Source organism: Blastococcus sp. SYSU DS1024 (assembly GCF_054050795.1).
In genome coordinates, this window is the sequence record NZ_JBJHAA010000014.1 from 1 (window position 1) to 57267 (window position 57267).

The window sequence follows — 57267 nt, forward strand, 5'->3', positions numbered from 1 at the left end:
AAGTTCACAGAGTTACGGCGGCCATGGCGAGAGGGAAACGCCCGGCAACATTCCGAACCCGGAAGCTAAGCCTCTCAGCGCCGATGGTACTGCCCTGGAGACGGGGTGGGAGAGTAGGACGCCGCCGGACAACCATTCCCGAAGGGGCCCCAGCATTCGTGCTGGGGCCCCTTCGTCGTTCCCCGGACCCTCCGCCGACCGCGCGCGCCCACTGCCCGGGTTCCGCTGAGCGGTCCGTCGTCGGGTCGGCAGAGCCACCGGTCGCCCGTCCCGGTCAGCGGCGCGGGCGGGGCTCCCTCGTGGTGGCGCCGACGTTGTCGGCGAGCCACGCGTTCAGCGGGCTCAGGTCCCGCCAGGCGGCGCGGACCCGGTCGACGGCCTCCCGCGTGTGCAGCCAGTCCTCCGGGGGCCACCGGCGGGTGGCATGCAGCGCCTTGTGCTTGAGCAGCTCGATGCGGGGATCCGCGGCCGAGTACCGGGCCGGGACGCGCACCAGGCGGTCTCCCTCGATCTCCCAGCCGGCCGCGCGCAGCCGTGCCACCTCGGCCTCGAGACGGGGCCCCTGCACCGGATCGGCCACCGCCCGCCGGTACCGCGCCACCTGGTCGGACTCCAGACGCCAGCAGCCGCCCGACACGGACAGCCCGTCGGCGGAGATCTGGACGTACCAGGCGCCGGCGCCGCGTCCCTCCGGGTTCACGACGGCGCCCTGGTGGGTCTTGTACGGGGTCTTGTCGTGGCTGAACCGGACGTCGCGGTACGGGCGGAAGACCTTGGCCGTCCCGAACTCGGGCGCCAGCTCTTCGACGAGGGCGGTCATCGGCGCGCGGACGTGGTCGTCGTAGTCGGTGCGGTGCGCCGTCCAGTAAGCCTTGCTGTTGTCGGCCTCGAGCCCCTCGTAGAAGACCAGCCCCTCGTCCGGGAAACCGTCGAAGGTCATCGATCCGTGTCCTCCTCGTCCAGCACGACGTGCCAGCGCAGCTCCCGCAGAGGTGCTTCGCCGGTGTCCAGCGTGCGCGCCCACCCGTCGGGCGCCCAGCCGGCCGACTCGTAGAAGTCGGCGGACGCCCGGTCGGATTCCGCGAGCCAGACCTCGAGGCGGGCGGTGCCGTCGGCGGCGGCGAGATCGGTGACCGCGGCCAGCAGGCGGCTGCCGTGGCCGCGCCGGCCCCACCGCGGCTCGACCAGGAGCGTGCTGATCTCCGCGGTCTCCGGTCCGGTGGCGACAGCCGCGAAGCCCACGACCGCCCCCTGCTCGACGGCGACCAGGACCCGGTGTCCCACCGACGGCGGGGCGGTGACGGCAGAGCGCCAGGCCTCGGTGACCGTGGCCTCGTCCCACCCGTCGAGGACCTCCGCGGGTAGGACGGCGCGGTACGCGGTGCGCCAGGTGACCCCCTGCACCCGCGCGATGGCGGCCGCGTCCTCGGCCCGGGCCGGCCGCACCGACACGTCCGCGGAGCCCGTGAGCCGGGGAAAGGGGTTCGAGGTCACCCGGGCAGCGTAGGGGCGCCGGCCGGTTCGGCGGGTGTCGTACCGGGCGGGCAGGATCCTCGGGCGTGACACCCGTCGAACGGTTGCCCGCCGCGCTCGCCCGGCGGATCGCCCTGGCCGCCCAGGGCTTCGCCGAGCCACGGCCGGTCGCCGCTGTCGGCACGCGGCAGCTGCGCCGACTCACCGAGCGGCTGGCCGTCGTCCAGATCGACTCGGTGAACGTGCTCTCCCGCTCGCACTACCTCCCCGCCTTCAGCCGGCTCGGGCCCTACCCGCGCGAGGCTCTCGACGGGCTGGCGAACCGGCGGCACGACCTGTTCGAGTACTGGGCGCACGAGGCGTCCTTCCTCCCCGTCCGCCTGCACCCCTTCCTGCGCTGGCGCATGGCCGCCGTGCAGCAGGAGGCGTGGGGCAGCATGACGCGGGTCCACCGGGAGCGACCGGAGTACGTCGCCTCGCTGCTGGAGCGGGTGCGCCGCGACGGGCCCCTCCGGGCGAGCGAGCTCCAGGAGGAGCGGCCGAACCGGCCCGGCAGCATGTGGAACTGGCACGCGGGCAAGGGGGCGCTGGAGTACCTGTTCTTCACCGGCGCCCTCACCGCGTCGCGCCGGACGGCGGGTTTCGAGCGCGTCTACGACCTGCCGGAGCGGGTCCTGCCGGCCGAAGTCCTCGGCGCACCCACGCCGGAGCGGCCGGAGGCGGTGCGGGAGCTCGTGCGCACGGCTTCCCGGGCGCTCGGCGTCGCCACCGAGACCGACCTGCGCGACTACTTCCGCCTCACGCCCGCCGACGCCCGGACGGCGATCAGCGAGCTGACCGACGCCGGCGAGCTGCTGCCGGTCGAGGTGGCCGGCTGGGGACGCCCGGCCTGGCTGGACCCCGCGGCGCGCCGTCCCCGCTGGATCCGGGCCAGGGCGCTGCTCAGCCCGTTCGACTCCCTGGTGTGGGAGCGGCCGCGGGTGGAGCGCATCTTCGGCTTCCGCTACCGGCTGGAGATCTACACACCGGCGCAGCAGCGGGTGCACGGCTACTACGTCCTGCCCTTCCTGCTCGGCGACCGGCTGGTGGGCCGCGTGGACCTCAAGGCCGACCGGAAGGCCGGCGTCCTGCGGGTGCAGGCCGCGCACGCCGAGGAGGGGGTCGACCGCGGGGTGGTCGCCACCGAGCTGGCCGACGAGCTGCGGCTCATGGCGGGGTGGATGGCGCTCGACGCCGTCGCAGTCGCCGGCCGGGGGGACCTGGCGCCCGACCTCAGCCGGGCTCTCGGGGTCCTGCCGGTCCCGGCGTGAGTCCGGCGAGCCGGCGCACCACCGCCAGACCCGCCGGCTCCCCGGGCCAGTGCCGGGCCACGGCGTCCTCGCCGGCCCGGCGCACCACCGAGCGGAGCGCCCAGGCGACGACGACGACGTCGTCGGCGTACCCGAGGACCGGCACCACGTCGGGCACGAGGTCGACCGGGGAGAGCAGGTAGGCCAGGAGGAGCCAGAGGCGCAGCCGCAGCCCCGTGGGCAGGGCGCGGTCGGCCGCCAGCCGGCGCACCAGCCGGACGACGTCGGGCAGCAGGCGCAGGCCGTCGCGCACGGTCAGCCCGTCCGGGCGCGTGCGCCACAGGGCCGCCAGGAGCAGCAGCCACACCAGGAGCAGGCCGCCGGCGACGGCGAGCAGCGGGCGCCACCAATCCACGCGCCCAGTCTGCCCGGCGGCCCGCCGTAGGCTCGGCAGGTGCCAGAGATCGCGCCGCTCCGCGTCCAGGTCATCGCGCAGACGCAGTTCACCGCACCCGCCGACGTCCCCTGGGACACCGATGCCGACGGCGGCCAGGCGCTCGCCGAGTTCGCCGGCCGGGCCTGCTACCAGTCCTGGGACAAGCCCAACCCCGCCACCGCGACCAACGCGGGCTACCTGCGGCACATCCTGGAGGTCGGGCACCTCGCCGTCCTCGAGCACGGGACGGTGAGCATGTACCTGACCGGGGTCTCCCGGTCGCTCACCCACGAGCTGGTGCGGCACCGGCAGTTCTCCTACAGCCAGCTCTCCCAGCGCTACGTGCCCGAGCCGGACGCCGCCGTCGTGGAGCCCGCGGTCATCGCCGGGGACCCGGAGCTGCACGAGCGGTTCCTGGCGGCGACCGACGCGGCCGCGGCCGCCTACACCGAACTGCTCGAGAAGCTGGAGGAGCGCTTCGCCGACGTGCCGAACGCCACGCTGCGCCGCAAGCAGGCGCGCCAGGCCGCCCGCGCGGTGCTGCCCAACGCCACCGAGACCCGCATCGTCGTCACCGGCAACTACCGGGCATGGCGGCACTTCGTGGCCGTGCGGGCCAGCGAGCACGCCGACGTCGAGCTCCGCGAGCTGGCGATCGCCTGCCTGCGCGAGCTCCAGCGCGTGGCCGCCAACGTCTTCGGCGACTTCCGGATCAGCAGGCTGACCGACGGCACCGAGGTCGCGGCGAGCCCCTTCGTCACCGAGGGCTGAGCCCCGCGCGACGGCTGGGGCGGGTGTTCTGCGGTCGCAGCCCGGTGCCGGCGGGTCGCCGTAGGCTCGGGGTCGTGGCAGCCCCGATCGACACCCAGTACGAGGACCTCCTGCGGCGCATCCTGGCGCAGGGGACGCCGAAGGAGGACCGGACCGGCACGGGGACGGTGAGCCTGTTCGGCGAGCGGCTGCGCTACGACCTGTCCGAGACGTTTCCCCTGGTGACGACGAAGAAGGTGCACTTCCGGTCGATCGCCGTCGAGCTGCTCTGGTTCCTGCGCGGCGACAGCAACGTGAGCTGGCTGCGGGACAACGGCGTCACCATCTGGGACGAGTGGGCGTCCGCCGACGGCGAGCTCGGCCCCGTCTACGGCGTGCAGTGGCGGTCGTGGCCCACCCCCGACGGCGGGCACGTCGACCAGATCGCGAACCTGCTCGACACGCTGCGCACGGACCCCGACTCCCGCCGGATGATCGTCTCGGCCTGGAACGTCGCCGCCCTGCCCGAGATGGCGCTGGCGCCCTGCCACGCGTTCTTCCAGTTCTACGTGGCCGACGGCAAGCTCTCCTGCCAGCTCTACCAGCGCAGCGCCGACATGTTCCTCGGCGTGCCGTTCAACATCGCCAGCTACGCGCTGCTCACCCGGATGATCGCCGCCCAGGTCGGGCTCGAGCCCGGCGAGTTCATCTGGGTCGGCGGCGACTGCCACATCTACCGCAACCACGTCGAGCAGGTGAACGAGCAGCTCTCCCGCGAGGTGCTGCCCTTCCCGACGCTGGAGCTGGCGCCGGCGCCCTCGCTGTTCGACTACGCCTACGAGCACTTCACGGTGCGGGACTACCGCCACCACCCCGCGATCCGGGCGGCCGTGGCGGTGTGACCGGCCCGGCGAGCTCGCCAGCGGGGCGGAGCGGCGTGGCGCTGATCTGGGCGCAGGCGCGGGGTGGCGTCATCGGTGCCGACGGTGGTCTGCCCTGGCACCTGCCCGAGGACCTCGCGCTCTTCCGCCGGCTGACCACCGGGTCGACGGTGGTGATGGGGCGGCGCACGTGGGAGTCGTTGCCGGAGCGCTTCCGCCCGCTGCCGCACCGGGTCAACGTCGTGCTGACGTCGGATCCGCGGTGGTCGGCCGAGGGGGCGCTGGTGGCGCACTCGGTCTCCCAGGTGCTGGCCGAGCACCCGTCGTGCTGGGTGATCGGCGGGGGAGAGGTCTACGCCGCGTTCCTGCCGCACGCCGACCGGCTGGTGGTCACCGACGTCGACGTCGCCGTCGACGGTGACACCTGGGCGCCGGCCCTGGACGGGAGGTGGGTGCGCACGGCGCGCACGCCGGCCGAGGGCTGGTCGGTGTCGGCGTCGGACGGCCTGCGCTTCGCGGTGTCGGAGTACGTGAGGGGATCAGCTCCCTCCGCTGGGTAGATTCTCCTCATGACCACCGACCCCGCCCGGCCGTTCGGGCGCCTCCTCACGGCGATGGTCACCCCGCTGGCCGAGGACGGGTCGATCGACCTGTCCGGAGCGCAGGAGCTGGCCGCGCACCTGGTCGACCGGGGTGGGAACGACGGGCTGGTCGTCTTCGGGACGACGGGTGAGTCGCCGACGATCAGCGACGCCGAGCAGCGCGCCGTCCTCGAGGTGGTGCTGGACGCCGTCGGGGACCGGGCCACGGTCGTCGCCGGCGTCGGGACGTACGACACCGCGCACTCGATCGACAAGGCGCGCGCGGCCGCGGAGCTCGGCGTCCACGGTCTGCTCGTCGTCACGCCGTACTACAACCGGCCCCCGCAGGCCGGCCTGCTGCGCCACTTCACCTCGGTCGCCGACAGCACCGACCTGCCGGTGATGCTGTACGACATCCCCGTCCGCACCGGGATGCCCATCGAGGTGGAGACGCTCGTGCGCGCCGCGGAGCACCCGCGGATCGTCGCGGTGAAGGACGCCAAGGGCGACTTCGGTGCCATGGCCTGGACGATGGCCCGCACCGACCTCGCCTACTACAGCGGCGAAGACATGCTGAACCTGCCGATCCTCGCGCTGGGCGGCGTCGGCATGGTCAGCGTCGTCGGGCACGTCGTCGGGCCCCGCCTGGTCGAGCTCGCCGCCGCCGTCGAGAGCGGCGACCTGGTCAAGGCCCGCGAGATCAACGACAGCCTGCTGCCGGTCTACACCGGCATCTTCCGCACCCAGGGCGTCATCCTCACCAAGGCGGCGCTGCGCGAGCTCGGCCTCCCGGCCGGCCCCGTGCGACCGCCCCTGGTCGACGCAACCCCCGAACAGATCGCGCAGCTGCGCGCCGACCTCGCCGCCGGCGGGGTCCAGCTCTGAGAGGCGACGACGTCGTGAGTGGACAGGCCACCCAGCCCCACCTGGACCTCAAGGCGCCCCCGCCGCTGCCGGAGGGCGGGCTGCGGGTGATGGCGCTGGGCGGTCTCGGCGAGATCGGCCGGAACATGGCCGTGCTGGAGTTCGACGGCAAGCTGCTCGTCATCGACTGCGGTGTGCTGTTCCCGGAGGCGGAGCAGCCCGGCGTCGACCTGATCCTGCCGGACTTCGGCGTCATCGAGCACCGCCTCGACGACATCGCCGCGGTCGTCCTCACGCACGGGCACGAGGACCACATCGGCGCGATCCCGTACCTGCTGCGGCTGCGCGAGGACATCCCGCTCGTGGGCTCCCGGTTCACGCTGGCGCTGGTGGCCGCCAAGCTCCGCGAGCACCGGCTGGACGCGACCCTGGTCGAGGTCGCCGCCGGTGACGACCACCTCGCCGGGCCGTTCCACTGCGAGTTCATCTCGGTGAACCACTCGATCCCCGACGCGCTCGCCGTCGCCGTGAGCACGCCGGCGGGCCTGCTCGTGCACACCGGTGACTTCAAGATGGACCAGCTGCCCCTCGACGGCGTGCTGACCGACCTGGGGGCGTTCGCCCGGCTCGGCGTCGAGGGCATCGACCTGCTGCTGGCCGACTCCACCAACGCCGAGGTGCCCGGCTTCGTCACCCCCGAGCGGTCCATCGGGCCGGTGCTCGACGACGTCTTCGCGCGCGCCTCGCAGCGGCTCATCGTCTCCAGCTTCGCCAGCCACGTGCACCGGATCCAGCAGGTGCTCGACTGCGCGGAGAAGCACGGCCGCAAGGTGGCGCTGGTGGGCCGGTCGATGGTCCGCAACATGGGCGTGGCCCGCGACCTGGGGCTGCTGCGCGTGGCGCCCGGCCTCATGGTCTCGCTGGACGACGCGGCGAAGATGCCGCCCGAGCAGGTCGTGCTGGTCAGCACCGGATCCCAGGGGGAGCCGCTGTCGGCGCTGGGCCGGATGGCGCGCGGCGAGCACCACCAGGTGACCATCGAGGCCGGGGACACCGTCGTCCTGGCCTCCTCGCTGGTGCCGGGCAACGAGACCGCCGTCTACAAGGTGATCAACGGGCTGGCCCGGCTGGGCGCCACCGTGGTGCACAAGGAGACCGCGCGGGTGCACGTCTCCGGGCACGCCCCCGCCGGCGAGCTGCGCACGCTGCTCAACGTGGCCAAGCCGAGGTACCTCATGCCGGTGCACGGGGAGTGGCGGCACCTGCGGGCGCATGCCGTGCTCGCCGAGGAGACCGGCATGGCGACCGACCGGATCCTGCTGGCCGAGGACGGCGTGGTCGTGGACCTCGTCGACGGCAAGGCCTCGATCGTCGGCTCGGTCCCGATCGGCGACGTCTACGTCGACGGGCTCAACGTCGGTGACGTCGGCGAGGAGTCGCTGCAGGCCCGCCGCATCCTCGGGGACGAGGGGTTCGTCTCCCTGACCGTCGTGATCGAGCCGTCCACGCGCACGATCGTGCGGCCGGTGCACCTGTCCACCCGTGGCTTCTCCGACGACCCGGCGGCCTTCGACGAGGTGCTGGCACTGGTCGAGGACAACCTCAAGCGGGCGCTCGCCGACGACGACGTGGACGCCCACCGCCTGTCGCAGATCATCCGGCGCACGGTCGGCAAGTGGGTGTCGGACAAGCACCGCCGCCGGCCGATGATCATCCCGACGGTGCTGGAGGTCTGACCTCCGGCCCCCTGTTGATCAGGTCACCTGGTCGACAGGGGTCCTGGCTCAGGACCGGTGCTGAGCCAGGACCCCCTGCGGTGAGCCAGGACGGCTGGACGTGGGCCGCCGCCGCTCTGGGTCAGCGCACCACGGTGATCGGCTCGATCGCCTCGCCCGGCGGCAGGTCGAAGCCCCACACCTGGGCGTAGAAGGAGAGCTCCCCGTCCAGCGCGGCACGGATGTTCTCCGCCTTGCGGAAGCCGTGCTGCTCGCCGGGGAACAGCAGGTAGGCGTGCGGCACCGCCTTGTCCCGCAGCGCCGCGACGATCGCCTCGGCCTGCGACGGCGGGACGACGGCGTCCTCGTCGCCCTGGAACACCGCCAGCGGGGTGTCGAGGGTGTCGACGTGGTTGATCGGTGAGCGCTCGGCGTAGACGTCGGCGCCCTCGGGCCACGGCGCGACCAGGCCGTCGAGGTAGCGGGACTCGAACTTGTGCGTCTCGGCGGCCAGCGCGCCCAGGTCGGCGACGCCGTAGTGGCTGGCCCCGGCGGTGAAGACCCCGGGGCGCATGGAGAGCGCGGCCAGCGTGGTGTAGCCCCCGGCCGACCCGCCGCGGATCGCCATCCGAGCGGGGTCGACGCGGCCGGCGTCGGCGAGGAAGCGCGCGCACGCGACCACGTCGTCGAGGTCGACGACGCCCCACCGGCCCTGCAGCGCGTCGCGGTAGCGGCGGCCATAGCCGACGGAGCCGCGGTAGTCGACGTCGGCGACGCAGAACCCGCGGGAGGTCCAGTACTGGATCTCCAGGTTCAGCACCGGGACGGCGGCCGCGGTGGGGCCACCGTGGACCACGACCACCAGCGGCGGGAGGCTCCCCTCCCGGGCCGTCACCTCCGGGTTCGCCGGCGGGTAGACCTGGGCGTGGGCGACGCCGATCCCGGTGCCGCGGTCCTCGGTCGGGAAGGTGACGTGCTCGGGCCGGGAGAACCAGGCCGGGTCCAGCTCCAGGTCCCGCGCCGGCCGCAGCACCTCCGCCGCGCCGCTGTCGACGTCGACCCGCAGGACCACCGGCTCGCTCGCCGGGCCACCGGCGACGCAGACCACAGCCGTGCCCTGGGCGGTCAGGTACCGGAACGTGCCGTAGGGCAGGTCGAGCTCACGGGGCTCGCCGCCGGGGCTCAGCACCGCCAGGCGGTCGCGTCCGGCCCGGCCGTAGGCCAGGACGATGCGACCGTCGGCCAGCAGGGCGTAGCGCGACTGGCCGAACACCCACTGCGGCCCGGCGATGTCGCTCCCGACGTCCACGACGAGCTGCGGCTCCTCGTGCGGCGGCTTCCGGTACAGCGACCAGAAGTTCGTGCGGTCGCTCATCCACCACAGCGCGAGGTCCTCGCTCCAGACCGGCTGGACGACGGACTCGCCCGGCCCGCCGGCGAGGACGTGGTCGGTGCCGTCGGCCGCACGGACGACGAGCTGCGCGCTGTCCCACGGCATGTCCGGGTGGTTCCACTGCAGCCACGCCAGCGTGACCCCGTCGGGGGCCAGCCGCGGGTCGGAGACGAAGTCGGGACCGGAGACGAGCACCTCGGTGGTGCCGTCGTGGCCCACGCGCACGATCTCGTTCACCACGTCGGCGGCCGCGCCGGACGCGGGATGCGTCTCCCGGACGGCGAGGACGCCGTCCGCGACCACGGCCAGGTCGGCGTGACGGACGCCGCTCGGGACCTCGGGTTCCGCGGTCACCGCGACGGGGGAGCCGTCGCCGGGGGCCAGTCGGTACAGCCGCTGGTCCGAGAAGTTCGTGAACCAGAGGACGCCGTCGGACACCGTCCAGGCGCCACCGCCGTACTCGTGCACCCGGGTGCGGGCGTTCCAGGGCGCCGGCAGCGCGTCGGTGAGCACGCCGTCCGGGGTGCGCCGCACGAGCACCGTGCGACCGCCCTCGGCCGGGCGCGACTCGGCCCACCAGACGTCGTCCCCGTCCACGACCACCTCCCCGAGACGGGCCGCCGCCCGCACGACGAGCTCGGACGTGACGGGGGTGGGCCAGCTGCCATGGGGGAGCGGGGTGCTCATGCGTGTGACGTTATGGGACGGCGGTGCGTGGGACACGACATCCGGCCTGCCCGCCGGGAGGCCGCCCCGGGCTTACGGTCTGACGCATGCCTGCCCGCACCACGCCGAACCGCCGGCCGGCCGCCACCCGCAGCCGATCGGGATCGACGGCGGCGAGCAAGAAGCGGCCCGCCGCCAAGCGGGCGCCCAACCGGCGGCAGCCGGCCCGCAAGAAGCCGTCGTCCGGTGGCTCGGTCTGGCGCATCGCCAGCGGGGGCTGGAACCTGCTCGCTCGCGGCGCCGGAGGCCTGGCCCGGTCCGTCGCCCGGCCGGAGGAGGCCGAGCCGCTGGCTCCCGAGCACCGGCGCGACGGGGTCGGCCTCGCCGTCCTCGGGCTGGCGATCGTGCTCGGCGCGGCTGCCTGGAGCAACGGCATCGGGCCGGTCGGTGCCGCGCTGACCGACGGGGTGCGCTGGATCATCGGCTCGCTGGTGATGGTGCTGCCCGTCGTCCTCTTCTTCGCCGCCCTGCGGCTCCTCCGGCGCGGCCCCCGCCCGGAGGCGCGCGGTCGGCTGGCGATCGGCTGGCTGTGCACCGTCGCCTCGGTTCTCGGCATCGCCCACGTCGTCGGCACCCCCGCGGTGCCGGAGGCCGGGCAGCCGGGCTCCGGCGGGCTCGTCGGCTGGGCCGTCGGCACGCCGCTGGCCGCCGGCGTCGGTTCGGTGGTCACCGTCGTGCTGCTCGGGTTGCTGGCCTTCTTCGGGTTGCTGGTGATCACCGCCACCCCGGTGCACCAGATCCCCGAGCGCGTCCGCGAGCTCACCGACCGGCTGCTCGGCCGCGACGACCACGACGAGTACGCCGACGACGACTACGACGACGAGGAGGACGAGGAGCCCGCGCCCAAGGGTCGCCGGCGCCGCGCCTCGCTGTCGGAGGACCTGCTCACCACGGGGCCCATCGACCACGGGGCCTACGCGGAGGCGCCCGAGGCGACCCGCACCACCGAGCCCGAGCACACCGTGCTGGCGTCCCCGCCGCCGGTGCCGCCGGCCGTCCGGCGGCCGGTCGAGGACCGCACCTCCCCGCCGGAGGACCTGCCGCCGATCACCGAGCCCGAGCAGCTGTCCATCCAGCCGGTCGAGGGCGACTACGTGCTGCCGGCGCTCTCCACGTTGCGGCCGGGCGACCCGCCGCGGGCGCGGTCCAAGGCCAACGACGTCGCCATCGAGGCGATCAGCGGCGTGCTCGAGCAGTTCAACATCGACGCCGCCGTCACCGGCTTCACCCGTGGCCCGACGGTCACCCGGTACGAGGTCGAGCTCGGCCAGGGCGTGAAGGTCGAGAAGATCACCGCGCTGACCAAGAACATGGCCTACGCGGTCGCCAACGACAACATCCGCATCCTGGCGCCGATCCCGGGCAAGTCCGCGGTCGGCATCGAGGTGCCCAACACCGACCGCGAGAAGGTCAGCCTCGGCGACGTGCTGCGCTCGCAGGCGGCCAAGCAGGACCCGCACCCGATGCTGGTCGGGCTCGGCAAGGACATCGAGGGCGGCTTCGTCTGCGCCAACCTGGCGAAGATGCCGCACCTGCTCGTCGCCGGCGCCACCGGTGCGGGTAAGTCCAGCTGCGTCAACTCGATCCTGACCTCGCTGCTGCTGCGGGCCACCCCCGACCAGCTGCGGATGATCCTGGTCGACCCGAAGATGGTCGAGCTCACGCCCTACGACGGCATCCCGCACCTGATCACGCCGATCATCACCGACCCCAAGAAGGCGGCGACCGCGCTGGCCTGGCTGGTCGAGGAGATGGAGCAGCGCTACCAGGACATGCGCTCCACCGGCGTCCGGCACATCGACGACTTCAACCGCAAGGTCGAGAAGGGCGAGATCACCGCCCCGCCCGGCAGCGAGCGGGTCTACCGCCCCTACCCCTACATCCTCGCGATCGTCGACGAGCTCGCCGACCTGATGATGGTGGCGCCGCGGGACGTCGAGGAGCACATCGTCCGGATCACCCAGAAGGCGCGTGCGGCCGGCATCCACCTGATCCTGGCGACGCAGCGCCCCTCGGTCGACGTCGTCACCGGCCTGATCAAGGCCAACGTGCCCTCGCGGCTGGCGTTCTCGACCTCGAGCCTCACCGACAGCCGGGTCATCCTCGACCAGCCGGGCGCCGAGAAGCTCATCGGCATGGGTGACGCGCTCTTCATGCCCATCGGCGCCGGCAAGCCGATGCGCGTGCAGGGCGCCTTCGTCACCGACGCCGAGATCGAGGCGGTCGTCGAGTTCACCAAGCGCCAGGCCGAGCCGGAGTACCGCGAAGAGGTCTTCACCGCCGGTGGTGGTGGCGAGAAGAAGGAGATCGACGAGGACATCGGCGGCGACCTCGACCTGCTGCTGCAGGCCGTGGAGCTCATCGTCACCAGCCAGTTCGGGTCGACGTCGATGCTGCAGCGCAAGCTGCGCGTCGGGTTCGCGAAGGCCGGCCGGCTCATGGACCTCATGGAGAGCCGCGGCATCGTCGGGCCGTCCGAGGGCTCCAAGGCCCGCGACGTGCTGGTCAAGCCCGACGAGCTCGAGGCGACGCTGTTCACCCTCCGCGGCGGCGAGTAGCAGAGCACGTGTCCGGCAGCTCACCGCTTCGTGCGGCGGCAGGGCCGGGAACAGCGACTACGATGGCCGGGTGACAGCCACGCCCAGCCCTGCCCGGACCGTGGCCGTGGTGACCCTCGGGTGCGCGCGCAACGAGGTCGACTCCGAGGAGCTGGCCGGCCGGCTCGCCGCGGAGGGCTACCAGCTGGTCGAGGACGCCGAGGGCGCCGACGCGGTGCTCGTCAACACCTGCGGGTTCATCGAGACGGCCAAGAAGGACTCGGTCGACGCGATCCTCGCCGCGACCGACTCCGGTGCCTCCGTCGTCGCGGTCGGCTGCATGGCCGAGCGCTACGGTGCCGAGCTCGCCGACGCGCTGCCCGAGGCCACCGTCCTGGGTTTCGACGACTACGCCGAGATCGGCGGCCGCCTCGACGACGTCCTCACCGGCCGCCCCCTCGTGCCCCACACGCCGCGGGACCGCCGGACGCTGCTGCCGATCAGCCCCGTGGAGCGTTCGGCGGTGCTGGCCGGCGCCGGGGGGCGGACGGACGCCGGCGCCGGCCCGGCGATCCCCGGGCACGACTGGCTGCGCCGTCGCCGGCTGGCCTCGGGGCCGTCGGCCGCGCTGAAGCTCGCCTCCGGGTGCGACCGGCGCTGCGCCTTCTGCGCCATCCCGGCCTTCCGCGGCGCCTTCGTCTCCCGGCCGCCGGCCGAGGTGCTCTCCGAGGCGGCCTGGCTGGCAGGCCAGGGCGTCACCGAGCTAGTGCTGGTGAGCGAGAACTCCACCTCGTACGGCAAGGACCTCGGCGACCTGCGCTCGCTGGAGAAGCTGCTGCCGCAGCTGGCCGCGATCGAGGGCATCGCGCGCGTGCGGGTCGCGTACCTGCAGCCGGCCGAGCTCCGCCCGGGCCTGCTGGAGGTCATCGCCGCGACCGACGGGGTGGCGCCGTACTTCGACCTCTCCTTCCAGCACTCCTCGCCGTCGCTGCTGCGCCGGATGCGCCGCTTCGGCGGTACCGACGACTTCCTGGCGCTCATCGAGCGGGCACGTGCGCTCGCGCCGGCGGCGGGGTTCCGCACCAACGTCATCCTCGGCTTCCCCGGGGAGACCGAGGACGACGTCGCCGAGCTCGAGCGCTTCCTCGTCGAGGGCCGGCTCGACGCCGTCGGCGTCTTCGGCTACTCCGACGAGGAGGGCACCGAGGCGATCGGCCTCGACGGCAAGCTCGACCAGCACGAGATCGACGCGCGGGTCCGCCGGATCACCGACCTGGTCGAGGAGCTGACCGCCCAGCGGGCCGAGGAGCGGATCGGCGAGCGGGTGGAGGTCCTGCTGAGCGAGGACCTCTCCGCCACCGAGGGCCCGGGCACCTGGCTGGGGCACGCGGCCCACCAGGACCCGGACGCCGACGGCACCACCACCCTCACCGGCGTGCCGGCAGGAGCGGTCGCCGGCCAGGTGCTCCCCGGGGAGGTCGTCGGCACCGAGGGCGTCGACCTCGTCGCCACCGCACTCGTCGCCGCCGTCGCCCCGGCCGGGCGGTGACCCAGGTGAGCGGCGTGGCCCCCGATCCGGCGGCGACCCCGCCGCAGTCGGTGCGTCTGCTCAACCTGCCGAACGCGCTCACGGTGCTCCGGCTGGCGGTCGTGCCCGTCCTGGCCGTGCTGCTGCTGCGCGAGGACGGCCTCGACGACACCGGGCGCTACTGGGCCACGGTCGTCTTCGGCCTGGCGATCATCACCGACCGCTACGACGGGCTGATCGCCCGGCGCACCGGCCAGGTCACCGAGTTCGGGAAGCTCGCCGACCCGATCGCCGACAAGGCGCTGACCGGCACCGCGCTCGTCGCCCTGTCCGTGCTGGCGCTCCTGCCGTGGTGGGTGACCGCGGTCATCCTGGTCCGCGAGGTGGGGGTCACCCTGCTGCGGTTCTGGGTCATCCGCCACGGCGTCATCGCCGCCAGCCGCGGCGGCAAGGCCAAGACCGTGCTGCAGTCGCTGGCGATCGGCCTGTACATCCTGCCGCTCAGCGGCGCCCTGGCCACGACCCGCTGGTGGGTCATGGCCGCCGCCGTGGTGCTCACGGTGCTGACCGGCCTGGACTACGTCTACCGCGCCATCACGCTGCGGCAGACCAGCGCGCGGGCCATGCGGGCGGCGACCGCCCGCCGCCAGTCGGGTGCCGACCCCTCCACCCGCCGCGACACCGCCGCCTGAGCGGTCGTGGCCACCGCGGACGGCTCCGCCGCGCTCGAGGCGCTCGCCGGTGAGGTGCACCGCGCGCTGCTCACCCGCGGCGCGACCGTGGCGGCCGCCGAGTCGCTCTCCGCAGGGCTGTTCTGCGCCACCCTCGCCGCCGTCCCCGGAGCCAGCGCCACGCTGCGCGGCGGCGCCGTCGTCTACGCCACCGATCTGAAGACGGCGCTCGCCGGGGTGCCCGCCGGCCTGCTGGCCGCGCACGGGCCGGTGAGCCGGGAGACGGCGGCCGCGCTGGCGGAGGGCATCCGTGCCCGGTGCACGGCCACGTTCGGCGTCGGGCTCACCGGGGTCGCGGGCCCCGGCGAGGTCGACGGGCACGGACCAGGCCGGGTCTACCTCGGGCTCAGCGACGGGCAGCGCACCGACGTCGTCCGGCTGGACCTGCCGGGAGATCGCGCCGCCGTGCGCGCAGGCGCGGTGGCCAGCGCGTTCACCGCCCTGCGGGACCGGCTCCGTGGAGCGGACGACGGGAACGCCGACCCGGGCGACGGCGTTACGCCATGAGCGGACTCGGCCCCGTCGGCGGGCTGACGGCGCACGCGCCGCGTACCGTGAGCGCACGGTGCCCGACGGCACCGCCGCTTCCCCGCTCGCAGGACAGGAGACGGCCATGACGCTGCTGCGCACCCAGCTCGGGAACACCCTGCGCGGCCACCGGCTGCGTCAGCACCGCACGTTGCGCGACGTCTCCGGCGCTGCCCGGGTCAGCCTCGGTTACCTCTCCGAGGTGGAACGGGGCCAGAAGGAAGCCTCTTCGGAGCTGCTCGCCTCCATCTGCGACGCGCTCGAGCTGGAGCTGGCCGACCTGCTCGCCGAGGTGAGCCTCGAGCTGCGCGGTGCCGCCGCCGGCGCGGAGGTCCGCCCGCTGGCGGCTTCCGGCGAGGCCGTCCCGGCAGCCGAGACCGCCGCTGCGCCCGCGCCGGTGGATGCGGGTGCGGAGCCCGCCCTGGCGCTGGTCGGCGCCGGGCAGCAGGGGCGCACCGCGCGTCGGTGCGACGCGGTCTCGCTCGCCGCCTGACCGGCCGTACGTGACGGCGCCGCCCGTCGGTGCGAGAGAGGGCACGTGCTCCCCGATCCAGATCCCGTCGCCGGGCCGGCGCGTCCGGTGCCGGACCGGCGGGCCCGGGGCGGGATGAACCGCACGCGCGCGGGGCTGCTCGAGGGCGCCGCGCGCGCGTTCGCCGATGCCGGGCTGCGACGCAGCACGATGCAGTCGGTCGCGGCGGCGGCCGGGGTCGCCAAGGCCACGCTCTACAACCACTTCCGCACCAAGGACGACGTGGTGCACGCGTTGCTGGCCGCGGAGCTGCACCGCCTCACCGAGCTGACCACGGGGCTGCCCGCGGCCGACGCCCTCGCCGTGCTCGCCGACGAGCTCGCCACGCATCCGGTGCTGCGCCGGCTGGCCGAGACCGAGCCCGACCAGCTGGCCAGGATGCTGGCGCCCGGCGCCGAGACGTGGGCAGACCTCACCGGCCGGCTGGCCGTCGTCCTCGGCGTGGACGACGACGGTGCGCAGCTGGCCGGCCGGTGGCTGCTCGGCGTGGTGCTGCAGCCAGGGCTCACGACGCAGCGGCGCCGGCAGGCGGCGCTGCTCGGTCAGCTCCTGGGTTCCGCGCGCTGAGCCGGGGGGTCCAGGGGCAGCCGGCGGGTGAACACCACCCGGTCGCCGCCGGGACCCGCGTGCCCGGGGGAGGGGGCGGGGTGCGCCGCGAGGCGGGCGGCCAGCGCGGCAGCCCCGGCGTCCCCGGGCAGGGCGACGGCCTGGACGACCCGGGCGCCCACCCCGGTCGCGAGCCCCGCGAACCGCTCCAGCAGCCGGACGGCGACGCCACGGCCGCGGTGCGCCGGGTGGACCGCCACGGCCTGGACGACGGCGAGCCGGTCGGCGCTCACGACACCGAGGAGGTAGCCCGCGTCCTCGTCGTCCGGCGTGAGGGCGACCGCGCCGAAGCCGCCCAGCTGGTGGAAGAACACCGGGTCGTGCAGCGCGGTGACGGCGTCGTCGTCCAGCGCGGAGCCCGCCCAGAACTCGGCACGCCGGGCCAGCAGCCGGCCGCGCAGCGCACCCGCGGAGAGCTCCTCGAAGCCGACCAGCCGGAGCCCGCCGCCGCTCACCGGGATCCCCGCGCCGACGCCAGCTCCGCCCGGGTGGGCGGATCGGCGCCCACCCGGGTGCAGTTCACCGCGGCGACGAGCGCGGCGTCGTCCAGCAGCGCCAGGAGCTGGTCGTCGGGCGCGGCGCCCAGAGCGGCTCGCGTGGTGAGCCCCGCGCCCAGCAGCCCGGTCAGCAACCCGGCGGCCAGCGAGTCGCCCGCTCCCACCGTGTCGACCACGGCGACGCGGGGGCTCTCCCGGTGCTGCACCGGCCGGCCCGGACGGGCCATCCGCAGCGGAGCACCGCCATCGGTGAGGACGACCAGCGCCGGACCGCGGTCGGCCCAGCGCCGGGCGGCGTCGTCCAGGTCGGTGACCCCCGGTTCCAGCCAGGCCAGGTCCTCGGCGCTGACCTTCACCACGTCGGCGTGCCCGACGAGCTCCTCCAGCCGGCTGGTCACGGCTGCCCGGTCGTTGCCCAGCGAGGCGCCGACGGGCCCCTCGGCCAGCATCGGGCGGATGTTCGGGTCGACGCTGACCAGCGCCCGGCCCGACAGCCGGCCGACCAGCCGGGCGATCGCGCCGCTGCCGGGCTCGGTCCAGCTGGAGATCGAGCCGACGTGCAGCGCGCCCACGGCCTCCGGCAGCACCCGGTCCAGCTCCTCGTCGGTCCACTGCCAGTCGGCGGCGCCGAGCACGTGGAAGCCGTAGTCCGGGGAGCCGTCCGCGCCGACCCCGACGACGGCCAGGCTCACCGGCTCGGCGGCCTCGACGAAACCGGCGGTGTCGACGCCGGCCAGCTCGGCGTGCCGGCGCAGGTTCCCGGCCAGCGGGCCGCTGCCCAGGCGGGCGAGCAACCGCACCGGGGCCTCGAGCCGGGCGGCGGCGACGGCGACGTTCAGCGCGTTGCCCCCGGGGCGCGCGACGTAGTGCGGCGCCGTGCTGCCCTCACCGGCCCCCGGCACGGGCAGCAGGTCGACGACGAGCTCGCCGAGGACGCAGAGAACGGGGCTGTCGGACGGCACTCTGCGCACCCTAGCCGCGACGCGGGTGGCCCGCGTTGGCTGCCGAGGGTGATCACCTGGGACGATGCTGGGGACGAGCACCGCCGGGCCGGCGAGTGCGCCGGAGCAGGAGGACCCCATGCCCAACCCGTTCGTGAAGCTGTGGAAGTACCTCACCGCATCGGCCAACGCGCAGATCGACCAGCGGGCCGACCCGAAGGTGCAGATCGCGCAGGCGATCGAGGCCGAGCAGCAGCGGCACCAGTCGTTGGCCAACCAGGCCGCCGCGGTGCTCGGCAACCAGCGACAGCTGGAGATGCGGCTTAACCGCCAGCTGGGCGAGGTCGAGAAGCTGCAGGCCTCGGCCCGCCAGGCCCTGACGCTGGCCGACCAGACCCGGGCCAAGGGGGACGCGGCGAAGGCGGCCGAGTACGAGCAGGCCGCCCAGGCGTTCGCCACCCAGCTGGTGGCCGCCGAGCAGTCGATGGAGGACCTCAAGCGCAGCCACGACGAGGCGCTGCAGGCCGCCGAGCAGGCGCGGGGCGCGGTGGAGCAGTCGCGGATGCGGCTGCAGACGACGCTCGCCGAGCGCACCAAGCTGATGAGCCAGCTCGAGCAGGCCAAGATGCAGGAGCACGTCGCCGCTTCCATGAAGCAGGTCAACGAGCTCTCCGCGCCGGGCAACACGCCGTCGCTGGGTGAGGTGCGGGACAAGATCGAGGCCCGCTACGCCAACGCGCTGGGTCAGGCGGAGCTGGCGCAGACCTCCGTGGAGGGCCGGATGCTCGAGGTGCAGAAGGCCACGCTCGACGTCGCCGGCGCCTCGCGCCTGGACCAGATCCGCGCCTCGATGGGCGGTGGCGCACCGGCCGTCGAGGGGACGACCGCCGCGGGTGCGATCGAGCAGGGCGCGCCGCAGGCCGAGGGCGCGGAGCAGCCCCAGGCGCAGCCGGCCGAGCGGCCCGAGCAGGCCTGAGCCGCTAGCGGTAGACGGTCACCGGCTGCGGGCGGTCCGGTTCCCCGGTGCGGGCCTGCGGGTCGATGGGGGAGCGGGCCGCCTGGCAGCGCGGGCACCACCACGTGACCCGCTCCTGCAGCGGTGGGCCCTGCTCGCCGAGCAGGATCGCCGTCCCGCAGCGGAAGCAGGGCTTGCCCTTCCGGCCGAACACCCAGTGGTCGCGGCCGCGCCGCGGGTCGCCGGTGGTGTTCTGCTCGGGGTGGTGGAGGTTCGCGCGCATGAGCCGCTGGGCGCGCTCCACCAGCGGGGCGAGGCGCTCCTCGACGTCACCGACCCGGGCCCACGGGTGCAGGCCCAGCAGGAAGAGCGACTCGACCTTGTAGAGGTTGCCGATCCCGGCGAGGTTGCGCTGCTCGAGGATCGCCACGCCGACCTGCTCGTCGGGGCGGGCGCGCAGGCGGCGCAGCGCCTCGTCGAGGTCCCAGTCGGGACCGAGCACGTCCGGCCCGAGGTGGCCGACGAGCTGGTCCTCGTCCGTGGTGGGCACCAGGTCCACGTCGTGCAGCCGGTAGCCGACGCACTCCCACTCGTCGGTGGCCAGCACGATGCGGACGTCGTGGGCCGGGCCGCCCTTCCAGCGGGTGCCGGGGCGCTGGATGTGCCAGCTGCCGTCCATGCGGAAGTGGGTGCGCAGCGTGCGCCCGTCGGCCAGGCGGATCAGCAGGTGCTTGCCGCGGGGCACGACCTCGGTGACGGTGGCGCCGGTGAGGTCGAGCGCGGCCAGCTGGGGGAGCCGGAACTCTCCCCGGCGCAGCGTGGCCCCGGCCAGCGCGGTGCGCATGCGCTCGGCGGCCAGCCAGACGGTGTCTCCCTCGGGCACCCGGCCAGTGTCGCAGTCCCTCGTCGGTGTGAGGCGGCCGACAACCGGGATGAGCAGCGCCCCGGTCTGCGCTGGGAGTTCGGCGTGAGCGTCCCCCTCCGCCTGCGCACTCTCTCCGGCCGCACCGAGCCGGCCGTGCCCGTTCCCGAGCCGGTGACGGTGACGGTCGGGCGGGTCGTCCGGGCCGACCGGCGGGCCGCCTTCGAGCGGGCGGCGGCCGCGGTGCTGGCGGAGGCCGCGAACTTCCCCGGGAACCTCGGCGCCACCCTGCTGCGACCGGGTGCCGGCAGCACCGAGTACCACCTGGTCTACCGGTTCGCCGACGCCGATTCGCTGGCCGCCTGGGAGAACTCGCCGCAGCGTCGCGACTTCCTGGCCCGGTTGCCCGGCATGGTCGAGGACGAGCGCTACGCCCGGGTGGCGGGCCTGGAGGGCTTCTTCGCGGTGCCGCCGAAGCCGGGCCCGGCGTGGCGCAGCTGGCTGCTCACCGTCGCCGTCGTCCTGGTGTTCACGTCGCTGTTCCAGGTGGTCGCCGTGCCGTTCGTCGGCGGCTGGCCCTGGCCGCCGAGGCTGCTGCTGTCGGCCGTCTTCGTCGTGTCGGCGCTGCGGGTGGTCATGCCGCGGCTGAGCCGCCGGCTGGCCCCCTGGCTGCAGGGCCCGCCCCGCCGCTGAGCCCGTCCGGCGCTGCTCAGGCGCGCAGGCGCAGACCGCGGGGGGTGGCCGCGAAACCGGCTGCCTGCAGCGCCTGGGACAGCGCGGTGTCCTCGTGCACCGAGGCGCCGTCGGCCTTCTGCACGACCATCCGGCCCAGCGCCCCGGCCGACACGGCCCCCGACAACGCGGTCGCCGCCTCCTTGAGCACCTGCTCGTCGTCGGTCCAGGAGAGCAGCGTCTTCCCACCGCGTTCGACGTAGAGCACCAGCTCGCCGTCGACCAGGACGACCAGCGCCCCCGCCTTGCGCCCGGCGCGGTGCCCGGCCTTCCGTCCCGCGCCGGTGCCCTCGCCGAGGTCCACGGCCGCGCCCTCGGCGGCGACCGTGCGCTCTGGCCAGGGCAGCGCCGCCCCGTAGACGTTGGCCGGGTCGGTGGCGGCGAGGACGACGGCGCCCGCCGGCACCCGGTCGGGGGCGGCGAAGCTGCGCAGCCGGTCGACCGACCCGGGGGTGCCGAACTGGGCGGCCCCGAGGGTCTCGACGAAGTAGCCGCGCCGGGCCCTGCCGTTCTCCTCGAATGCCCGCAGCACCGGGTAGACGGCGGAGAAGCCGCCGGCGACCTGCTCGGCCATGACCGCGCCACGGGTGAGGACGCCGTGCCGCTCCAGCAGCGCCTCGGCGCGGGCGGTGGTGCGCCGGGTGGCGTTGGCCTCCCGGTCGGGCAGCCGCGACCAGCGCCCGGCCACCGTGGGCGGGCCGCTGCGGGTCGGCAGCGCGCCCCGGCTCAGCCGCGGGCGCCCGTACCGGTTGCGCGTGACCCGCGGGGGAGCGGCGGCCCGCTTGTGGGTGCCGCCGCTGCCGAGCCGGGTGCGCAGCGGGGCCAGGGTGTCGTTGGTCAGCGCGCCGGCCCACACCAGATCCCAGACCAGATCGGCGAGCGCGGCGTCGTCGGTGGCGCCGAGGGCATCGGAGAGGCCCCGGAAGAACATCGCCTGGCCGCCGGCGAGCAGGTCGAGCAGCGGCTGCCCCTCACCGGCGACCTCCAGCTGCTCGGGCAGCAGCAGCGGCGCCAGGTCGGCGGGCACCAGGCTGAGCCAGCCGTCCCCGCCGGGCAGCCCCCCGGCGCCGGCCCACAGCACCTCGCCGGCGCTGGTGAGCTCGTCGAGCATGGCCGGCGAGTAGTCGCGCACCCGCGCGGGCAGCACGAGCGACTCCAGCGCACTGGCCGGTACCAGGGCGCCGGCCAGCTGCTCCACGACGGCGAGCACCCCGTCGGCACCTCGCAGCCGGCTGCCCACCGACTGCCAGGACGGCGTGAACCGGGCCAACGTGCCGGTGGGCACCGGCTCGACCTCCTGGCGGAGCTTGGCCAGGCTGCGCCGCCGGATGGACCGGAGCACGTCGGCGTCGCACCACTCCTGCCCGGTGCCGCCGGGGCGGAACTCGCCGGAGACGAGCCGCCCGGTGCCGGTGAGCCGCTGCACCGTCGCGGCGACCACGGCGACGCCCAGGCCCAGCCGGGTGGCGGCCTCGGCGGGCTGGAAGGGGCCGTGGGTGCGCGCGAAGCGGCCGACCAGGTCGCCGAGCGGGTCGGCGACGGGCTCGGTGAACACCTCGGGCACGCCGACGGGCAGCGCGGTGCCCAGGGCGTCGCGCAGCCGGCCGGCGTCCTCGATGGCGACGTACCGCTCCTCGCCGGCGATGCGGACGACCAGGGCCCGGCGGGCGGCGACCAGCTCGTCGAGCCACTCCGGCGGCACGCCGCGGCGCGCCGCCTCCGCGGCGGTGAGGTCACCGACCACCCGGAGCAGGTCGCCGCCGCCGTCGACGTCGCGGGGGTGGCGCTGCTCGGGCAGCCGCTGCAGCTCCGCCTCGATCTCGGCGATCGCCTCGGCGTCGAGCAGCTCGCGCAGCTCCGAGCGGCCGAGCAGCTCGGCGAGCAGGCCGGTGTCGAGCGCGAGCGCCTGGGCCCGGCGCTCGGCCAGCGGGGCGTCGCCCTCGTAGAGGAACTGGCCGACGTAGCCGAACAGCAGCGACTGGGCGAACGGCGATGCCGTCTCGGTCTGCACGTCGACCACCCGCACCCGCCGGGCACGGACGTCCCTCATCAGCTCGACCAGCCCGGGCACGTCGTAGACGTCCTGCAGGACCTCGCGGGCAGCCTCGAGGGTGATCGGGAAGGAGGCGAACTCGCTGGCCACGCTCAGCAGCTGGGCGGCGCGCTGCCGCTGCTGCCACAGGGGGGTGCGGCGGCGCGGATCGCGGCGGGGGAGCAGCAGCGCGCGGGCGGCGCACTCGCGGAACCGGCTGGCGAACAGCGCCGAGCCGCCGACCTCCGCGGTGACCTCGCGCTCGACGTCGTCGGGGTCGAGGACGGCGAGCTCGCCCTCCGGTGGCTCGCCGGTCGTGTCGGGCAGCCGCAGCACGATGCCGTCGTCGGAGTGCATGGAGGAGACGTCGACGCCGTAGCGCTCCCGCAGCCGGGCCGCGAGCACGAGCGCCCACGGAGCGTTGACCTGGGCGCCGAAGGGGGAGTGGACGACCAGCCGCCAGTCACCGAGCTCGTCGCGGAACCGCTCGACCAGCAGCGTCCGGTCGTCGGGCAGGTGGCCCGTGGCCGCCTTCTGCTCGGCGAGGTAGGCCTGCAGGTTCGCCGCGCCCCACTCGTCCAGCCCGGCGGCCCGCGCCCGCTCCAGCCCGGCCTCTGGCGTCGCCGAGCCGACCTCGCGCAGGAAGGCGCCCAGCGCCCGGCCGAGCTCCAGCGGGCGCCCGGGGGCGTCGCCGTGCCAGAACGGCATCTTCCCGGGCTGGCCGGGCGCGGGGGTGACCAGCACGCGGTCGTGGGTGATCTCCTCGATCCGCCAGGACGAGGAGCCCAGCAGGAACACGTCGCCGGTCCGCGACTCGTAGACCATCTCCTCGTCGAGCTCGCCGACCCGGCGGCCACCGGCCCCCTCGCCACCGACGAGGAAGACGCCGAACAGGCCGCGGTCGGGGATGGTGCCGCCGCTGGTCACGGCCAGCCGCTGGGCGCCGGCGCGCGCGGTGAGCGTGTCGGTGACGCGGTCCCACGTGAGCCGCGGGCGCAGCTCGGCGAAGGCGTCCGACGGGTACCGCCCGGCCAGCATGTCGAGGACGGCGTGCAGCGCCGACTCCGGCAGCGAGGAGAAGGCCGCCGAGCGCCGCACCAGCGCCCCGACCTCGTCGACGGTGCGGGGCCGCTCGGAGACGATCGCGACGATCTGCTGCGCCAGCACGTCCAGGGGGTTGCGCAGGTAGCGGATCGACTCGATCGCGCCGGCCTGCATCCGCTCGGCCACCAGCGCGCACTGCACCAGGTCGCCGCGGTACTTCGGGAACAGCACCCCGCGGCTCACCGCCCCGACCTGGTGCCCGGCGCGACCGACCCGCTGCAGCCCGCTGGCGACGGTCGGTGGCGCCTCGACCTGGACCACGAGGTCGACCGCGCCCATGTCGATGCCGAGCTCGAGGCTCGACGTCGCGACGACGGCGGGCAGTCGGCCGGACTTCAGCGCCTCCTCGACGATCGCCCGCTGCTCGCGCGACACCGACCCGTGGTGGGCCGCCGCCACCGGCTGGAAGGCCTCCGGCAGGCCGCCGCCGGAGCCGGCCTGGGCCATCAGGGCGGCGGCGTTCGTGCCGGGCGGGACGGGCTCGCCGGTGGTGCGCTCGTAGGCGAGCTCGTTGAGCCGGCTGGTCAGCCGCTCGGCCAGCCGGCGGGAGTTGGCGAAGACGATCGTGCTGCGGTGCGCCTGCACGAGGTCGAGCACCCGCTCCTCGACCGCCGGCCAGATCGAGTTGCGCGGCTGGTGCCCGGCCGCCGAGCCCTCCAGCTCACCGGTCGGTTGCCCCAGCTCGCTCATGTCCTCGATCGGGACGACGACCGAGAGGTCCCAGCGCTTGGTCGAGCCGGGGGAGACCACCTGCACCGGCCGGCCGCCGGCGAGGAAGGTGGCGACCTCCTCGATGGGGCGCACGGTGGCCGACAGGCCGATCCGCTGCGCCGGCCGGTCGAGCAGCTCGTCGAGCCGGTCGAGGGAGACGGCGAGGTGGGCGCCGCGCTTGGAGTCGGTGACCGCGTGCACCTCGTCGACGATCACCGTCTCGACGCCGCGCAGCGCCTCCCGCGCCTGGCTGGTGAGCAGCAGGAACAGCGACTCCGGCGTGGTGATGAGGATGTCGGGCGGGCGGCGCGCGAAGGTGCGCCGCTCGTCGGCCGGGGTGTCGCCGGAGCGGATGCCGACCTTGATCTCCGGCCGGGGGAGCCCGAGCCGCGCCGCTGCCTGCCCGATGCCCGCCAGCGGCGCCCGCAGGTTGCGCTCGACGTCGACGGCCAGCGCCTTGAGCGGCGAGACGTAGAGGACCCGGCACCGCGTCCGCTCGTCGGCCGGCGGGGTGGCGGCGAGCCGGTCGAGCGACCACAGGAACGCCGCCAGGGTCTTCCCCGACCCCGTCGGGGCGACGACGAGGGCGTGCTCCCCGCTGCTGATCGCCTGCCAGGCCCCGTCCTGGGCGGCCGTCGGCCGCTCGAACGCACCGGTGAACCAGGCGCGCGTGGGCTCGGAGAACCGGACCAGCGCACCGGGGGCGTGAGTCGGGCGGGCGGGCACGCGCTCAGTGTCCCCGCCGTGTACGACACTTCGCTGGCCGGCGGACGCCGGACGGCGGGGACCTCCTCGCCCGGGAGACGGGGGTGCACGTGACACCGCTGCAGCCGCCCGAGGCCACCGTCGACGTCGCCGGCGTGCAGCGCCGCACCCTGGGTGTCCTCAGCGGCGGCGTGGCGCTGGCCGGGCTCGGCGTCACCGTCGGCATCACCGCCGGTGGGTTGCTGGCCCGCGACGTCGCCGGCACCGACACCGCCTCGGGCCTGGGGCAGACGGCCGGCGTCCTCGGGGCGGCGGTGCTGGCGGTGCCGCTCGCGCGGATCAGCGACACCGCGGGGCGGCGGGCCGGTCTGGCCATCGGCTACGGCGTGAGCGTCGTCGGCGCCGTCCTCACCGTCCTCGCCGCGGCGGCGTCGTCCCTGCTCCTGCTCCTGGCAGGGCTGTTCCTGTTCGGCGCCGCGACGGCGTGCGGGCTCCAGTCGCGCTACGCCGCCGCGGACCTCGCCGCACCCGAGCACCGCGGCCGGTCGCTGTCGCTCGTCGTGTGGGCCACGACCGTCGGCTCGGTGGTCGGCCCCAACCTCGCCGGACCGGGTGCCGAGCTCGGCGAGGCCGTGGGGCTGCCCGCGCTCGGCGGCGTCTTCGTGGTGTCCGCGGTCGTGTTCGCCCTCGTCGCGCTGGGTTTCTTGCTGTTCCTGCGGCCCGACCCGCTGCTGGTGGCCCGGGCGCTCGGCGGAGGCGGCGGCGGTCCCCGGCCGCGGCACGCCACCGGTGCCGCCCTGCGCGCGGTGTGGCTGACCCCGGCCGGGCGGCTGGGGCTCACCTCGGTCGTGGTGGCCCACTCGGTCATGGTCGGGGTCATGGTGATGACGCCGGTGCACATGGGGCACGCGGGGGGGCCGGAGGGGACGGTGCTCCGTCTCGTCGGCCTGGTGATCAGCGTGCACGTCGCCGGCATGTACCTGTTCTCGCCGCTGGTCGGCATGCTCGCCGACCGGGTCGGCGCGCCGACGGTCGTGGCCCTGGGCGCCGTGCTGCTCCTGGCCGCGGCCGCCGTGTCGGGGACGGCGGCGCCCGCCGACTCGGTGCAGCTGGGCGCCGGCCTGCTGTTGCTCGGCCTGGGCTGGGCGTGCGGGCTGATCGCGGGGTCGGCGCTCGTCACCGCGTCGGTGGGCCCGGAGCTGCGGCCGACCGCGCAGGGCGGCACCGACCTGCTGATGGGGCTCGGGGCCGCGCTGGCCGGGGTGGTCGGGGGGCCGCTCCTCGCCTTGGGCGGTTTCGGTCTGGTGTCGGCCGTGTCGGGGGCGCTGGTGCTCCCGCTCGTCGTGGTGTGGCTGGGGACTGCGCGTCAGCGCCCGAAGTAGTTCCTGACCAGCAGCACGACCACCAGGAGGAGCACCACCGCGATGCCGATCTCGACGACCGTGTCCAGCGTCTGGGAACCGGTGCCCGGGATCATGCGCCCAAGCGTAGGGCGGCACCGGCGCTCCCGGGGGCCGGCGGGTTAGCGTCGGGGTGTGCGCCTGCAGGAGTTCTGGTCCCGGCTCGACGGTCTGTTCGGGGCCATGCGCGCCCAGAGCGTGGCACGCGACCACGTCTTCTCCACCCTGGGCGGGCGCACCGCCGTGGACGCCATCGACGCGGGCGTGCCGGTCCGCAAGGTGTGGCTCGCCGTCTGCGAGGACTTCGACGTGCCCGTCAAGGAACGCTGAGACGACGCCCACGGCCGGGCCGGCGTGTCGCCCTGGCAGTCGAACAGGTGTTCGGCCTACTGTGACGTCCACAGGGTGGCCGGTCCTCCACAGTCCACCCGCAATCCGGAAACTGTCGGTGCCTCGCCCTAGCGTCGGTCCCGACCCGCTTCTCGCGAACCGAAGGTGACGCACCATGGCAGCAACGCTCGACCGCGACAAGGCCCTCGACATGGCCCTCGCCCAGATCGACAAGCAGTTCGGCAAGGGTTCGGTCATGCGGCTGGGCGACGAGACCGCCCAGGCGATCAAGGTCATCCCGACCGGTTCGATCGCCCTCGACATCGCCCTCGGCATCGGTGGCCTCCCGCGCGGCCGGGTCATCGAGGTCTACGGGCCGGAGTCCTCCGGTAAGACCACGGTCGCCCTGCACGCGGTGGCCAACGCGCAGGCCAACGGCGGCATCGCCGCGTTCATCGACGCCGAGCACGCGCTCGACCCCGAGTACGCCCGCGCCATCGGCGTGGACACCGACGCCCTCCTGGTCAGCCAGCCCGACACCGGTGAGCAGGCCCTCGAGATCGCCGACATGCTGATCCGCTCCGGCGCGCTCGACGTCATCGTCATCGACTCCGTCGCGGCACTGGTGCCGCGCGCCGAGATCGAGGGCGAGATGGGCGACAGCCACGTGGGTCTGCAGGCCCGCCTGATGAGCCAGGCGCTGCGGAAGATCACCGGTGCGCTGAGCAACTCCGGGACGACGGCGATCTTCATCAACCAGCTGCGCGAGAAGGTCGGTGTGGTCTACGGCTCGCCCGAGGTCACCACCGGTGGTCGCGCGCTGAAGTTCTACTCGTCGGTCCGGCTCGACGTCCGCCGCATCGAGACCCTGAAGCAGGGCACCGACGCGATCGGCAGCCGCACGCGCATCAAGGTCGTCAAGAACAAGGTCGCCGCGCCGTTCAAGCAGGCCGAGCTCGACATCCTGTGGGGTCAGGGCTTCAGCCGCGAGGGTGGCATCGTCGACGCCGGTGTCGAGCAGGGCATCGTGAAGAAGTCCGGTGCTTGGTACACCTACGAGGGCGACCAGCTCGGCCAGGGCAAGGAGAACGTCCGCAACTTCCTGCGCGACAACCCCGACCTCGCCGACGAGATCGAGAAGAAGGTCAAGGAGAAGCTGGGCATCGGCCCGAAGCTCGACGCCCCGGCGTCGGTCGACACCCCCGACTTCTGACCCGGTGCTGGACGACCGGCCCTCGAACCGTCGGCGCGGCCCGGGGGGCACCCGGGCCGGCCGGCGTTCGCGGACGCCGGGTGGCGACGATCCCCTGACCCCGGACGTCGCCCCCGGCTCCCCCGAGGACGAGCCCGGTGATCCGGAACAGGTGGCGCGGGGCATCTGCCTGCGCGCGCTGACCGGGGCGCCGAAGACCCGGCAGCAGCTGGCCGATCTCCTCGCGAAGCGCGGCGTGCCGGACGACGCCGCCGAGGCGGTGCTCGACCGGTTCACCGAGGTCGGGCTGATCGACGACGCCGCGTTCGCCCGCGCCTGGGTGAGCAGCCGGCAGGCCGGCCGCGGGCTGGCGCGCCGGGCGCTCTCCGCCGAACTGCGGGCGAAGGGTGTCGATCCGGAGACGGCCGCCGAGGCCGTCGAGGCGGTGGACGACGACGACGAGCGCGAGGCGGCCCGTCGGCTCGTGGAGCGCCGGGCGCCCGGGATGCGCCGGCTGGACCGGGCGACGGCCACGCGGCGGCTGATGGGCATGCTGGCCCGCAAGGGCTACGGCGGTGGCCTCGCTGCCGCCGTCGTGCGGGAGGTGCTCGACGACGCGGAGCTCAGCGGTGACGTCGACGACATCCCCGAGTTCGACGAGGAGAGCGCGCTGCCCTGAACGGCGGCACCTCGCCCGGAACGCGAAGGGGCGGACCGGAGAACCGGTCCGCCCCTTCGCGTGCTCGCCGGGGTCAGCCCGCGGCGAGCCATGCGGTCACGTCGACGGCCAGCCCGTCGGAAGCCTCCTCGTCGGCCACCAGCCAGGCCGGGTCGCGTCGCTGGCCGCTCGACAGCCAGCGGGTGATCTGCGTGTCCAAGGCGTCCTCGTCCGAGGCCCCCGGCCGGCGGCGCTCACCGACGAACGTCAGGTCGGTCTCGGTCCCGTCCGGGTAGCGGAACACCACCCGGCAGCGCGACCGCCGGTGCCGCGCCGGCGGCACGACCTCGCGGACGACCGCGCTCTCCGCGCCGGCAGTCGCGGCGAGCGCCGGCGCGGCGGCGCGCAGGCGTGCGACGAACGCCTGGCCGGCATCCACCTGGGTCGTCGCGTCCACCTGGGTCGTCGCGTCCACCAGTACCGGGGCGACGGCCGGCGCGTCGGTCGCCGGCGGGATCGCCTCAGTGGAACTCCGGGGAACCGGGGGCAGGTTGCGGCGCCCGGCCGCGTGCATCGTCTCCATCGTGCCGACCAGTGTCGCCACCGATGCGCTCCGCGGCCGTCCGCCGCGCCCGGCTGGGACGAGTGAGTCGGAGGTGAAAGGGCTGGTCAGGGACGGTGTCGTCGACGGCGCCGTCGCGACGGCCGCCGCGCCTCCACACCGCTACGGGGGGCTGCGGACGGCTCAGACAGCGCCTCCGCCGCCACCCATCTGCACGTCTGCCGGCAGTTTCGCCGCGGCGCCGCCCGACGTCGCCGTCCGGCGGGTCCGGCGCTCCACGAGGTTCGCCAGCTGCGACAGGAGCACGTTGATGACGATGTAGATCAGACCGGCCGCGACGTAGAGCTGGAACGTGTACTGGTTGCCGAAGCTCAGGGAGAAGAACTCCACCAGGCTGCGCGCACCTCGGAGCAGCTCGAAGTAGCCGATGATGAAGCCCAGCGAGCTGTCCTTCAGCAGGACGACCAGCTGCGCGATGAGCACGGGCAGCATGCGCCGCGTGGCCTGGGGGAGCAGCACCAGCGACATCACCTGGTACTTGCGCATGCCGATGCCGAACGCGGCTTCGCGCTGCCCCTTGTCGATCGAGAGGATGCCGGCCCGGAAGATCTCGGCGAGCACGGCGGAGTTGTAGAGGATCAGCCCGCCGGCGAGCGCCTGGAAGGCCGACAGGTCGACGCCGTACTTCGGCAGCACGAAGTACAGCGCGAAGATGACCACCAGCAGCGGGATGGCACGGAAGAACTCGATGTAGATGCCGACCAGCCAGCGCACCGCGCGGTGGTCCGACAGCCGTCCGACGGCAAGCAGCAGGCCCAGGACGGTGGCCACCACCATGCCGACCGCGGCGACCTGCAGCGTGTTGACCAGCGCGCGGCCGAGCGTCTGCGGCACGCCGGTGCGCGCGTCGAACAGCACCGCCCAGCGCTGGCTCTCCAGCTGACCGTTGCCGGCCAGGCGGATGAGGACGACGGCGAGGATCCCCAGGATCAGCAGGATGCCGATGCCCGTACCGATCCTGATGCGGGAGCGGGCCTTGGGTCCGGGGATGTCGAAGAGGACCGGCGTGGTCATCGGAGGATCGCCACCCGACGCTCCAGGCTGTGCACGCCGAGGGCGAGCGGCAAGGTGATGATCATGTAGGCGATCACCACCCCCACCAGGACGGCGGTGAGCTGCCCGGCGTTCGCGTTGACCAGGCGGGGGAGCAGGGAGCTCAGCTCGCTCGTGGCGAAGCCGGCGGCGATCGAGCTGTTCTTCACCATGGCGATGAAGACGTTGCCCAGCGGCGGGATGACGGTGCGGAACGCCTGCGGGAGGACCACCTCGCGCAGCGACTGACCGAAGGTGAGGCCGATGGCCCGGGAGGCCTCGGCCTGACCGGTCGAGACCGCGTTGATCCCCGAGCGCACCGCCTCGCAGACGAACGCCGCGGTGTAGAGGCCGAGGGAGAGCACCGCCCCGGTGTAGAAGCCGAGGATGAAGTCGATCTGCGGCAGGCCGAAGATGAGGAAGAAGAAGACGACCGTCAGCGGCGTGTTGCGGAAGGTCTCGACGTAGAAGGTCGCCAGCCCGCGCAGCGGGGGGATGGGGCTGACCCGCGCGGCCGCCAGGAGCGTGCCCAGCACGAGGGCGAGCAGGCCGGCGAGCAGCGACAGGCTCAGCGTCGTCAGGAACGCGTCCCACAGCAGGTCGAAGTTGTCAGCGAGGAACTGCACGCCGCCTCCTCTCGGGGCTGGTCATGGAGCGGCGCTGCGGGGCAGGAGTTCCCGCCCCGCAGCGCCGGGGGTTCTCAGTAGCGGTCGACGGCCGGCGGCTCGGGGGCCTCCTGGCCGCTGATGGCGCCGGCGGTGCGGTCCCAGGCGTCGGCCCAGGCGCCGCTCTCGTACGCCTCCTCCAGCGTGTCGTTGATGAAGGCGCGGAACTCGTCGTCACCCTTCGGGATGCCGATGCCGTACGGCTCCTCGGTGAACGGGTTGCCCACCAGCTCGAAGGCGCCGTCGCTGCCGGCGACCAGGCCGGTGAGGATCACGTTGTCGGTGGTCACGGCGTCGACCTGCCCGTTGGCCAGGGCGTCGGCGCACTTGGAGTAGACGTCGAAGAGGGTCAGCTCGGCCTCGGGGTAGTTGTCCCGGATGTTCTGGGCCGGCGTCGAGCCCTCGACCGAGCAGACGTTCTTGCCGGCCAGGTCCTCCGGGCCCTCGATGCCTTCCGGGTTGCCGGCGGCGACCATGATGTCCTGCCCGGCCTCGTAGTACGGGCCGGCGAAGTCGATCAGTTCCTTGCGGTCGTCGTTGATGGTGTAGGTGGCGACCACCATGTCGACGTCGCCGTTCTGGATGAACGACTCGCGGTTGGCCGAGACCGTCTCGCGCCACTCGATGTCCTCGGCCGGGATGCCGAGCTCGGCCGCGATGATCTTGGCGATCTCGACGTCGAAGCCCTCGGGCACCTCGGTGTTGGGGTTGAGCAGACCGAAGCCGGGCTGGTCGAACTTGGTGCCGACGGTGATGGAGCCCGCCTCGGCGAGCTCGGCCATCGTCGTGCCCTCCTCGAACTCGACCTCGGTGGCGACGTCCGCGCCGGCGTCGGCGGTGTCCTCGACCTGGTCTCCGGCTTCGCTGCCGCAGCCGGCGAGCACGAGCCCGACGGCCGCGAGCGACGCGGCGTAGTGGGTGATGCGCATGGGGGGTGTCCTTCCGTAGACGTCGTTCAGTGGTTGAGGATCTTGGACAGGAAGTCCTTGGCCCGGTCGGAGCTGGGGTTGCTGAAGAACGTCTCCGGATCGGAGGACTCCACGACCCGGCCGCCGTCCATGAAGACGACCCGGTTGGCTGCCTTCCGCGCGAAGCCCATCTCGTGGGTGACGACGATCATCGTCATGCCCTCGGCGGCGAGGCCGACCATGACGTCGAGCACCTCGCTGATCATCTCGGGGTCCAGCGCCGAGGTCGGCTCGTCGAAGAGCATGACCTTCGGGTCCATCGCCAGCGCCCGGGCGATCGCCACCCGCTGCTGCTGGCCGCCGGAGAGCTGCGCGGGGTACTTGTCGGCCTGGGCGCTCACGCCGACCCGGTCGAGCAGTTCCCTGGCCCGCTTCTCGGCCTCGGCCTTGGAGCGCTTGCGCACCTTGATCGGGCCGAGGGTGACGTTCTCGAGGATCGTCTTGTGCGCGAACAGGTTGAAGCTCTGGAACACCATGCCGACGTCGGCGCGCAGGCGGGCGAGTTGCTTGCCCTCCTCGGGCAGCCGCTCGCCGTCGATGACGATCTCGCCCTTCTCGATCGACTCGAGCCGGTTGATCGCACGGCACAGCGTCGACTTTCCCGAGCCGGAGGGGCCGATGACGACGACGACCTCGCCTCTGGCGATCTCGAGGTCGATGTCCTGCAGGACGTGCAGGTCGCCGAACCACTTGTTCACGCCGGACAGGCGGACGAGAGGCTCTCCGTTCGGACGGCTGGTCACCCTGGGGACCCTAAGGGCGGGAGGTCGCGGTTCCCGCACCGTGGGATCACGAAGGCGTAACGAACGCCGCCGGGCCGGGCGGTCGGCGTCCTGGGTCCGCCCGTTCGGGTGACCGCAGCGGCGCGACGGAGAACAGGTCGCCCGGCTGGCAGCCCAGCGCGTCGCACACCGCGGTGAGCGTGGAGAAGCGGACGGCGCGCGCCCGCCCGTTCTTGAGCACCGACAGGTTGACCACCGAGACGCCCACCCGGTCGGAGAGCTCGACCAGCGTCATGCCCCGTTCGTCCAGGAGCCGGTCGAGGTGGCACGCCACGCGGTGGGCGGCGTCCTCGTCGGGGGCCGGCTCGCCCATGCGGGGGCTCACACGGTCCCCTCGACCTCGTCCTCCAGCACGCGCCCGCGGCGGAAGGCCTCGGCCGCGGCCAGGAGGGCGAGGGCCAGCCCGATCGGCGTGAACGGGATCGTGACCTCGAACAGGACGAGCGGGGGGTCGGGCCCGGTCAGGTCGAGGTGCTCGAGCACGGCGGTGGCGACCACCCCCTCGGCCATGGGCACGACCAGGCCGCCGAGGACGACGGCCGCGGCGAGGCCGGCCAGCCGGCCAGGGTTGCGCCGGTCGAAGGGGTGCCCGTCGTGGACGGTCGAGAGGATCCGCGCCAGCAGCCAGGCGCCGACGGCGACGGCGACGGCGGCCAGCGAGGCCGGGAGCTCCGTCAGCACCCGCAACCCGGCCGGCAGGTCGGCGGCGAACAGCATCGACTCGGGCGTGGTGTCCACGACCCAGACGCCCTCCGGCAGCCCGGGCAGATCGAGCCGCTGATCGCCGGTCGGATCGGCCGTGCTCACGACGACGCTGCCGCCCGGCTGCGTGAGCTGGTTGACCGGGAGCACCACCGCGCTGACGAGCGCGATGCCGGCGACGACGAAGAGCACAGCGGCGGTGAGGCTCGTGCCGGTGCGGCCGAGGAACGGTCGGCTGGTCGTCATGGCGCGAACCATAACGACAGTCGATAGCAACGACGATCGTTGTGCGCGCCGCGACGTACCCTTCGTCCTGTCATGAGCAGCGCAGCGCAGAGCCCCGCCCGCACCTACCGGGTGCGCACCTACGGGTGCCAGATGAACGTGCACGACTCCGAGCGGCTCTCCGGCCTGCTCGAGCAGGCGGGCTACACCGCCGCAGCGGACGGGGACGACGCCGACGTCGTCGTCCTCAACACCTGCGCCGTGCGCGAGAACGCCGACAACCGCCTGTACGGCAACCTCGGGCACCTGCGCCCGGTCAAGGACGCCCGCCCCGGCATGCAGATCGCCGTCGGCGGCTGCCTCGCGCAGAAGGACCGTGGCGAGATCGTCCGGCGGGCGCCGTGGGTCGACGTCGTCTTCGGCACCCACAACGTCGGCTCGCTGCCGGCCCTGCTGGAGCGGGCGCGGCACAACGCCGAGGCGCAGGTGGAGATCGCCGAGGCGCTGGAGGTCTTCCCCTCGACGCTGCCCGCGAAGCGGGACTCCGCCTACTCCGGCTGGGTGTCGATCAGCGTCGGCTGCAACAACACCTGCACGTTCTGCATCGTCCCGGCGCTGCGCGGCAAGGAGAAGGACCGCCGCCCCGGCGAGATCCTGGCCGAGGTGCAGGCGCTGGTCGACCAGGGAGTGCTCGAGGTGACCCTGCTCGGCCAGAACGTGAACAGCTACGGCAGCGACTTCGGCGACCGCGGCGCGTTCGCCGACCTGCTGCGGGCCACCGGCCGCATCGAGGGGCTGGAGCGGATCCGGTTCACCAGCCCGCACCCCGCGATGTTCACCGACGACGTCATCGCCGCCATGGCCGAGACGCCGGCGGTCTGCCACCAGCTGCACATGCCGCTGCAGTCCGGCTCGGACGACGTGCTCAAGCGGATGCGCCGCGCCTACCGGCAGGAGCGCTACCTCGGGATCATCGACCGGGTCCGCGCCGCCATGCCCGACGCCGCCCTCACCACCGACATCATCGTCGGCTTCCCGGGGGAGACGGAGGAGGACTTCCAGCAGACGCTGGAGGTCGTCCGGCAGGCGCGGTTCGCCAGCGCCTTCACCTTCCAGTACTCCAAGCGGCCGGGCACGCCCGCCGCCGAGATGGAGGGGCAGCTGCCCAAGGAGGTCGTGCAGGAGCGCTACCTGCGGCTGACCGCCCTGCAGGACGAGATCAGCTGGGACGAGAACCGGAAGCTCGTCGGCGCACGGGTGGAGCTGCTCGTCGCCGCGGGGGAGGGCAGCAAGGACGCCGCGCGCGGCCGGCTCTCCGGCCGCGCCCGCGACGGTCGGCTCGTGCACTTCACGGCGGCCGACGGGGTGCGACCCGGCGACGTCGTCGAGACGGTCGTCACCCAGGCCGCGCCGCACCACCTCGTCGCCGACGGCCCGCTGCTGTCCCACCGGCGCACCCGCGCCGGGGACGCGAGCGAGGCCGGGACCCGGCCGACGACGCCGGGTGTCTCGCTGGGCATGCCGCGGATCGGCGTGCCCGAGCCGCTCCCGGTGCTCACGACCGGCTGCTGAACGACGAAGGGCCCGTCCGGATCGGACGGGCCCTTCGCTGCTCGCGTCGCTAGCGCCGGGCGGACTTCTCCGCCTCGGCCAGCCACTCGCGCCGGGTGGTGAGGTTCGCCTGCGCCTCGGCGATCCGGCGCTGGTCGCCCGCGGCCTCGGCCTTGGCGAGCTGCTCCTCGGCCTTGGTGACGGCGGCCCGCATGGAGGCGACCATCGGGTTCTCCGGCGCGGTGCGGACCCGGCCGGCGTCGGCGGCCCCGCGCACCTTCTGCTCCACGGCCTGCATCCGGTCCTCGAGCTGGCGCATCGCCGCGCGCGGCACGTGCCCGATGGCGTCGTAGCGCTCCTGGATCTTCCGCAGCGCGTTCTGGGCCCCGCGCAGGTCCTTGCCCGGGTCGAGCTGCTCGGCCTCGGCCAGCAGCTCCTCCTTGGCCCGCTGGTTGGCGACCTGCTCGGCGTCGCGGACCTTGTCCTGCTCGGCGCGGGCACTGAAGAAGACGTCCTGGGCGGCGCGGAACTCCTTCCACAGGTCGTCGTCGCCGTCCCGGCCGGTGCGCGGCACGGCCTTCCAGCGGTCCATCAGCGAGCGCATCGCGGCGCTGGTGGGGCCCCACTCGGTGGACGTCGACAGCCGGCGCGCCTCGGCGATCAGCTCCTGCTTGGCCGCACGGGCCTCGCCGCGCTGGGCGTCGAGCTGCGCGAAGTGGGCACCGCGGCGGCGGCCGAAGGCGTCGCGGGCGGCGGCGAACCGGGACCACAGCGCGTCATCGGTCTTGCGGTCGATGCCGCGGATGGTCTTCCACTCCTCGACGATCGCCTTGAGGCGGTCGCCGGCGGCCTTCCAGGACGTCGACTCGGCGGCGATCTGCTCGGCCTCGGCGGCCAGGGCCTCCTTGCGCGCCACCTGCGCCGCCCGGGCGGCGGCCTTCTCCGCCCGGTACTCGACGGCGGCGGCCTCGGCGGTCGTCACGATGGCGCGGGCCCGGGCGGCCAGCCCCTCGAGGTCGCCGACCGCGGCGGCGGTCGGGATCGACTCGGCCAGCGCCTGGGCCTTCGCCTTGATCTCGCCGGGGTTGCCGGTGTGCGCCTTGAGCCGGGCCTCCAGCAGCGACACCTCGGTGGCCAGGTCGTCGAAGCGGCGGCCGTAGTGGGCGAGCCCCGCCTCGGCGTCGCCGGCCTGCCACGAGCCGACCTCGCGTTCGCCGTCGGCGGTGCGCACGTAGACGGTGCCGTCCTCGTCGACCCGGCCCCACTGCGCCGGGTCGCTCACCACCCGTTCGACCGGAGGAGCCGCCGGGGCCGGGGCCGGCGTCGGCTCCGGGGCGGGCGCGGGTTTCGGCTCGGCCGCGGTCGCCGGGGCGGGCGCGGGTTCCGGCGCGGCGCCGGTGGGGTCGGCGAGGGCCGCCTCCGCGGGGGTCGGCGCCGCCGGCGTCCCGGCCGCGGGGGTCACCGCGTCGGCGCCCTCGGTCGGGTTCGCCGCCTCGGGGGCGGGGGTCTCGGGGGTCTCCGCAATCGGCGGAGCGGCCTGCTGCACCCCGTTGCCGGGGTCGTCCGTGCTCGACACGTCCGGCAGTGTCCCACGTCGCATCGGCGACACTGCTGCGGTGACCTCCCATCCCGGCGGCGTCCCGGCCCGGACACCCCGCCCGTCGGCCGCCGTCGCCTTCTGCCCGTGCCCGCCGCTGCTGCTGCCGGCGGTGGAGGGGCGGCCCTCGCCGGAAACCGCCACGCTGCGGTCGGCCTGCGCGGATGCGGTGACCGCGTTGCTCGGTGCAGCGCCGGAGGTGGTGGTCGTCGTGGGGGCGGGCGCGGCGCCGGGGGAACGGTTCGGGCCCGGCGACGGCGGTGACCTCCGCGGGTTCGGCGTCGACCTCGAGCTGCCCTTCGACGGCTGGTTGCGCCCGGGTGGTCTCCGGCTCCCGCTGGCGCACACCGTCGGCGCCTGGTTGCTCGACCAGGCGTCGTTCGCCGGCACCCGTATCGGGGTCGGGCCGGCCGACCTCGGGCAGCTGCTGCGGGACCTGCCGCCTCCGGTGGCCGTGCTCGTGATGGGCGACGGTTCGGCCCGGCGCACGGTCAAGGCGCCCGGCTACCTGGACCCGGCGGCGGAGCCCTTCGACGCCGCCGTCGCCACCGCCCTGGCGGTGGGGGACGCCGCCGGGCTGGCCGCGCTCGACCCGGCAGCGGAGGAGCGGCTCCTGGCCGCCGGCGTACCGGTCTGGCGGGCGGTGGGAGCCGCGCTGGCGGGCCGGCACGTCACCGCGCGGCTGCGGCACGACGCGGCGCCGTTCGGGGTGGGCTACCCGGTCGCCGACTGGGTGGTGGCGTGAGCGGAGCGCCCGGCGGCAGCGAACCAGCGGCCCCGACCCCGCCGCCGGTGGTCGCGATCGTCGGGCCGACGGCGGCCGGGAAGACCGCGCTCGCCGTCGAGCTGGCCCGGCGGCTGGGCGGGGAGGTGGTGAACGCCGACTCGATGCAGCTCTACCGCGGCATGGACATCGGCACCGCCAAGCCCGACCTCGCCGAGCGCGGCGGGGTGCCGCACCACCTGCTCGACCTGTGGCACGTGCGCGAACCGGCATCGGTGGCCGAGTACCGCCGGCGGGCGCGGGCCGAGATCGACCGGCTGCGGGCCGCCGGCACCGTGCCGTTGCTCGTCGGCGGCTCGGGGCTGTACGTGCGCGCGGTCCTCGACGAGCTCGAGTTCCCGGGCACCGACCCGGTGGTCCGCGCCCGGCTGGAGGGCGAGCTCGCGGACGTCGGTCCGGCCGCGCTGCACGCCCGGCTCGCCGCGCTCGACCCCGCGGCCGCCGCGGTCGTCCTGCCGAGCAACGGCCGGCGGATCGTGCGCGCGCTGGAGGTGATCGAGCTGACCGGCGGGCCGTTCCGCGCCGAGCTCCCCGAGCCGCGCCCGCACTACCCGGCGGTGGTGCTGGGGCTGGACCGCGAGCCGGCCGAGCTCGACGAACGGATCGCCGTCCGGGTCGACCGGATGTGGGCCGCGGGCTTCGTGGACGAGGTGGCGGCGCTGGCCGCCGACGGGCTCCGCGAAGGACCGACGGCCTCCCGCGCCCTCGGCTACGCCCAGGTGCTGGCGCAGTTCGACGGCGCGCTGTCGGCCGAGGAGGCCCGCGAGCGCACGGTCACCACCACCCGCCGGTTCGTGCGCCGGCAGCGCTCCTGGTTCCGCCGGGACGCCACCACGACGTGGTTGGACGCCGCGCGGCCCGACCTGGCCGACGCCGCCGTCGCGGTGATCACCGCGCCTAGGATCGGGTCGTGACCTCCGCGCCGCGCGTGCTCATCGGGCACGGCACCGAGAACGACTTCGTGGTGCTGCCCGACCCCGACGGCACCGTGTGGGCCGGTGACCGCCTGGACGCCGCCATGGTGCGGCGGCTGTGCGAACGGCGGGCCGGCCTGGGGGGCGACGGCGTGCTGCGGCTGGTGCGCAGCGCGCACGTCCCGGATGCGGCGGCGGTGCTCGGGAACGACCTCGGCCGCTGCGAGTGGTTCATGGACCACCGCAACGCCGACGGCTCGTACGCGGAGATGTGCGGCAACGGAATCCGGCTGTTCCTGCACGCGCTGATCAGCGAGGGGCTGGTCGACCGCGGCGACTGCGCCGACGGCCTGCTCGTCGGTACCCGCGGTGGGCCGCGACGGGTGGGAGCCGGTGCCGACGGCGGCTACTGGGTCGACATGGGCCCCGCCCGCCCGTTCGGCGAGGGCGAGGCGCAGCTCGACGGCCGGGCCTTCGCCGGCCTCGCCGTCAGCATGGGCAACCCCCACCTGGCCTGCCTGACCGACGTGCCCGTCGAGCAGCTGGACCTGACCGGCACTCCGGCGTTCGACCCGGCGCTGTTCCCGGAGGGCGTCAACGTCGAGCTGGTGAACGTCCTCGAGCCGGGTGCCCACGTGCGGCTGCGGGTCAGCGAACGCGGGGTGGGCGAGACGCGGTCGTGCGGCACCGGCGCCTGCGCGGCGGCCTACGCGGCCCTGCGAGCGGCGGGCGCCGACGAGGGCACGGTCGTCGTGGACGTCCCCGGGGGCCGCCTGTCGGTGCAGGTGACCCCCGGGACGACGGTCCTCAGCGGTCCGGCCGTCCTGGTGTCGGCCGGCACGCTGTGCCCGGAGTGGCTCCGGGCCTGAGGCGTCAGCGGCGGTCGTCGTCGGGCGGCACGGGGACCATCGCGTCGTCGTCGCCGGTGGCCGGAGGGGTGGGTGGCGCCCCCCGGCCGCTGTCCTGGTCCGCCCCTGCGCCCATCGGGTTGCGCGGCGGGCCGCCGATGCCCTCGGGGTCCCGGCCCGGGTCGTCCAGCTCGCTGTTCGAACCCAGTCGGCTCGATCCGCTCTCGCTCATCGGTTCCTCCTCCGTGCGTCGCGTTCGTCCCGCAGGCCCTACCCCTGCCGCCGATCGGGATGCATCGGGGGCGGCGATGCGTTGTACCGGGCGATGACATCTCAGGTGCTTTCCACGCAGGACCGTGCCACGCTGGACACGATGACGACCGCCCCCGATGCCCTGCCCGTCGACGAGCAGGCCGACCTCGACGACACCCGCCCCGCGCCCGCCGGGCAGTGGGACGAGGCCGACGACACCACCGGCTCCTACGCGCTCGAGGCGCGCGGTGCCCTGCGCCGGGTGGCCGGCCTCTCCACCGAACTCGCCGACGTCACCGAGGTCGAGTACCGGCAGCTGCGACTCGAGCGGGTCGTGCTCGTCGGCGTCTGGACCGAGGGCACCCAGGCCGACGCCGACCGCTCGCTGGCCGAGCTGGCCGCCCTGGCCGAGACGGCGGGCTCGCAGGTGCTCGAGGCGGTCAGCCAGCGGCGCGACAAGCCCGACGCCGCCACCTACGTCGGCTCGGGCAAGGCCAACGAGATCCGCGACATCGTCGCCGCGACCGGCGCCGACACCGTCATCTGCGACGGTGAGCTCACCCCTGGCCAGCTCAACCAGCTGGAGAAGGTGCTCAAGGTGAAGGTCGTCGACCGGACGGCGCTGATCCTCGACATCTTCGCCCAGCACGCCACCAGCCGGGAGGGCAAGGCCCAGGTCGAGCTGGCGCAGATGCAGTACATGCTGCCGCGCCTGCGCGGCTGGGGTGAGTCGCTCTCCCGCCAGGCCGGTGGCCGCGTCGCCGGTGGTGGCGGTATCGGTACCCGCGGTCCTGGTGAGACGAAGATCGAGACCGACCGGCGGCGTATCCGCGCCCGGGTGAGCAAGCTGCGTCGCGAGATCGCCGGTATGGCCACCGCGCGGGCCACGCAGCGGTCCAGCCGCGGCCGCAACGCGGTGCCGAGCGTGGCCATCGCCGGGTACACGAACGCCGGCAAGTCCAGCCTGCTCAACCAGCTCACGGGCGCCGGCGTGCTCGTGGAGAACGCGCTGTTCGCCACCCTGGACCCGACGGTCCGCCGGGCGGAGTCGCCGGACGGCCGGGAGTACACGCTGACCGACACCGTCGGCTTCGTGCGCCACCTGCCGCACCAGCTCGTGGACGCGTTCCGCTCCACCCTGGAGGAGGTCGCCGCGGCCGATCTGCTGCTGCACGTCGTCGACGGCTCCGACCCCGACCCGCTGGGCCAGATCGACGCCGTCCACGTCGTGCTGAACGAGATCGACGCGTCGGCGGTCCCCGAGGTGATCGTCGTCAACAAGGTCGACGCGATGAGCGAGGAGGACATCCTCACGCTCCGCCAGGCCCTGCCGGGCGCCGTCTGGGTGTCGGCGCGGACCGGCGCCGGCATGGACGCGCTGCGCCGGCTCGTGGCCGAGCGGCTGCCGCACCCGGACGTCGACGTCGACGTGCTGGTGCCCTACGACCGGGGGGACCTGGTGTCCCGCGTGCACCGTGACGGCGAGGTGCTCGGCGAGGTGCACGAGGCCGGCGGGACCCGCCTGACCGCCCGGGTCGACGGCGCTCTCGCGGCGGTGCTCGAGGAGTTCGCGGTCCCGGTCGGCTGAGCGGGATCGGTCGGCCTGCGCTGATCACGATCCGGTCACGGCCCGGTACCGTGGCGGCGTGACCAGGGGAGCCGTGCAGGCGACGGAGGCACCGCGGGCTGCGCCCGTGGTCCCCGTCGGCCGGCCGCCGTGGTGGCTGGTCGCCGCGGCTCTGCTGGTCACGCTGCTCATCACCGCCGACCTGCTCGCCCACGGCCCGTCCGAGCGGCTGGACCTCCGGGTGTCCGAGATCGTGAGCGACTGGGGCCTGCGGGACACGCCGGGATACCCGGCGGTGTGGGTGGTCACCCAGCTCGGGGGGCGCGTGACCATCCTGGTCGTGCTCGCCGGCCTGGTCGGCTACCTGATCTGGCGGCGCGGCACCTGGCTGCCTGCCGTCCGCGTGGTGCTGGCTCTCGGAGTGCTGACCGCCGGGGTCTACGCGATCAAGCACGGGGTCGGGCGCACCGCGCCGGCGTTCCCCGGTTCCTACTTCTTCCACCCCGACGGTGCCTCCTTCCCCTCAGGGCACGTCGCCAACGCGGTGCTCATGTGGGGGGTGGCCCGCTGGCAGGCCGTCGAGTACGGGCTCCCGCCGGCGGTCCAGCGGACCTTCTGGTGGCTGAGCGTCGTCGGGCCGGTGGCCACCGGCGTGGCGATGGTCTCGCTGGACTTCCACTGGGTCACCGACGCGGTCGTGGGAGCCGCCGTCGGGATCGTGCTCCTGGGCGTGGTTCATGCACTGGACGCTATGGTTCTGTCACGCTGGGTACGTGCCCGAGCAGGCCGAGCGAATCCCTAGCCGCGCCCGGCGGCGGCGGCTCGCCGTCGCGAGCGCCCTGACCGGCGCCCTGGCCGTGCTCGTCCCCGCTCCGGCGTCGGCGGAAGAGGCGGCGCCGGAGGTCCGCTGCGCCATCACCGACCCGCGACTCGCCGAGCTCTCCGGCCTGGTGGTCGTGGGGGATCAGATGCTCGCCCTCAACGACGGCGGCGAGCAGGTCGCGGTCCACGGCCTGGACTCCTCGTGCGCGGTGGTCGACGTCCAGACCGGGACGGCCGACCCGTTCGACCCCGAGGACCTCGGGGTGGCGCCCGACGGGAGCGTGTGGGTGGCCGACATCGGCGACAACGGCGCCGTCCGCCCGACCGTGGCGCTGCACGTGCTGCGGCCCGACGGCACGACGGCGCTGCACCGGCTGACCTACCCCGACGGCGCGCACGACGCCGAGGCGCTGCTCCTGGCTCCGGACGGAACGCCGTACCTCGTGACCAAGGAGGTGCTCGGCTCCAGCGGGGTCTACCGGCCCACCGCCGCGCTCGTGGACGGCGGCACGGTGCCGATGGAGCGGGTGGGCACGGTCAACGTCACCCTCACCGGAACTCCGGGCGGCCCCGTGGGCCGAGCGGGGCAGCTGCTGGTCACCGGAGGAGCGGTCGCGGGCGACGGGAGCGCACTGGCGCTGCGCACCTACACGGACGCCTACGTGTGGCCGCTGGCCGGCTCGGACGTGCCCGGTGCGCTGGCCGGCGAACCGGTGCGGGTGGCGCTCCCCGAGTCGCCGCAGGGCGAAGCCATCAGCTTCGCCGCCGACAGCCGGGCGCTGGTGGTCGCCAGCGAAGGCCTGCCCAGCGCCGTCACCGTGGTTCCGCTGCCGACCGGGGCCGCCGCCGCGAGCGCGCCCCCCGAAGGTGATCCGCTGCCGTCGTTCGCCGAGCTCACCCGCTCGGACCGTTCACCCATCGCCGCGGCCCTGATCGCCGCCACCGTCGCCACCGTCGTGGTCTGGCTGGGCGGCAGGTTGCGCCGCCGACCCTGAGGGTCAGACGCGACGCAGGACCGACACCACCCGCCCGAGGATCGTCGCCTCGTCGCCGGGGATCGGCTCGTAGGCCGGGTTGTGCGGCAGCAGCCACACGTGACCGTCCCGGCGCTTGTACGTCTTCACCGTCGCCTCGCCGTCGATCATCGCCGCCACGATCTCGCCGTTCTCGGCGGTCGGCTGCTGGCGGACGACGACCCAGTCGCCGTCACAGATGGCGGCCTCGACCATCGAGTCGCCGGCCACCTTCAGCATGAAGACGGTTCCCTCGCCGACCAGCTCGCGCGGCAGCGGGAAGACGTCCTCCACCGCCTGCTCGGCGAGCACCGGACCACCGGCGGCGATCCGGCCGACGAGCGGGACGTAGGCGGGCGCGGCTGCCTGCACTCCGTCGCCGAGCACGGGCGGCTCGACCTGTGCGGCGCTGGGCCGGCCGGCATCCCCGGGCAGTCGCACGTCCAAGGCGCGCGGCCGGTTGGGGTCGCGCCGCAGCCAGCCCTTCTTCTGCAGCACCGCGAGCTGGTGCGCGACCGAGGACGCCGAGGACAGCCCCACGGCCTCACCGATCTCGCGCACCGACGGGGGGTAGCCCCGCCGGTCGATCGAGTCGCGGATCACCTCGAGGACCCGCCGCTGCCGCTGGGTCAGCCCGTCCCCATCGGCCGCGCGGTCGGGAAAGGCCCGCACCGACGCCGAACCGTCCGCCGCCCCCGGGGTCGCGCCCGCGGTGCCGCCCCGGTTGCCGGACGTCCTGCTCGAGTCCGCCACGTCTCCTCCTCGCCGGCTGCCCCGCGCAGCTCTCGACCCTCGTCGTCGGGGGAACGGTAGCGCCGATCGCCGACCACTTCAAACAGGTGTTCGAAACTTTCCCGTGTCGCACCACTTCTGTCGGCCCCATCCGGTAGACATCGGACAGGCGTTCGAATCGAACACACGTTCGGGTCCGGCGGGTGCCGGCCAGGAGGGCTGAACACATGACGAGCAGCGCGGCACTACAGGTCCGTGGAGAGGTGCCGGTCGGCCCGGGGGAGCGGTGTGCCGGTCCGCCACCCGCCCGGCACCTCCGGGTGCTCCCGCCGCCTCGCTCCTACGCGGAGACGGCCGGGCCCCGGCCCGCGCCGGCTCTCGCGGGCGCGAACGACCTGCGGGCCGCCGCGGAGCGACCGCCCGCCCGTGGTGGTCGGGCACGGGTGGAGCCGCCACCGCTCCGGTTGACCGCGCGCGGTCGCCGTCTGCTGGTGGTCCTCGCCCTCCTGCTCGCCGTGGGTGCGCTCGCCGTCGGCGAGGCGGTCCTCGGGGAGGCAGGTGGCGGGTTGGAGCTCATGGGGACGACGAAGGTGATCGTCGAGCCGGGCGACACGCTCTGGTCGATCGCCGGTGCGGCCGCCGACGGGCGCGACGTCCGCGACGTCGTCGTCGACATCCAGCGGCTGAACGGGCTCGACACCGCAGCGATCACCCCAGGTCAGGTCCTCGTGCTGCCCTGACGTCCCTGCGGGCTCGGCGCGAGCGCGTGACGGCAAGGTGTTCACAAGGCGACCCTGCGACTTCGTCAACCCTCAGTGCAGGCGCGTTCACCGTGCGTGCTCGTCGGCCACATACGGTTCGCCCGTGTCCAGCGTCATGGAGAACCGCGCCGCGGTGTTCGCCACTCGTCCCCAGGCCGTCGAGGTGCACCAGGCGGGTGCCTGGTGCGCGGGGGAGCTGCTGGGGTGGCGGCACGACGATTCCGGCGCGTGCCAGATGTGGGTGCGGGTCGTCGTCGACGGCGTGGAGGAGACGCTCTGGACCGAGCTGGCGGACCTGCGGCTTCCGGAGCCGCCGGTCGTCGACGCGCCCCCGGTGACGCAGGCGATGCCCGCCCCGCCGTCGGTGGCACCGCTCCAGCAGGGTCCGTCGACCGACGTGGAGGCGACCGCCAGCCTGCCGCTGGTGCGCGACAGCCGCGAGCCGCGGGCCGGCTCCCACCGGTCGGGCGGTCGCCGGCGAGCGCCGGAGAGCGACGCCGCGCGGGGCGCGCCGGCGTCCTCGGTGCCGGTTCCTTCCCCGGGTCGGCACCGCGCTCCGACCACTGCGCCCGGCCCGGTCGTGGGCCGGCACCGCGCCGCCGACACCGAGCTCTTCCCGGCCGTCGTCGAGAGCGCGCCGGGTGCGCCGTCCCCAGCCCGTGACGAGCGGCCGCGGGGCGGTGGCTGGTCGGTGCCTGCGGCCCGCGCTGCGAGCCCGGTCGAGACCGGCTCCGCCGCGGGGGGCTGGGCCCCGCCGGCCGACCTCGAGCAGGATCTCCTGACCCGACCGATGCGGCTGAGCGACCAGATCCCGCACTCGCGGCGGCCCCGGGTGGGCGGCTCGGTCAGCGCCTGATCGTCGTTCGGCGGTCCTGGCTGGGCCCGCCCGCGGGGGCTCGGCACTGCTGTCGTGTGCCCGCCGGGCCGCCGGTCGGGCGGTGGGCGCCTCCTGCGCCGAAGGGTGTGCGCCGATGCGCCGCCCTGGGGGCCAGAACCGCGCATCGGCGCACAGCCTCGTCGAGCCGAGCGCCCCTCGGTCGTTCCCGCGGGGGGCCGGGGCGGCAGCGGAGCGCCGCGGTCGCCCCTGTCCGGGTGGGGCCCGGGGGCGAGGTTTCGGCGCGTCGTCGCGGCGTGTCCTGTGACAGCTGGGGACCGCTGTTCCACCTGCGCACGGCCGTGTCGGGGTGGAACACGCCGACGGAAGGATCACTTGCACATCTTGTGTGGGCCGTCCTAGGGTTCCCCTACATCTAGTAGTTACAGAGCTGTAAGCCTGTCCACAGGCTGGTCCTCAGGTTGTCCCCGGCGCATCCACCGGATGTCCCCAGGGGGTTGCACAGCCGGCCGGTGGCGGGCGCGGCGCGAAGGGAGGTGAACCACCGTGCGTTGCCCGTTCTGCCACAACGCCGACAGCCGGGTCATCGACTCGCGGGAGGCCGACGAGGGCGCCACCACCCGGCGTCGTCGTTCCTGTCCCGCGTGCGGGCGGCGGTTCACCACCGTCGAGGAGGCGGTGCTCGCCGTCGTCAAGCGCAACGGCGTCAGCGAGCCGTTCAACCGCAGCAAGGTGGTGGCCGGCGTCCGGCGGGCCTGCCAGGGCCGGCCCGTCGACGAGGACCAGCTCAAGCTCCTCGCCCAGCAGGTGGAGGACAGCATCCGCGCCAGCGGCGCGGCGGAGGTGCCGAGCCACGAGGTCGGCCTGGCCATCCTCGGCCCGCTGCGCGAGCTGGACGAGGTGGCCTACCTCCGGTTCGCCAGCGTCTACCGCTCCTTCACCTCGGTGGCCGACTTCGAGCGGGAGATCGCCGAGCTGAAGGCCCGGCAGCCCGCCGCACCGCCGGGGGAGGCGGGCCCGCCCGAACCCCGGCGACCCGTCCCGTCCGGCACGGGCGCCGGCACCTGAGAACTGTCGGTGCCACCCGATAGACAGCAGTTCGAGCAGTTACCGATCGCGGCTCTTCCCCAGCCCCCGATCCGACACCGCGCAGCCCCACCGCGCAGCCCCGCGAAGCACCACGCGACACACGACCAGGGAGAGCTCCACACCATGACCGAGACCGACGACCGCGTGGCCGGCGCCCGCACCCGCCGCAGCGCCAAGACTCCCAGCCGGGCCAAGGGCCTCAAGATCAAGCGTGTCTTCACCACCGCTGGTGTCCACCCGTACGACGAGGTGACCTGGGAGCGTCGTGACGTCGTCATGACCAACTGGCGGGACGGCTCGATCAACTTCGAGCAGCGCGGTGTCGAGTTCCCGGCCGAGTGGAGCATCAACGCCACCAACATCGTCACCACGAAGTACTTCCGCGGCGCGGTCGGCACCCCCCAGCGCGAGACCAGCCTGCGTCAGCTCATCGACCGCGTGGTGCTCACCTACACCGAGGCCGGCCGCGAGCACGGCTACTTCGCCACCGAGGGCGACGCCGAGGTCTTCGAGCACGAGCTGACCTGGATGCTGCTGCACCAGTACTTCAGCTTCAACTCGCCCGTCTGGTTCAACGTCGGCACGAGCGCGCCGCAGCAGGTCAGCGCCTGCTTCATCCTCGCCGTCGACGACGAGATGGACTCGATCCTGAACTGGTACCGCGAGGAGGGCCTGATCTTCAAGGGCGGCTCCGGTGCCGGCCTGAACCTCTCCCGCATCCGCTCCTCCAAGGAGCTGCTCTCCTCCGGCGGCACCGCCTCCGGCCCGGTCAGCTTCATGCGCGGCGCGGACGCATCTGCCGGGACGATCAAGTCCGGTGGCGCCACCCGCCGCGCGGCGAAGATGGTCGTCCTCGACATCGACCACCCCGACATCGAGGAGTTCATCGAGACCAAGGCGCGCGAGGAGGACAAGATCCGCGCGCTGCGCGACGCCGGGTACGACATGGACCTGGGCGGCAAGGACATCACCAGCGTCCAGTACCAGAACGCCAACAACTCGGTCCGCGTCTCCGACGAGTTCATGCGTGCGGTCGAGGAGGGCGACGAGTTCGGCCTGCGGGCGCGCCTCGACGGATCGGTCATCGAGACCGTCGACGCCAAGACCCTGTTCCGCAAGGTCACCCAGGCGGCCTGGGAGTGCGCCGACCCGGGCATCCAGTACGACGACACGATCAACGACTGGCACACCAACCCCGAGACCGGCCGCATCAACGCGTCCAACCCGTGCTCGGAGTACATGAGCCTGGACAACAGCTCGTGCAACCTGGCGTCGCTGAACCTCATGAAGTTCCTCAAGGACGACGGCACGTTCGACGCCAAGAGCTTCGTGAAGGCCGTCGAGCTGGTCATCACCGCGATGGACATCTCGATCTGCTTCGCCGACTTCCCGACCGAGCCGATCGGCGAGACCACCCGCGCCTACCGGCAGCTGGGCATCGGCTACGCCAACCTGGGCGCGCTGCTCATGGCGACCGGCCACGCCTACGACTCGCGCGGTGGCCAGACGCTGGCCGCGGCGATCACCTCGCTGATGACCGGCACCGCCTACCGGCGCTCGGCCGAGCTCGCCGGCATCGTCGGCGCCTACGAGGGCTTCGCCCGCAACGCCGACGCCCACGCCCGGGTCATGCGCAAGCACGCCGCGGCCAACGACGCCATCCGCCCGGTCGGCGCCGACGACGCCGACGTGCTGAAGGTTGCCACCCAGCAGTGGCAGGAGTGCCTGGAGATCGGCGCCGAGAACGGCTGGCGCAACGCCCAGGCCTCGGTGCTGGCGCCCACCGGCACGATCGGCTTCATGATGGACTGCGACACGACCGGCATCGAGCCGGACTTCTCGCTGGTCAAGTTCAAGAAGCTGGTCGGCGGCGGCTCCATGCAGATCGTCAACCAGACGGTGCCGCGGGCACTGCGCAGCCTGGGCTACCAGGAGGAGCAGATCGAGGCGATCGTCGAGTACATCGCCGAGCACGGCCACGTCGTGGACGCGCCAACCCTGCGCCCGGAGCACTACGAGGTCTTCGACTGCGCCATGGGCGAGCGGGCCATCTCCCCGATGGGCCACGTGCGCATGATGGCCGCCGTCCAGCCGTTCATCTCCGGCGCGATCAGCAAGACGGTCAACATGCCGGAGACGGCGACCGTCGAGGACGTCGAGACGATCTACTTCCAGGGCTGGAAGATGGGCCTCAAGGCGCTGGCCATCTACCGCGACAACTGCAAGGTCGGTCAGCCGCTGTCCGGTGGCAAGGGGAAGAACGACGGCACCAAGGACGAGGTCAAGGTCGAGGCGGCTGCTCCCAGTGCGCTGTCGCATCCGGTGCGCAAGCGGCTGCCGAAGAAGCGGACCAGCGTCACCACCTCGTTCAGCGTCGCCGGTGCCGAGGGCTACATGACCGCGGGCATGTACGAGGACGGCAGCCTCGGTGAGGTGTTCCTGAAGCTCGGCAAGCAGGGCTCGACCCTGGCCGGTGTCATGGACGCCTTCTCGATCGGCATCTCCCTGGCGCTGCAGCACGGTGTGCCGCTGGAGACCTACATCCAGAAGTTCACCAACATGCGCTTCGAGCCGGCCGGCATGACCGACGACCCGGACATCCGGATCGCCCAGTCGGTGATGGACTACATCTTCCGTCGCCTGGCGCTGGACCACCTGCCGGTGGAGAAGCGCGCCAACCTCGGCATCTTCACCGCCGAGGAGCGCGCGGCGCAGGTCTCCGGCTACGGCGCCTCGGCGTCGACGGCCACCGTGCAGGAGGAGGAGGTCGACCTGGAGCAGCTGCGCGGCTCCGCGCCGATCGAGACCGCCACGACGGAGGAGAAGGTCACCCCGGAGGGCCCGAAGTCGGTCAAGGAGGCGCACTCCTCGGCCGAGCTCCTCGAGCTGGTCACCGGCACCGCCACCGACGCGCCGCTGTGCATGACCTGCGGCACGAAGATGCGCCCGGCCGGCAGCTGCTACGTCTGCGAAGGCTGCGGTTCCACCAGCGGCTGCAGCTGAGGTGAAAGGCCAGGAAATGTCCCGCTGACAAGGTCAGCAATGTCCCGAGTTCGGACAGCAATGTCCCGGACTTGGCCAGCGGGACATTTCCTCGCCGCGGCCACACGGCTGGGACCTCACGTCCGTCGGTGTCGTGCGGTCCCAGCCGGAGCGCGGCGTTCTGCCGCTGCCCGTGACCCTGCCCATGAGGAGCGTCTGCCGTGGAGATCGGCGACCTGCTCCGGGCCCTGCAGGATGTCGAGAAGCGGGCCGAACGCGTCTACGACGAGCGCCATGTCGTCAACACGTACGGCGAGACCGGTGCGCTGGTGAGCGCACTCTTCGGTCGCGACAACGGGGTCGTGTACGGCCGGTGCGGCATGGGGAGAACCCAGGTTGCGGTCCCTGGCGGAGACCGAGCGGGACAGCGAGAACATCGACGTGGACAAGGGATCGGGGTCCACGGAGGGGTTGTACGCCGACCCCGACCTGTCCCTGGCCGAACGCGCGACTCGTCTACTCGTCGACGTGCTGGCGCTCGTCTGGAGGTCGACCGAGGCATCCTCCCGGGTCGAGAGTCTTCCAGCGCCGGACCGGGCAGGGAGTGACGATGCCCCCCTCCTCGGAACCGCCCGGCAACCAGCACGTCGGCCACCTCGACCTCACTGTCTGGCGCACACGCGCCGGTCGGCTGCTCGTGGTGCTGGCGCACTGGCTGGCCGTGCGGCTGGGCCCCCACGCGGCGTTGGTGGCAACGCTGGCCGTCGCCGGGTTGGCCGTGACCGCTCTGACGATGGTCAGCGCCGAGATCTACGAGTCGGTGAGCGACGCGGATGGAGCGGCCGGGCTGGACCGTCCGGTGCTCGAGGCGGCGCTGTCCTTACGCAACGACCCGCTCAACGACGCCGTCACCGCCTTCACCGACCTCGGCGGCAAGGTGGGCATGCCACTGCTGGCCACCGGGGCTGTGCTGGCGATGACAGTCGCCTGGCGACAGTGGACACCCGTGGTGCTCATGGTCGCCGCGACGATCGGCTCGGTGACCATGACGGTGGTAGGCAAGGCCGCCGTCGGGCGCAGCCGTCCACCGCTGCTGGAGGCGGTCCCGCCCTACGAGAGCTCAGCGGCGTTCCCGAGCGGACACGCGCTCAACTCCATCGTGATCGCCGGGCTCATCGCCTACCTGCTCGTACGGCACCAGCGGACGGCATGGGTACGCGCGGCGACGATGGTCGCGGCGGCGCTCTTCGCGGTGGCGATGGGGCTGTCGCGGGTCTACCTCGGTCATCATTGGCTCACCGACGTGCTCATGGCCTGGACGCTCGGCCTGGCCTGGCTGACGATGGTCATCGTGGCGCACCGGCTGTTCCTCACCGTCTCACGCTCGCGGCACAGCGAAGGACCCCGCACCTGAGTGACGGACAGTGGGCGTGATCGACCCAGTGATGTCGCAGGTGACCTGCCGGACGCACGAGGCGCTGGCCGCGCAGGCCCGTCCGGAAGAAGTGTCGCCGCACGAACTGACGCGGCGGCCAGCAGTCAGGCCTGGCTGGTCGCTTCGTGTGCCCGGCGGTAGGCCTCCGTCAGGTCCGCAGGCAGCCGGCCCCGTTCCCCGACCTCGTGGCCGTTCGCGCGGGCCCAGGCCCGCACCGCTGCGGGCGAGATGGCCACGTGCATCGCCGGCACGATGGCCGGCCCCGCAGGCGCAGCCGCGTCAGCACTTCCGTGTGCCGCTGCGCGCTGCCGCGAGAGCGAGGCCGGCGCCTTCTTGACCGCGGGCTGCAGGTGCTCGAGCAACGTCGCGAACTCGTCGGGGTGGACGCACCGCGTGCCGCGGCCGGCGGCCTCCTCGGTCTTACCGCCGGCGAAGCTGCCGTCGGTGACCAGGAGCGCGGTGCGGGACGAGACGTTGTTCATCACCCGCACACCAAGTTCCTCGGCGCGCTTCTCGAGCCGCTCGCGCACCGTCCAGTCGCAGCCGGTGAAGGCAACCTTGTCGCCGACCCGCAGCGGTTCGCCGAGCGCCCAGTCGGCGGGCAGCGGGCGCAGCCCGGCGGACAGCCGCTCGTGGCGGGCGGCCTCGGCGGCGTCGAGGGTGGCGGTGACCAGCTTCGTCGGCACGCCGAGCAGCTCGGCCGTCACGGTCAGCTCGGCCTTCTCCGCCCGGCTCACCTTGCCGTCGTCGAGGGCCAGGTGGGCGAGCGCGAGCAGGAAACCGCGGTGAGCGGCGTTGATGGCGTCGCCGTCGAGGTCGTAGATGGAGGCCACGTCGACCAGCGCCGCCCGCTCGTCGTCGGTGAGGACGCCGTCTTCAAGCACCTCGGCGAGCAGCTCCAGGTAGGGCAGCGCGCCTTCGGGGGCGCCTTCGTCGAGGGCATCGGCGAGACGGAAGTCCTCGAGCAGCGTGACCAGCGGCGGCGCCGGCGGCGTGGCGGCCCACGTTGCGATCCTGCGCTGCGCTTGGTGAGGCACGGTCGCAGCCGGGGGGCGCACACCACCCGGTGCGGTCGGCCAGGTCACGGCCCAGCCCTGGTGGGGAAGGTCGAGCAGGTCGCGGCGCGGCGGCCGGCCGAAGGCCGGGTCCAGGTAGGTGGCCAGCAGTCGGGCGGTCGCCCGGGCGTCGTGGAGGGCGGAGTGAGCGCTGTGCAGCGAGATGCCGAGGGCGTCGCAGCAGTCGGCCAGACGTCGCCGGTTGAGGTTCGGCAGGTGGTCCCAGCTGTGGTCGAGGGTGCAGGCAGCGGGTAGGTGCGGCAGTGCCCAGCCGGCGCGGGCGTACTCGGTGCGCAGGAAGGCCAGGTCGAAGGTGACGTTGTGCCCTGCGATCGCTGCTCCGGCGAGCCGGGCGCTGATACCTGGCAGCACGTCGGCGAACCGCGGTGCACCGACCACGTCGGCGTCACGGATGCCGTGGATGTGGGTGGCCCCGACAGGACCCTCGGGGTCGAACCGGCACACCCACTCGTCCAGCACCCGGCCGCCGGAGTCAGTGCGGACGATGGCCATTTCCAGGATGCGGTGGTTGTCGGCCGACAGCCCGGTCGTCTCGACGTCGATGACCGCGAACCCCGGTGCGGGCCCGGAGCCCATGGGGGTGGGGGCGAGTGGCTGCCGTGCCGTGGGGGCGTGGAGCTGGGCCGGTAGCGAGGGTGTCCCGAGTCCGGGCGCCGACTTGTGCTTGCGAAACCTGTCGAAGAACCCCACTGCTCACCTTCCGTCATTGGCCGACCACGAAGAGCATGCCAGCGCTCGCCCCGGGACGACGCCACCGGAGACGCGCGGCGGCCCTGCCGGCGAGCGGTGCCCGGGCCGGGGTCCCGGTCGACGCGGCGGGGCGACCGTAGGCTGGTGGCGGTACCGATCACGCTCGGAAGGACGACGATGTCGGACGGCGAGGGCGCGAGCGCGCCGCAGTCACAGACGCTCGACCGCGGCATCCGCATCCTCGAGCACCTGGCTGCCACCGGCAGTCCCCAGCCGATCGCCGACATCGGGCAGGCGCTCGGTCTGCACCGGTCGATCACGTACCGCCTGCTCCGGACGCTCGAGGACCACCAGCTCGTCGAGCGCGACGCGGTCGGCCGGTACTGGCTGGGGCTGGGGATGGCCGGCCTGGCGCGCGGTGTGCGCAGCGACCTCCAGACCGCCGCCCTGCCGCGGCTGAACGCCCTCGTGGCAGAGCTCGCCATGACCGCTTTCCTCGTCGTCCGGACCGGCGAGGAGGCGGTCACAGTGGCCAGCGTCGAGCCGCAGGACGCGTCCGCGCACGTGGTGTACCGGCCGGGCACACGCCACCCCGTCGGCAGGGGAGCGCCCGGACTGGCGCTGCTGATGCCCGAGCCCCCCACCCCCGACGACCGCGACGCGCTCCGGGAGGCCCGACGGGTCGGCTGGGCCTCCTCGCACGGCGAGGTCATCCCCGGCCTGCGATCGATCGCCGCCCCCGTGGTGGGCCCCGACGGTGGGCAGCGCGCGGCGCTGGCCGTGGTCTTCGTCGACGACACCGCCGACGTGGTCCGGATCGGGCGGGCCGTCGTCGAGGCGGCCGGGAAGGTCGGCGCCGCGCTCCGGTAGCCCGCGCACACCGGCGCTGCCCCGGCATCCGAGAGGGATGCCGGGGCAGGCGCGAACCGGGACCGGGCTCAGCCGTTGATGACCTGCGGAACCGCGACCGCCTTCAGCCCCTCCGCCCCGAACTCGAGCCCGTAGCCGGACTTCTTGACCCCGCCGAAGGGGATCATCGGGTGCACGGTGCCGTGCGAGTTGATCCAGACGGTGCCGGCCTGCAGCCGCGCCGCCACGGCGCGCGCCGCTGCCCGGTCGCTGCTCCACACCGACGCGCCCAGGCCGACGTCGAGCCGGTTGGCCATCGCCACCGCCTGGTCGACGTCCTCGTACCGGATGATCGGCAGGGCAGGACCGAACTGCTCCTCCGCCACCAGCGGGTTGTCGTCGTCCACGTCGGTGACGATCGTGGTCGGGTAGAAGTACCCGGCCGCGTCGGGGTCGGGGTCCCCACCGAGGAGCACCGTCGCGCCGGAGTCCCGCGCAGCCTCGACCAGCCGGGCGACGACGTCGTACTGCGCGCGGTTCTGCAGCGGGCCCAGCACGTTCTGCTCGTCCAGGCCCCGGCCCATGGGCATCGCCTTCGCCACGTCGACCAGCGCGGCGACGACCTCGCCGTAGACGTCGGTGTGGACGTAGAGCCGCTTGAGCGCGGCGCAGGTCTGCCCGGTGTTGATGAACGCGCCCCAGAACAGGCCCTCGGCGATGGCGCGGGGGTCGACGTCGGGCAGCACGATGCCGGCGTCGTTGCCGCCGAGCTGGAGGGCCAGCCGCTACACCGTCTCCGCCGAGCTCTTGATGATCGACTGCTCGGTGGCGGTCGATCCGGTGAACATCAGCTTGTCGACGTCGGGGTGGCTGGACAGGCGGGCCCCGATCTCCCGCCCCCCGGCCACGACGGAGAGCACGTCGGCGGGGAGGACGCCGCCCAGGACGTGGACGAGGGCCAGCACGCGGTGCGGAACGGGCCGCCGGCGGGAACGCCGGCGGTCGGGACGGTGGTGCTCACGGCGCGGGCGCGGGTTCGACCCGGCCGGTGACCTCGCCGAGGGAGATCCGGCGACCACCGGTTCCCGGCGCGGTGGCGGTGAGGGTGACGACGTCGCCGTCCTCGAGGAAGGTGCGGCTGGTGCCATCGGCCAGCTGCACCGGCGCCTTCCCGCCCCAGGACAACTCGATGAACGAACCGCGCTGGTCCTCGGCTGGGCCGGAGACGGTGCCCGAGGCGAACAGGTCGCCGGTGCGCAGGCTCGCGCCGTTGACCGTCATGTGCGCCAGCTGCTGGGCGGCGGTCCAGTACATGAGGCCGAACGGCGGGCAGGACACCAGCTGACCGTTGAGCCGCACCTCGATGGCGATGTCCAGTCCCCAGCGCTCCTCCGCCGTGTCGTCCAGGTAGGGGAGCGGCCGCGGATCGCGCGGGGGTGGGGAGACGCGGGCCGCCTCCAGCGCGGCGAGGGGGATGACCCACGGCGAGACCGAGGTGAGGAAGGACTTGCCGAGGAACGGCCCCAGGGGCACGTACTCCCACGCCTGCAGGTCCCGTGCCGACCAGTCGTTGACCAGGCAGACGCCGAAGACGTGCTCCGGGAAGGCGCCCAGCGGCACCGGCCGACCGAGCTCGGAGGGGGTGCCGACGACGAACCCGACCTCCGCCTCGATGTCGAGCCGCTGCGAGGCCCCGAACGTGGGTCCCTCGTCGGTCGGGGCCTTGCGCTGCCCGCTGGGCCGCACGACCGGGGTGCCGGAGACCTGTACCGTCCCGGCCCGGCCGTGGTAGCCGATGGGCAGGTGCTTCCAGTTGGGGGTCAGCGGCGGCGAGTCCGGCCGGAACATCCGGCCGAGGTTCTCCGCGTGGTGCTGGGAGCTGTAGAAGTCGACGTAGTCGGCGACGTCGAACGGCAGGTGCAGCGTCACCTCGGCGCGCGGCAGCAGGTGCGGCTCGACGGCGGCCCGGTGCGCCGGGTCCGCGAGCAGCTCCTGCAGCCGGCTGCGCAGTGCGTCCCAGGTCTCCCGGCCCCGCGCCATCAGCGCGTTGAGGGTCGGGGTGGCCAGGGCCTCGGCGGCGGGGACGTCCAGCCGTGAGACGTCGAGCACGGAGTCGCCGACGGCGACACCGACCCGGCGCGTGCCGTCGGGCTCGGTGGAGAAGGCGCCGTAGGGCAGGTTCTCCGGCCCGAAGCCCGTGCCGTCCGGGAGCTCCAACCAGGTGGCGCTCATGCCGGGGTCCGTTCCGGGGCGGGCAGCAGGCCGAGCGCCACCAGGTCCTCGACGGGCTCGGTCACGCTGCACGTGCCGAAGGAGGTGAACAGCGACCGCACCCGGCGCACGCGGTCGGCCGGCCACGTGCGCACGGCCGAGGCGACCGTGCCCGGGTCGGTCTCGCCGAGCCGGTCCGCCGCCACGGCTGCCGGGGCGCCCGAGCTCAGCGCGGAGACGGCCAGCAGCACGTTGAGGAAGCCGTGGTGCGCGAAGCCGGTCGCCGGGGCGGTGTGCCGCACGGCGTGGTGCAGGCCGGCGGTGCACTTGAACGGCACGGTCCGCGTGACGCAGGCCTGCAGGGTGTCGGCCAGCTCGGCGCAGGAGGGGAACAGCTCCGCCGACACGCCACCGGTGCGCAGCTTGGCCCGGTAGCGGGTGCCGGCCAGCACGTCGAGGACGGCGTCGCGGGCGGCGGTCCGCGGCAGCTCCAGCGCCGCGGGCACCCCCTCGGGGACGACGTCGTCCAGGGCGCACAGCGCCTCGGTGGCGGCAGCGGCGTCGGGCGCCACCGGAACCTCGACGGCGGCCAGCGCCAGGCGCGGCTCGGCGGCGACCCGGGCGGCGGCGGCCGGGAGGTCACCGGCCGCAGCGATCAGCGAGACGTCGACGGCGGGTCCGTCGCCGACCTCGGCCACCAGCTCGTCGAGCCGGGCCGCCGGGACGACGAACGGCCCGACCAGTCCGCCGAGGCGTTCCCGCAGCGCCCGGTGCTGCGGAACGGCCGCCGGCATCGGCGCCGCACCGGGCGGGAACAGCGCGGCGTCGTCGAACAGGCCGTCGAACAGCGGCGTCGTCGCCGGTGCCGGGGCGGGCGTGTGCACCGGGGCCGTCACGCCGACGGCCCCCGTCCCGACCAGGACCACGCGTACTTGCCGTCGTCGACGGCGGTGCCGCCCTCGCCGAGGTCGAGCGGGCGGAAGGTGTCGACCATGACGGCGAGCTCGTCGAAGAACTCGACACCGAGGGAGCGCTCGACGGCGCCGGGCTGCGGGCCGTGGCTGTGCCCGCCCGGGTGCAGGCTGATCGAACCCTTGCCGATGCCCGACCCCTTGCGGGCCTCGTAGTCGCCGTCGACGTAGAACATGACCTCGTCGGAGTCGACGTTGGAGTGGTAGTAGGGCACCGGCACCGCCTCGGGGTGGTAGTCCACCTTCCGCGGCACGAAGTTGCAGATGACGAAGTTGGAACCCTCGAACACCTGGTGCACCGGCGGCGGCTGGTGCACCCGGCCGGTGATCGGCTCGAAGTCGGCGACGTTGAAGACGTAGGGGTAGAGGCAGCCGTCCCAGCCCACGACGTCGAACGGGTGCTCCGGGACGACGTGGATCGTGCCGGCGAGACCCCCCGGCCCGGAACCGCGGTGCTTGACGTAGACCTCGACGTCGCTGCCGTCGGCCAGCAGTGGCCCGGCGGGGCCACGCAGGTCGCGCTCGCAGTAGGGGGCGTGCTCGAGGAACTGGCCGTAGCGGGAGAGGTAGCGCTTGGGCGGCGCGATGTGGCTGTTGGCCTCG

The 57267-nt window shown here is 74.0% G+C and carries 53 protein-coding genes, 1 rRNA gene and 1 pseudogene (1 of these 55 only partly in view); 32 read left to right on the forward strand and 23 right to left on the reverse strand.

Annotated features, from left to right (window positions below; all coding sequences use genetic code 11):
• Window positions 1-13 precede the first annotated feature (13 nt).
• Window positions 14-130 (forward strand): 5S ribosomal RNA (gene rrf, locus ACI79S_RS13585).
• A gap of 144 nt (window positions 131-274) precedes the next feature.
• On the opposite strand, the gene ACI79S_RS13590 is transcribed toward rrf, so the two are convergent.
• Entirely contained in the window at window positions 275-940 is a 666-nt protein-coding gene (locus ACI79S_RS13590; protein ID WP_456593969.1) for a DUF2461 domain-containing protein, read from the reverse strand.
• Window positions 937-1494, reverse strand: a complete 558-nt coding sequence (locus tag ACI79S_RS13595; RefSeq protein WP_456593970.1) for an N-acetyltransferase family protein — start codon at window positions 1492-1494, stop codon at window positions 937-939. Before ACI79S_RS13595 ends, ACI79S_RS13590 begins: the two co-directional genes overlap by 4 nt.
• Window positions 1495-1559: 65 nt before the next feature.
• Between ACI79S_RS13595 and ACI79S_RS13600 the strand changes: the two genes are divergently transcribed.
• Window positions 1560-2783 carry a winged helix-turn-helix domain-containing protein gene (locus tag ACI79S_RS13600; protein ID WP_456593971.1) on the forward strand — a complete coding sequence of 408 codons (1224 nt, stop codon included), beginning with the start codon at window positions 1560-1562 and terminating at the stop codon, window positions 2781-2783.
• Here ACI79S_RS13600 and ACI79S_RS13605 read toward each other — a convergent pair.
• The gene (locus ACI79S_RS13605) at window positions 2746-3177 is read right to left on the reverse strand and encodes a DUF1232 domain-containing protein (RefSeq protein WP_456593972.1); all 432 of its coding nucleotides are present in this window, start codon (window positions 3175-3177) and stop codon (window positions 2746-2748) included. The genes ACI79S_RS13600 and ACI79S_RS13605 overlap by 38 nt on opposite strands.
• 39 nt (window positions 3178-3216) lie before the next feature.
• On the opposite strand from ACI79S_RS13605, the gene thyX reads away from it, so the two are divergent.
• The 5 genes from thyX (at window position 3217) to ACI79S_RS13630 (ending at window position 8010) form a co-directional block, all read left to right on the forward strand.
• On the forward strand, window positions 3217-3969 hold the full coding sequence (gene thyX, locus ACI79S_RS13610; RefSeq protein WP_456593973.1) for an FAD-dependent thymidylate synthase: 753 nt from the start codon (window positions 3217-3219) through the stop codon (window positions 3967-3969).
• 74 nt (window positions 3970-4043) lie between these two features.
• Window positions 4044-4850 (forward strand): thymidylate synthase, encoded by an 807-nt coding sequence (locus tag ACI79S_RS13615; RefSeq protein ID WP_456593974.1) that lies wholly within the window; start codon window positions 4044-4046, stop codon window positions 4848-4850.
• Window positions 4851-4885: 35 nt separating this feature from the next.
• Entirely contained in the window at window positions 4886-5389 is a 504-nt protein-coding gene (locus ACI79S_RS13620; protein ID WP_456593975.1) for a dihydrofolate reductase, read from the forward strand.
• Window positions 5390-5398: 9 nt separating this feature from the next.
• A complete protein-coding gene (gene dapA, locus ACI79S_RS13625) occupies window positions 5399-6295 on the forward strand; it encodes a 4-hydroxy-tetrahydrodipicolinate synthase (RefSeq protein WP_456593976.1) in 897 nt (298 codons plus the stop codon).
• Window positions 6296-6309: 14 nt separating this feature from the next.
• Entirely contained in the window at window positions 6310-8010 is a 1701-nt protein-coding gene (locus ACI79S_RS13630) for a ribonuclease J (RefSeq protein ID WP_456593977.1), read from the forward strand.
• Between the two features lie 121 nt (window positions 8011-8131).
• Here the strand turns inward: ACI79S_RS13630 and ACI79S_RS13635 are convergent, their stop codons facing one another.
• Window positions 8132-10069, reverse strand: coding sequence for a prolyl oligopeptidase family serine peptidase (locus tag ACI79S_RS13635; protein WP_456593978.1), 1938 nt, complete (start codon window positions 10067-10069; stop codon window positions 8132-8134).
• Between the two features lie 86 nt (window positions 10070-10155).
• Between ACI79S_RS13635 and ACI79S_RS13640 the strand changes: the two genes are divergently transcribed.
• The 6 genes from ACI79S_RS13640 (at window position 10156) to ACI79S_RS13665 (ending at window position 16531) form a co-directional block, all read left to right on the forward strand.
• A complete protein-coding gene (locus ACI79S_RS13640) occupies window positions 10156-12666 on the forward strand; it encodes a DNA translocase FtsK 4TM domain-containing protein (RefSeq protein WP_456593979.1) in 2511 nt (836 codons plus the stop codon).
• A gap of 70 nt (window positions 12667-12736) precedes the next feature.
• Window positions 12737-14194, forward strand: coding sequence for a MiaB/RimO family radical SAM methylthiotransferase (locus ACI79S_RS13645; RefSeq protein ID WP_456593980.1), 1458 nt, complete (start codon window positions 12737-12739; stop codon window positions 14192-14194).
• Between the two features lie 5 nt (window positions 14195-14199).
• Window positions 14200-14865, forward strand: coding sequence for a CDP-diacylglycerol--glycerol-3-phosphate 3-phosphatidyltransferase (gene pgsA / locus ACI79S_RS13650; protein ID WP_456593981.1), 666 nt, complete (start codon window positions 14200-14202; stop codon window positions 14863-14865).
• A 6-nt stretch (window positions 14866-14871) separates the two neighbouring features.
• Complete coding sequence (locus ACI79S_RS13655) at window positions 14872-15411, forward strand: CinA family protein (protein ID WP_456593982.1); 540 nt, start codon at window positions 14872-14874, stop codon at window positions 15409-15411.
• 106 nt (window positions 15412-15517) lie between these two features.
• The gene (locus ACI79S_RS13660) at window positions 15518-15925 is read left to right on the forward strand and encodes a helix-turn-helix domain-containing protein (protein ID WP_456593983.1); all 408 of its coding nucleotides are present in this window, start codon (window positions 15518-15520) and stop codon (window positions 15923-15925) included.
• A gap of 45 nt (window positions 15926-15970) precedes the next feature.
• Window positions 15971-16531 carry a TetR family transcriptional regulator gene (locus ACI79S_RS13665; RefSeq protein WP_456593984.1) on the forward strand — a complete coding sequence of 187 codons (561 nt, stop codon included), beginning with the start codon at window positions 15971-15973 and terminating at the stop codon, window positions 16529-16531.
• On the opposite strand, the gene ACI79S_RS13670 is transcribed toward ACI79S_RS13665, so the two are convergent.
• Window positions 16507-17025 (reverse strand): GNAT family N-acetyltransferase, encoded by a 519-nt coding sequence (locus ACI79S_RS13670; protein ID WP_456593985.1) that lies wholly within the window; start codon window positions 17023-17025, stop codon window positions 16507-16509. The two genes, ACI79S_RS13665 and ACI79S_RS13670, sit on opposite strands and share 25 nt — an antisense overlap.
• Window positions 17022-18029, reverse strand: a complete 1008-nt coding sequence (locus tag ACI79S_RS13675) for a PfkB family carbohydrate kinase (RefSeq protein ID WP_456593986.1) — start codon at window positions 18027-18029, stop codon at window positions 17022-17024. The genes ACI79S_RS13670 and ACI79S_RS13675 overlap by 4 nt, the downstream gene beginning before the upstream one ends.
• A 118-nt stretch (window positions 18030-18147) precedes the next feature.
• Here ACI79S_RS13675 and ACI79S_RS13680 point away from each other — a divergent pair, with 118 nt between their 5' ends.
• Entirely contained in the window at window positions 18148-18984 is an 837-nt protein-coding gene (locus ACI79S_RS13680; RefSeq protein ID WP_456593987.1) for a PspA/IM30 family protein, read from the forward strand.
• A 4-nt stretch (window positions 18985-18988) separates the two neighbouring features.
• Here the strand turns inward: ACI79S_RS13680 and ACI79S_RS13685 are convergent, their stop codons facing one another.
• Window positions 18989-19846, reverse strand: a complete 858-nt coding sequence (locus tag ACI79S_RS13685) for an Fpg/Nei family DNA glycosylase (protein WP_456593988.1) — start codon at window positions 19844-19846, stop codon at window positions 18989-18991.
• 84 nt (window positions 19847-19930) lie between these two features.
• Between ACI79S_RS13685 and ACI79S_RS13690 the strand changes: the two genes are divergently transcribed.
• Window positions 19931-20518: an antibiotic biosynthesis monooxygenase gene (locus tag ACI79S_RS13690; RefSeq protein WP_456593989.1), complete on the forward strand. Its 588-nt coding sequence runs from the start codon at window positions 19931-19933 to the stop codon at window positions 20516-20518.
• 16 nt (window positions 20519-20534) lie between these two features.
• Here the strand turns inward: ACI79S_RS13690 and ACI79S_RS13695 are convergent, their stop codons facing one another.
• Window positions 20535-25130 carry an ATP-dependent helicase gene (locus ACI79S_RS13695; RefSeq protein WP_456593990.1) on the reverse strand — a complete coding sequence of 1532 codons (4596 nt, stop codon included), beginning with the start codon at window positions 25128-25130 and terminating at the stop codon, window positions 20535-20537.
• 89 nt (window positions 25131-25219) lie between these two features.
• Between ACI79S_RS13695 and ACI79S_RS13700 the strand changes: the two genes are divergently transcribed.
• The 4 genes from ACI79S_RS13700 to ACI79S_RS13715 all read left to right on the forward strand — a co-directional run bounded on the left by ACI79S_RS13700 (window position 25220) and on the right by ACI79S_RS13715 (window position 28710).
• Window positions 25220-26491 (forward strand): MFS transporter, encoded by a 1272-nt coding sequence (locus ACI79S_RS13700; protein ID WP_456593991.1) that lies wholly within the window; start codon window positions 25220-25222, stop codon window positions 26489-26491.
• Between the two features lie 153 nt (window positions 26492-26644).
• Window positions 26645-26839, forward strand: a complete 195-nt coding sequence (locus ACI79S_RS13705; RefSeq protein WP_456593992.1) for a DUF3046 domain-containing protein — start codon at window positions 26645-26647, stop codon at window positions 26837-26839.
• Between the two features lie 175 nt (window positions 26840-27014).
• Window positions 27015-28052, forward strand: a complete 1038-nt coding sequence (gene recA / locus ACI79S_RS13710; RefSeq protein ID WP_456593993.1) for a recombinase RecA — start codon at window positions 27015-27017, stop codon at window positions 28050-28052.
• A 151-nt stretch (window positions 28053-28203) separates the two neighbouring features.
• A complete protein-coding gene (locus tag ACI79S_RS13715) occupies window positions 28204-28710 on the forward strand; it encodes a regulatory protein RecX (RefSeq protein ID WP_456593994.1) in 507 nt (168 codons plus the stop codon).
• A gap of 73 nt (window positions 28711-28783) precedes the next feature.
• Here the strand turns inward: ACI79S_RS13715 and ACI79S_RS13720 are convergent, their stop codons facing one another.
• The 7 genes from ACI79S_RS13720 to ACI79S_RS13750 form a co-directional block, all read right to left on the reverse strand.
• A complete protein-coding gene (locus ACI79S_RS13720) occupies window positions 28784-29293 on the reverse strand; it encodes a hypothetical protein (protein ID WP_456593995.1) in 510 nt (169 codons plus the stop codon).
• 141 nt (window positions 29294-29434) lie between these two features.
• Window positions 29435-30325, reverse strand: a complete 891-nt coding sequence (locus ACI79S_RS13725) for an amino acid ABC transporter permease (protein WP_456593996.1) — start codon at window positions 30323-30325, stop codon at window positions 29435-29437.
• Window positions 30322-30969, reverse strand: coding sequence for an amino acid ABC transporter permease (locus tag ACI79S_RS13730; protein ID WP_456593997.1), 648 nt, complete (start codon window positions 30967-30969; stop codon window positions 30322-30324). The genes ACI79S_RS13725 and ACI79S_RS13730 overlap by 4 nt, the downstream gene beginning before the upstream one ends.
• 74 nt (window positions 30970-31043) lie before the next feature.
• On the reverse strand, window positions 31044-31937 hold the full coding sequence (locus tag ACI79S_RS13735) for a glutamate ABC transporter substrate-binding protein (protein ID WP_456593998.1): 894 nt from the start codon (window positions 31935-31937) through the stop codon (window positions 31044-31046).
• Between the two features lie 26 nt (window positions 31938-31963).
• Window positions 31964-32719 carry an amino acid ABC transporter ATP-binding protein gene (locus tag ACI79S_RS13740; protein ID WP_456593999.1) on the reverse strand — a complete coding sequence of 252 codons (756 nt, stop codon included), beginning with the start codon at window positions 32717-32719 and terminating at the stop codon, window positions 31964-31966.
• Between the two features lie 46 nt (window positions 32720-32765).
• Window positions 32766-33083 (reverse strand): helix-turn-helix domain-containing protein, encoded by a 318-nt coding sequence (locus ACI79S_RS13745; RefSeq protein ID WP_456594000.1) that lies wholly within the window; start codon window positions 33081-33083, stop codon window positions 32766-32768.
• Entirely contained in the window at window positions 33080-33706 is a 627-nt protein-coding gene (locus ACI79S_RS13750) for a DUF2975 domain-containing protein (RefSeq protein ID WP_456594001.1), read from the reverse strand. Before ACI79S_RS13750 ends, ACI79S_RS13745 begins: the two co-directional genes overlap by 4 nt.
• 72 nt (window positions 33707-33778) lie before the next feature.
• Here ACI79S_RS13750 and miaB point away from each other — a divergent pair, with 72 nt between their 5' ends.
• Window positions 33779-35257 (forward strand): tRNA (N6-isopentenyl adenosine(37)-C2)-methylthiotransferase MiaB, encoded by a 1479-nt coding sequence (gene miaB / locus ACI79S_RS13755; RefSeq protein WP_456594002.1) that lies wholly within the window; start codon window positions 33779-33781, stop codon window positions 35255-35257.
• Window positions 35258-35306: 49 nt separating this feature from the next.
• Here the strand turns inward: miaB and ACI79S_RS13760 are convergent, their stop codons facing one another.
• Window positions 35307-36812, reverse strand: coding sequence for a DUF349 domain-containing protein (locus ACI79S_RS13760; RefSeq protein WP_456594003.1), 1506 nt, complete (start codon window positions 36810-36812; stop codon window positions 35307-35309).
• Between the two features lie 40 nt (window positions 36813-36852).
• On the opposite strand from ACI79S_RS13760, the gene ACI79S_RS13765 reads away from it, so the two are divergent.
• The 3 genes from ACI79S_RS13765 to dapF are packed head-to-tail and all read left to right on the forward strand — an operon-like array spanning window position 36853 to window position 39400.
• Complete coding sequence (locus ACI79S_RS13765) at window positions 36853-37578, forward strand: hypothetical protein (protein WP_456594004.1); 726 nt, start codon at window positions 36853-36855, stop codon at window positions 37576-37578.
• Window positions 37575-38531 carry a tRNA (adenosine(37)-N6)-dimethylallyltransferase MiaA gene (gene miaA / locus ACI79S_RS13770; protein ID WP_456594005.1) on the forward strand — a complete coding sequence of 319 codons (957 nt, stop codon included), beginning with the start codon at window positions 37575-37577 and terminating at the stop codon, window positions 38529-38531. Before ACI79S_RS13765 ends, miaA begins: the two co-directional genes overlap by 4 nt.
• Window positions 38528-39400: a diaminopimelate epimerase gene (gene dapF / locus ACI79S_RS13775; RefSeq protein ID WP_456594006.1), complete on the forward strand. Its 873-nt coding sequence runs from the start codon at window positions 38528-38530 to the stop codon at window positions 39398-39400. Before miaA ends, dapF begins: the two co-directional genes overlap by 4 nt.
• A gap of 4 nt (window positions 39401-39404) precedes the next feature.
• Here the strand turns inward: dapF and ACI79S_RS13780 are convergent, their stop codons facing one another.
• The gene (locus ACI79S_RS13780; protein ID WP_456594007.1) at window positions 39405-39611 is read right to left on the reverse strand and encodes a hypothetical protein; all 207 of its coding nucleotides are present in this window, start codon (window positions 39609-39611) and stop codon (window positions 39405-39407) included.
• Between the two features lie 141 nt (window positions 39612-39752).
• On the opposite strand from ACI79S_RS13780, the gene hflX reads away from it, so the two are divergent.
• From hflX to ACI79S_RS13795, 3 genes are read left to right on the forward strand one after another with little or no spacing between them, the layout of a single operon-like run.
• Window positions 39753-41219, forward strand: coding sequence for a GTPase HflX (gene hflX, locus ACI79S_RS13785; protein ID WP_456594008.1), 1467 nt, complete (start codon window positions 39753-39755; stop codon window positions 41217-41219).
• Between the two features lie 58 nt (window positions 41220-41277).
• Window positions 41278-42000: a phosphatase PAP2 family protein gene (locus tag ACI79S_RS13790; RefSeq protein ID WP_456594009.1), complete on the forward strand. Its 723-nt coding sequence runs from the start codon at window positions 41278-41280 to the stop codon at window positions 41998-42000.
• Complete coding sequence (locus ACI79S_RS13795) at window positions 41972-43015, forward strand: hypothetical protein (RefSeq protein ID WP_456594010.1); 1044 nt, start codon at window positions 41972-41974, stop codon at window positions 43013-43015. The genes ACI79S_RS13790 and ACI79S_RS13795 overlap by 29 nt, the downstream gene beginning before the upstream one ends.
• Window positions 43016-43018: 3 nt before the next feature.
• Here the strand turns inward: ACI79S_RS13795 and lexA are convergent, their stop codons facing one another.
• Window positions 43019-43786 carry a transcriptional repressor LexA gene (gene lexA / locus ACI79S_RS13800; protein WP_456594011.1) on the reverse strand — a complete coding sequence of 256 codons (768 nt, stop codon included), beginning with the start codon at window positions 43784-43786 and terminating at the stop codon, window positions 43019-43021.
• A gap of 422 nt (window positions 43787-44208) precedes the next feature.
• Between lexA and ACI79S_RS13805 the strand changes: the two genes are divergently transcribed.
• From ACI79S_RS13805 to ACI79S_RS13825, 5 genes are all read left to right on the forward strand, one after another.
• Entirely contained in the window at window positions 44209-44505 is a 297-nt protein-coding gene (locus tag ACI79S_RS13805) for a LysM peptidoglycan-binding domain-containing protein (RefSeq protein ID WP_456594012.1), read from the forward strand.
• Window positions 44506-44629: 124 nt separating this feature from the next.
• On the forward strand, window positions 44630-45382 hold the full coding sequence (locus tag ACI79S_RS13810) for a hypothetical protein (protein ID WP_456594013.1): 753 nt from the start codon (window positions 44630-44632) through the stop codon (window positions 45380-45382).
• Between the two features lie 525 nt (window positions 45383-45907).
• Window positions 45908-46429 carry a transcriptional regulator NrdR gene (nrdR, locus tag ACI79S_RS13815; protein WP_456594014.1) on the forward strand — a complete coding sequence of 174 codons (522 nt, stop codon included), beginning with the start codon at window positions 45908-45910 and terminating at the stop codon, window positions 46427-46429.
• A gap of 144 nt (window positions 46430-46573) precedes the next feature.
• Complete coding sequence (locus ACI79S_RS13820) at window positions 46574-49453, forward strand: vitamin B12-dependent ribonucleotide reductase (RefSeq protein ID WP_456594015.1); 2880 nt, start codon at window positions 46574-46576, stop codon at window positions 49451-49453.
• A 589-nt stretch (window positions 49454-50042) separates the two neighbouring features.
• Entirely contained in the window at window positions 50043-50846 is an 804-nt protein-coding gene (locus ACI79S_RS13825; protein ID WP_456594016.1) for a phosphatase PAP2 family protein, read from the forward strand.
• A gap of 125 nt (window positions 50847-50971) precedes the next feature.
• Here ACI79S_RS13825 and ACI79S_RS13830 read toward each other — a convergent pair whose 3' ends face one another.
• Complete coding sequence (locus tag ACI79S_RS13830; RefSeq protein ID WP_456594017.1) at window positions 50972-52519, reverse strand: exonuclease domain-containing protein; 1548 nt, start codon at window positions 52517-52519, stop codon at window positions 50972-50974.
• Window positions 52520-52777: 258 nt separating this feature from the next.
• Here ACI79S_RS13830 and ACI79S_RS13835 point away from each other — a divergent pair, with 258 nt between their 5' ends.
• The gene (locus ACI79S_RS13835) at window positions 52778-53503 is read left to right on the forward strand and encodes an IclR family transcriptional regulator (protein WP_456594018.1); all 726 of its coding nucleotides are present in this window, start codon (window positions 52778-52780) and stop codon (window positions 53501-53503) included.
• A 68-nt stretch (window positions 53504-53571) separates the two neighbouring features.
• Here the strand turns inward: ACI79S_RS13835 and ACI79S_RS13840 are convergent.
• The 4 genes and pseudogenes from ACI79S_RS13840 to ACI79S_RS13855 all read right to left on the reverse strand — a co-directional run.
• A pseudogene (locus ACI79S_RS13840) lies at window positions 53572-54561 on the reverse strand (aldehyde dehydrogenase family protein).
• Entirely contained in the window at window positions 54500-55714 is a 1215-nt protein-coding gene (gene fahA, locus ACI79S_RS13845) for a fumarylacetoacetase (RefSeq protein WP_456594019.1), read from the reverse strand. The pseudogene ACI79S_RS13840 and the gene fahA overlap by 62 nt, the downstream one beginning before the upstream one ends.
• On the reverse strand, window positions 55711-56589 hold the full coding sequence (locus tag ACI79S_RS13850; RefSeq protein ID WP_456594020.1) for a hypothetical protein: 879 nt from the start codon (window positions 56587-56589) through the stop codon (window positions 55711-55713). The genes fahA and ACI79S_RS13850 overlap by 4 nt, the downstream gene beginning before the upstream one ends.
• Window positions 56586-57267, reverse strand: the 3' portion of a protein-coding gene (locus ACI79S_RS13855; RefSeq protein ID WP_456594021.1) for a cupin domain-containing protein. The gene runs 524 nt beyond the window's last position; only the last 682 of its 1206 coding nucleotides appear in the window; its start codon lies beyond the right edge, outside the window; it ends in the stop codon at window positions 56586-56588. Before ACI79S_RS13855 ends, ACI79S_RS13850 begins: the two co-directional genes overlap by 4 nt.

Excerpts from the sequence above, each read along its gene's own strand:
- ACI79S_RS13590 (WP_456593969.1), bottom strand. The coding sequence starts at position 940 with ATGACCTTCGACGGTTTCCCGGACGAGGGGCTGGTCTTCTACGAGGGG.
- dapA (WP_456593976.1), top strand. The coding sequence starts at position 5,399 with ATGACCACCGACCCCGCCCGGCCGTTCGGGCGCCTCCTCACGGCGATG.
- ACI79S_RS13635 (WP_456593978.1), bottom strand. The coding sequence starts at position 10,069 with ATGAGCACCCCGCTCCCCCATGGCAGCTGGCCCACCCCCGTCACGTCC.
- ACI79S_RS13640 (WP_456593979.1), top strand. The coding sequence starts at position 10,156 with ATGCCTGCCCGCACCACGCCGAACCGCCGGCCGGCCGCCACCCGCAGC.
- ACI79S_RS13660 (WP_456593983.1), top strand. The coding sequence starts at position 15,518 with ATGACGCTGCTGCGCACCCAGCTCGGGAACACCCTGCGCGGCCACCGG.
- ACI79S_RS13680 (WP_456593987.1), top strand. The coding sequence starts at position 18,148 with ATGCCCAACCCGTTCGTGAAGCTGTGGAAGTACCTCACCGCATCGGCC.
- recA (WP_456593993.1), top strand. The coding sequence starts at position 27,015 with ATGGCAGCAACGCTCGACCGCGACAAGGCCCTCGACATGGCCCTCGCC.
- ACI79S_RS13725 (WP_456593996.1), bottom strand. The coding sequence starts at position 30,325 with ATGACCACGCCGGTCCTCTTCGACATCCCCGGACCCAAGGCCCGCTCC.
- ACI79S_RS13735 (WP_456593998.1), bottom strand. The coding sequence starts at position 31,937 with ATGCGCATCACCCACTACGCCGCGTCGCTCGCGGCCGTCGGGCTCGTG.
- ACI79S_RS13750 (WP_456594001.1), bottom strand. The coding sequence starts at position 33,706 with ATGACGACCAGCCGACCGTTCCTCGGCCGCACCGGCACGAGCCTCACC.
- miaB (WP_456594002.1), top strand. The coding sequence starts at position 33,779 with ATGAGCAGCGCAGCGCAGAGCCCCGCCCGCACCTACCGGGTGCGCACC.
- ACI79S_RS13780 (WP_456594007.1), bottom strand. The coding sequence starts at position 39,611 with ATGAGCGAGAGCGGATCGAGCCGACTGGGTTCGAACAGCGAGCTGGAC.
- hflX (WP_456594008.1), top strand. The coding sequence starts at position 39,753 with ATGACGACCGCCCCCGATGCCCTGCCCGTCGACGAGCAGGCCGACCTC.
- ACI79S_RS13820 (WP_456594015.1), top strand. The coding sequence starts at position 46,574 with ATGACCGAGACCGACGACCGCGTGGCCGGCGCCCGCACCCGCCGCAGC.
- ACI79S_RS13825 (WP_456594016.1), top strand. The coding sequence starts at position 50,043 with ATGCCCCCCTCCTCGGAACCGCCCGGCAACCAGCACGTCGGCCACCTC.
- ACI79S_RS13830 (WP_456594017.1), bottom strand. The coding sequence starts at position 52,519 with ATGGGCTCCGGGCCCGCACCGGGGTTCGCGGTCATCGACGTCGAGACG.
- fahA (WP_456594019.1), bottom strand. The coding sequence starts at position 55,714 with ATGAGCGCCACCTGGTTGGAGCTCCCGGACGGCACGGGCTTCGGGCCG.